Here is a 54361-nt window from a genome sequence, read left to right on the forward strand (position 1 = left end):
CCGCCGCAACCGCGCACTCGCGGCCGCCGAGGGCGCGACGGAGCGAGCCGACTCGGTCTCCGTGCGATAGCACTGCCTGATCGGCTCCGTAATGTTCGCCTGCTGAGCCGAATGTTTCGACCGGTCGAGAGGTGACGGGCGGGGTTCGCCGCCCGAACCATACCGGGCCTGAGTCCCCCGCTGCCGCCGCTGTGCGACGTCGCGCGCAGATTCACCGCGTACAAGGGGTTGCCACCGTTTGGGAGCTGTCTCTAGGGTGCGGCAACAGCGAAGCTTTCTGGATCATCTCCGAAACTTTCGGTCCTAGTGGACGGTCGTGGACGCGCCGTCCCTACCCCAAGGAGCACACAATGGGCGACCGGGCACTGTCCCGCCGCGGGTTCCTGGCGGCCTCCGCCGCGGCCGGTCTGGGCATGACGGCTCTGAGCGCATGCGGCGGCGACTCGGACGGAGGGTCGGCCGACGGGAAGACCACCATCGAGTGGTGGAACATCTCCACCACCGAGCCCACCAAGACGGTCTGGGCGGGTCTGGCCAAGAAGTTCGAGGCGCAGAACCCCAAGGTCAAGGTGAAGATCGTCCAGATGGAGAACGACGCCTACAAGTCGAAGATGACGGCGCTGACCGCCTCCGGGAAGCTCCCGGACATCTTCCACACCTGGGGCGGCGGTGTGCTCCAGCAGCAGGTGGACGCCGGGCTCGTAGAGGACCTCACCGACCGGACCAAGCCGTGGGCCGACGGCATGCTGTCCGTCGCGAAGCAGGCGTACATCCTGGACAACAAGACGTACGGCATACCGTTCGACATCGGCATGATCGGCTTCTGGTACAACAAGGCGCTCTTCAAGCAGGCCGGCATCGCCGCCCCGCCCACCACCTGGAGCGGCTTCCTCGACGCCGTCAAGAAGCTCAAGGCGAAGAACATCACGCCCATCGCCCTGGCCGGCAAGGAGAAGTGGCCCGGCATGTACTACTGGGCCTACCTCGCGATGCGCACGGCCGGCATCGACGCGCTGAAGAAGGCCAACGACGACAAGGACTTCACCGCGCCCGGACTCGTCCAGGCCGGCCGGCACCTCCAGGACCTGGTCAAACTCCAGCCGTTCCAGAAGGGGTTCCTCGGCGCCGCGTACTCCACGCCCACCGGCCAGGCGGCCACCATGGGCAACGGCAAGGCGGCCATGGAACTCATGGGCCAGTGGGCCCCGGTCGTCGAGGCCGACTCCGGCAAGGGCCTCGGCTCGAACCTCGGCTTCTTCCCCTTCCCCGCGGTCGAGGGCGGAAAGGGCGCCATCACCGAGGTCTTCGGCGGTGGCGGCGGACACGCCCTGCGCAAGGGCGCCCCGCAGGCGGCCGTCGACTTCCTGAAGTTCTTCGCCTCCGAGGCCACCGACCTGGTGCTGGTGAAGAAGACCAACACCCTCCCCGTCGTCCCCGGCGCCGAGAAGGGTCTCTCCGACCCCAACACCAAGGCCGTACAAGCCCAGTTGAAGGCGGCCACCGGCTTCCAGCTCTACCTCGACCAGGCCTACGCCCCCGCCGTCGGCCAGGAGGTCAACGACAGCGTCGCGGCACTGATATCCGGCTCCAAGTCGCCCGAGCAGGTCACGCAGTCGATCTCCAAGACCGCGAAGGAAGAGCAGTAACCGGCGATGACCTCCACTTTCCTTCCGGACAAGCGGACGGGGCCGGGCGTCGCCCTCCCCTCCCCGGCGGCGACGCCGGGGCGGGGGCGGGCGCGCCGGCGCCTGGTGAACTGGCTCACCGCGGTCGGCTTCCAGGTGCCCGCGCTGGTGCTGTTCATCGGGCTGGTCCTGCTGCCCATGCTGTTCGCGCTGTACGCCGCGTTCTTCCGCTGGGGCGGCTTCGGCATGCCCTCCGACTACATCGGCGGCGACAACTTCACCCGCCTCTTCCAGGACGACGTCTTCCTCGGCGACCTGTGGCGCTGCGCCCTCCTGGTCGGGCTCTCGCTGCTGCTGCAACTGCCGTTCGCGCTGGCCATGGCCGTGGCACTCAACCAGCGGCTGCGCGGCCGGGCCGTCTACCGCATGCTCTTCTTCGCGCCCTACGTCCTGTCGGAGGCCATCACCGGCGTGCTGTTCAGCATGGTCTTCGCCCCGGACGACGGGCTCGCCGACCATGTCCTGGGCGCCATCGGCCTGGACGGCGTGGGCGGCGAGTGGTTCGCCGACCCCTCCTACGTCATGGCGACCCTCTTCCTCGTCATGACCTGGAAGTACTTCGGCTTCCACATGATGCTGCTGCTCGCCGGACTCCAGTCGATCCCGGCCGAGTTGACGGAAGCGGCGCTGATCGACGGCGCCAACCCCTGGCAGCGCTTCCGCAACGTCACCCTGCCGCTGCTCGCGCCCACGATCCGCATCAGCATCTTCCTGTCCGTCATCGGGTCCATCCAGCTCTTCGACCTGGTCTGGGTGATCACCCAGGGCGGCCCCGACCATCACTCCGAGACGATGGCCGTGACCATGTTCCAGTACGGCTTCAAGCGCTACCAGGTCGGCTACGCCAGCGCGATCAGCGTGGTCATGTTCGGCATCTGCCTCGTCTTCGCCCTCGCCTACCAGCGGTTCGTGCTCCGGCGCGACCTCGAGGGCGCCACCACGAACATGAGGGGAGACGGCAGGTGAAGACACTGCGCCAACTGCCGCTGCACGTGGTTCTCGTCGTGGTCGGCTCGGTGATCGTCGTACCGCTGCTGTACGCCGCGCTGTCCGGCTTCAAGTCCACCGACGAGCTCTCCCGCAACCCCTTCGGGCTGCCCGAGCGCTGGCTGACCGGCAACTACACCGACATCCTCGGCTCCGGCGACTTCTGGCGGCTGCTGGGCAACAGCACGCTCGTGGCGGTCGCGACCTGCGTGCTCGTGGTCGCGGTGTCCGCGCTCGCAGCGTTCTCCTTCGCCCGGTTCGCCTTCCGCGGCCGGGAGCTGATGTTCACCTTCTTCACGATGGGGCTGATGTTCCCGCCCGCGGTGGCCGCCCTGCCCCTGTTCCTGCTGCTGCGCTCGCTCGGTCTGCTGGACAACCCGCTCGGCGTGATCCTGCCGCAGGCCGCCTTCGGCCTGCCGATGACGATCATCATCCTGCGGGGCTTCTTCCGGCAGATCCCCGGCGAGCTGGAGGAGGCGGCCACGCTCGACGGCTGCAGCGCCTTCGGCTTCTTCTGGCGGGTGCTGCTGCCGATGGCCCGGCCCGCGCTCGGCACGGTCTCCGTGCTCGCGGTGGTCACCAGCTGGAACAACTACATGCTGCCGCTGCTGGTCTTCACCGACTCCAAGTGGTGGACGCTGCCGCTCGGCGTGGCGCAGTTCCAGGGCCAGTACTCGGCGGAGTACGCCCGTGTCTTCGCCTACCTCGTCCTGGCGATGGTCCCCGCCCTCGCCCTCTACTCGGTCGCCGAGCGCCAGCTCGTCGGCGGCCTCACCGCCGGCGCGACGAAGGGATGACGCGCGCCGCCGGACGTACGGCCCCACACCCCACCCCGTGAGGAGTCGCACCATGCCCACGACCCGTCTCAGACTCGTCGGCGCCCTCGCCGCCGTCCTGGTCGCCGCCGGTGTCACCACCGGCACCCCCGCCCAGGCGCACCCGCGGCCCGCCACCCTGGCCGAGCTCGCCCACCGCCACGGCCGCTACTTCGGCAGCGCGACCGACAACCCCGAACTCACCGACACCGCCTACACCTCCGTGCTGGGCAGCGAGTTCGACATGATCACGCCCGGCAACGGCATGAAGTGGTACGCCACCGAGCCCCAGCAGGGCGTCTTCGACTGGACCAACGGCGACGAGATCGTCGACCTCGCGCGCGCCGACCACCAGCGGGTGCGCGCCCACACCCTGGTCTGGCACAGCCAGCTGCCGGACTGGCTCACCGGCCGCGACTGGACGGCGGCCGAGCTCAGGGCCGTACTGAAGAAGCACATCCAGACCGAGGTGCGGCACTACCGCGGCAAGGTCTACTCCTGGGACGTGGTCAACGAGGCGTTCAACGAGGACGGCACCTACCGCGACACCCTCTGGTACCGCACGCTCGGCCCCGGTTACATCGCCGACGCCCTGCGCTGGGCCCACCAGGCCGACCCGCACGCGAAGTTGTACCTCAACGACTACAACATCGAGGCCGTCGGCCCGAAGAGCGACGCCTACTACCGGCTCGCCCAGGAGCTGAAGGCACAGCGCGTCCCGCTCGACGGCATCGGCCTGCAGGCCCATCTGGCCCTGCAGTACGGCTACCCGACCACCCTGGAGGACAACCTGCGCCGCTTCTCCCGGCTCGGGCTCGACACCGCGCTCACCGAGGTCGACGTCCGCATGATCCTGCCGGCGACCGACGAGAAGCTGGCCCAGCAGGCCGACTGGTACCGCGACCTGACGGCGGCCTGCCTCGCGGTGCGGCGATGCGTGGGGATCACGGTGTGGGACTACACCGACAAGTACTCCTGGATCCCGGCGTTCTTCCCCGGGGAGGGCGCCGCGCTGCCGTACGACGAGCAACTGCGGCCCAAGCCGGCGTACTTCGCGATCCGGCAGGCGCTGGGCGGCGCGTAGCGCCTGCGAGAGGGGTTTCCCGAACGCCCCGGCGGTGCCTTGGGGAGCACCGCCGGGGTCTCGGCACCCCCGGTCAGTCAGGGTGCCGGGGGTGCCGTGCTGGACCGCACGACCAGTTCGGTGCCGAGTTCGACGCGGGGGGAGTCCGGCTGCTCGCCGCGGGCCAGGCGCAGGACCGTGCGGACCGCCAACTTGCCCATGTCGGCGAGCGGTTGCCGGACCGTGGTGAGGGGCGGCGCCGACCAGCGGACCTCCGGAAGGTCGTCGAAGCCGACCACGCTCAGGTCCTCCGGCACCCGCAGACCCCGCCGGCGCAGTGCCTCGATCGCGCCCAGGGCCATCTGGTCGCTGGCGGCGAAGAGCGCGGTCGGGGGTTCCGGCAGGGCGAGCAGGGCGTTGCAGCCGGTGAAACCGGACTCGGGGTGGAAGTCACCGGGGACGACGAGGGAGCCGTCGGGGGCGATGCCGGCGCCTTCCAGGGCGGCGCGATAGCCGTCCAGGCGGGCGCGGGAGCACAGCAGCCGCGGCGGGCCGGCGATCAGGCCGATCCGGCGGTGGCCGAGGGAGAGCAGGTGCTCGGTGGCCGCCAGGCCGCCCGACCAGTTGGCGGCGCCGATCGTCGGGACGTCCAGGGCGGGGGAGCCCGCCGGGTCGACGACCACCAGGGGGACGCCCAGGGCGCGCAACTCCTCGTGCAGCAGCGGTTCCAGTGCCGAGGTGACCAGGATGACGCCGTCCGAGGCGCGGGCCCGGAGGTTGCGCATCCACTCCCGCGCGTCGCCGGAGCGCCCGTGGATCGCCGACACCACCGTGCCGATCCCCGCGGCGTGGGCCACCTCCTCCACTCCGCGCAGGATCTCCACCGCCCAGGGGCTGTCGAGGTCGTTGAAGACCAGGTCGAGCAGTGCGGCGCCGCTCCCCGAGGCGTGGGCGCGCTTGCGGTAACCGTGCCGGAGGAGCAGGTCCTCCACCCGTGCCCGGGTGCGCGGCGAGACGTCGGAGCGGCCGTTGACCACCCGGGAGACGGTCGGCACCGATACCCCTGCCTGCCGGGCGATCTCCGTGATCGTGACCTTCCCCCGGCTCGCGGGCACCCCCTCGGCACCGGCCTCGTCTGCTGCCAATTCCCCCACCTCCGTGGACACGTGCCGCGAGACGTCCAGAAGTCTTCCGGAAGAGGCTCGCCCGTGGGAAGGGTGATCAACACCGGGTCCGCCCGCGGGACCGCCCCCATGACCCTCGCAGTTCCGGGTCGCTACGGGGAGTGATCGGTGCCGGACGTGCGTCGGGGCCGGCCCGCGGCATGTCTCCGCGACCGGCCCCTCGAATGCGCCGGGCGGCCGGCCGAGGCCCGCCCGGGTGCCGCCTCAGGCGGCCGTCATCACCTGGCTGGCGCCCAGCGGGCGGTGCGGGGCGATGATCTGGCCGTCGGGCAGCAGCTCACCGGTGTCCTCGAAGAGCAGGACGCCGTTGCACAGCAGGCTCCATCCCTGCTCCGGGTGGTGCGCCACGAGTCGGGCGGATTCCCGGTCGGCGGAGTCTGCTGTTGGGCACGGCGGCTGATGCTGGCACATTGGTGGGATCTTTCGCTCTGTCGTGATGTCGGAGATGGCTGTCGAGTCTGTGCTGCGGCGTGACGCGTTGTCCATGGCCGCCCCCCGTTGGTTTAAGTCGGTCCCGTCCAGTGTTGCCCCACGGAGGTGAATCCGCAGGCATTTCGGCGCACCACTTCTTCACAGGTTGATGACGCGTCGCCCGCCCGGACGGTTCAGCCCAACCGCACTGTCCCTTCGGGTGGTTCGCACTGGCCGGATGGGGCTAGTCCATACAGGTCGAGCACGTTTTCCGGCTCGTACGAGCAGTTTTTCGCTCGTACGAGCGCATTCGATTCCGGGTGAAGCGCCGCGGAAAACGCCGAGCCCCGCCGTCGGTGAATCGACGGCGGGGCTCGAGGTGTTTCGTCAGGCGATCTGGCCGAGCAGGGGAGCCGGAGTCACCCGATGGGTCAGCACCGGGAGCAGCTCGGCGACGCGGTGCGGGCGGTGCGCCGCGATGCCGGGCGGGGCCGGGGCCAGCGGCACGAGCAGGTCCGTGGCCACCGGGTGGCCGGCCGCCCCGTCCGCCGCGCAGTCGCCGTGCAGCCAGAGGGTGAGCATGTACAGGCTCGGCACCGACAGCAGGCGCGCCTGGTAGGGCTGTTTCATCGTCTCGGCCTGGCGCAGCGCCCGCTCGGTGGAGGCGATGTAGGGGCCCTCGAAGAAGTGCGAGAAGGCCCAGCCGTCCGGGGTCAGCATGGTCTCGGCCGCGGCCACCGCGCGGTCGCCGCACCGGATCAGGAACCGCCAGCCGGCCAGCCGGCTGGCGGAGGCGCCCTCGGGGGTGAGCTCGTCCAGGACGTGCACGGGAAGTGGCAGTTCCGGTGTGGCGGGTCCCTGGGAGCGCAGCAGGGAGGGTGTTCGGGCCTCGCGAACCGCGGTGGGCGAGCCGAGCGCGGTCAGGACGGTACGAAGTGCGGGCGCGGGAGCCGGGGGGACATGCAACGGCATGGTGGGTCGCCTCTCATTCGACAGGCACGGTGGCGCGAGGGCGGGGGGCGGACGGCGCTGTCTGCTCACGAGGCGAGAGAGACGGGGCGGAATCCGGGTACGCGGGATGTGGATGAGACCTGTCGCGCGTCGCCTGACGGCAGGTCTCGAAGACCGGGGGCGCCGACCCTCTGCCTGTTCGCGGAGTTTATACGACATGTGTTCAGACGGTGTTTCGTCTAGCCGATTCCGGAGTACCCGGCAAGGGCCAATCCGGTCGGCGAGACGCGGGAATCACCCCGATTTCGCTCGGCTCGGAGGCGGTGACCTCGGAAAATGCCGGGGGCGCGGTCGGCCAATTCTCGTCGGCGTTTTTCACGAGTTCGTCGCGTACATGAAACTGCGTCGTGCCGCATGCCCGGTGAATGTGCCCGCGGTCACATGTGACCAGAGTAGCGCGCGACCCGCCCACGCGGGGACGTTACCGATCGCCGACGCTGGGCATTATCCCACGTGACCCGACACCGGCGGCCGGGATCCAAGACGCCGCCCGATCGAGGAGGGACGCTCCGATGGGGGAGAAGGTCGTGGCAGGTCGATTCGATCTGTCCGATCGGCAGCTCTACCGCGACAAGCTCCGCAGGTGCCTGACGGGGCTGGAGCGGCTCCTGGCCGAGAAGCGCTTCGACCGCCCCAGGAACCTGATGGGGCTGGAGATCGAATTGAATCTCGCCGGTGCCGACGGCATGCCGAAAATGCTCAATGCGCAGGTCCTGGAACGGATCGCGAGCCGAGATTTCCAAACAGAACTCGCCATGTTCAATCTGGAAGTGAACATAGCCCCACACCGCTTGCAGGGGCGGGTATTCGACCGGCTCGGAGAGGAACTCAGGACCTCTCTGGCATATGCCGACCGAAAAGCCGGAGAGGTCGATGCGGGAATCGTGATGATCGGCATTCTGCCGACGCTCGACCGGGACGACCTGGTCTCCTCGAACCTTTCCGCGGTCGACCGCTACGCGCTGCTCAACGATCAGATCGTCGCCGCCCGCGGCGAGGACTTCGTGCTCGACATCGACGGCGTGGAGCGCCTGACCTGTACCTCGAAGTCGATAGCGCCGGAAGCGGCCTGCACCTCCGTGCAACTGCACCTGCAGGTCACCCCGGACCGCTTCGCCGACGTGTGGAACGCCGCCCAGGCGGTCGCCGCCGCCCAGATAGCCGTGGGCGCCAACTCGCCCTTCCTGTTCGGCCGCGAGCTGTGGCGCGAGTCCCGGCCCCCGCTGTTCCAGCAGTCCACCGACACCCGGCCGCCCGAGCTCCAGGCCCAGGGGGTGCGCCCGCGCACCTGGTTCGGGGAGCGCTGGATCACCTCCGCCCACGACCTCTTCGACGAGAACCTGCGCTACTTCCCGGCGCTGCTGCCCCTCTGCGACGAGGAGGACCCCCTGGAGGTCCTCGACGCGGGCGGCGTGCCGAACCTGCACGAACTCGTCCTGCACAACGGCACGATCTACCGCTGGAACCGCCCGGTCTACGGCATCGCCGACGGCGTGCCCCACCTGCGCGTCGAGAACCGCGTCCTGCCCGCCGGCCCCAGCATCATCGACGTCATCGCCAACGCGGCCTTCTACTACGGCCTCGTCCGCGCCCTCGCCGAGGAGCCCCGCCCCGTGTGGACCCGGCTGCCCTTCGAGGCCGCGGCTGCCAACTTCGACGCCGCCTGCAAGCACGGCATCGACGCGCGCTTCCAGTGGCCGCGCCGCGGGCGCTACGGCGGCACGGCGGAGGTCGACGCGGTCAGCCTGGTCCGCGACGAGCTGCTGCCGCTCGCCGAGGCCGGTCTGGACGCGTGGGGCATCGAACCCGCCGACCGCGATCTCTACCTCGGCGTCATCGAGGAACGCTGCCGGCGCCGGGTCAACGGCGCGTCCTGGCAGGCGGCCACCTTCCACCGGGCCCTGGAGACGGGCATGTCCCGGGACGCGGCGCTGGCGGCCACCACCCGCCGCTACAGCGAGCTGATGCACATGGGCGATCCGGTGCACACCTGGCCGGTGGGCATGCCGGAGCCGGTGCCGCTGGGGTGAGCGGGGGCGGGTCCGGGAGTCAGCTCGTGCTGCCGCCCTGGGCGCCCGCCGCCACGATCGCCTTCAGCATCACCGACTGGATCTGTGAGGGGTTGTTCACCGACTGGCCCGAGCCGCCGGTCGCGGCGGCGATCTCCGCGGCCTCCTCCTTGTCGGCGTCGGGTCCGACGGCGATCATGATCAGCGGCACCGGGCGCTCGGGGTCCGCGAGCTTCCGCAGCTCGCTGATCAGTTCGGCGCGGGAGATGCTGCCGGGGTCCTGGTTGACGCCGTCGGTGAGGACGACGAGCGCGTTGAACTTCCCCTTGGCGTACGACGACGTGGCCGCCCGGTAGGCGGCGAGCGTGGTGTCGTACAGACCGGTCGCCCCGTTCGCGACCGGCTTCAGCGCGCCGAAGGCGGCCGAGAGCCGCTCCCGCTGGGTGCGGCCGCCGCTGCGGTCGCCGAGCCGCTCGGTCGGCACCAGGACCCGGTAGTCCTTGCCGCCGTCCAGCTTGGTGGAGAACTCCCACAGGCCGATCTCGTCCTCCTGCGTGAAGGTGGCCAGCGCCTGCAGCAGCGACGCCTTCGTCACCTCCATGCGGGACTGCCCGCCCGTGCCCGGCACCGGCTCGGACATCGAGGAGGAGGCGTCCACGACCGTGGTCAGCCGGGCGCTCTGCACCGTGATCGTCCAGGTGCCGAGGGCCTTCTGCAACGCCTCGTCCGAAGCGGGCTGGACGGCGGGCTCCGCGTACGGCTGCGGGCTGCTGCCGCCCGCCTCGGCGACCACCGCCTCCGGCGCCTCCTCGTCGGAGGTGCGGAAGCCGTACTTCTGCAGCAGCCGCAGCTGGGCCGGCTGGCGCAGATAGTTCATGAACCGCAGCGCGGCCCGGCTCTGGTCGGTCGTGAGCTGCCCGACCATCGCGTAGGGGTGGTCCAGCTGCGGCGAGCCGTCCTTGGGATAGAACATGTCCAGGCCGTCGCCGCCGTCCGCCGACGTGTTGTACGCGTACGCCGCCTGTTCGCTGAGGATCAGCGCCTGGTTGCGTACGGGGTTGCCCTGCTCGGTACCCGAGGCGTTCCTGGGCAGGGTGTCCAGGACCTGGCCGTCGCTGTCCGAGGTGCGCTGCGACAGCGTCTTCATCATCGCCGCGGCCTGGGTGTCCCCGCCCTTGAGGCCGGCCGCCGCGGTGGTCAGCCGGGTCAGCGCGAGCAGGCCGGTGGCACTGCGCGAGGGGTCGGCCGCGCCCAGCCGGAGCGCGTCGTCCCGCAGGGTCGCGCCGGCCAGCTCGATCCAGCTGTACGTCTTCTTCGGCCAGCCCATCGCCTTGGCTGCCTCGGGCACCATGGCCACGCCGACGGGCGTGGAGGCCACCGCGCCCGCCGGGGTCACCTCGGTCGCGGTGCCGTCGTTCGTGATCCGGTCGACCCACAGATCGGAGTCCGCCACCCACACCTGGACGTCGCTCCTCCGGCCCGCGGCGAGGGTGTCCGCCACCTTGTAGGAGTCGCGGGCGGTCACCGAGACCGTGACACAGCGCCCGTCGGAGGTGACGTTCTCGTGCCGGGCCCGCTCGGCCGCGGCCGTCAGGGCGGGGGCGATGTCCGGGGAGGCGGCCAGCCTCAGCCGCACGGCGTCGTCCTGGCAGGACGATCCGAAGGAGAGCAGCCCGCTCCGCACGGCGACAGCCGTGCCCCCGGCCACCGTCAGGACCAGCACCGTGGCGACGGCCGTCGTACGGCGGCGTGCGCGGGGGCGGGGGTCGCTGGCGCCCGCCCCATAATGATCGGGCAAGCTGTGACGTCCCATGACGGTGGTGCCCCTCCCTGTCGAACCTCGTGCCGGCAAGCGGCCGTACGGCATGCGGAGGGGAGGTACGCCCCGTACGGCGTCCGTCCCCCCTGACGGCCAAGCGCACGATCTTCGTAAGTTCTTTCGAGACCCTAGCGGGGCGGGGATGGGGATGAGGCGGGATTACTGAATTGGAGTCAGGTGTGCAGGCGGAGACGGGTGCGGTGGCCGATTCTGTTCCTCCCGAGCGGCTCTCGCGGCGGATCCTCCGTGACGAGACGCTGCTCGTGCTGGCGCTTTCGCTCGGTGCGAGCGGAGTGTCCGCCCTGATCAGCTTTGTCGGGTCGGTCACGAAACCGGGAGGGCTCAAGGACCAGGCGGCGACCCTCAACGCCTCCGCCGCGCCGGGCCGGCCCTGGCTGGATCTCGCCTGGCAGCTGTTCGGGATCGCGACCGCCCTGGTGCCCGTCGCGCTCGTCGCGCACCTGCTGCTGCGCGAGGGCGGGAGCCTGCGCACCCTCGGCTTCGACCGCACCCGGCCCTGGCCCGACCTCGGCCGCGGCGCCGCCGTCGCCGCTGTGATCGGCAGCACCGGAATCGCCTTCTACCTGGCCGCGCGGGGCTTCGGCGCCAATCTCACGGTGGTCCCCGAGGCCCTGCCCGACGTGTGGTGGAAGTACCCGGTGCTGATCCTCTCGGCGATCCAGAACGCGATCCTCGAAGAGGTCATCGTCGTCGGCTATCTGCTGCGCCGGCTCGGGCAGCTGGGCTGGACCCCGGGGACCGCGCTGGTGGCCAGTTCCGTACTGCGCGGCAGCTACCACCTCTACCAGGGCATCGGCGGCTTCGTCGGCAACATGGTGATGGGCGTGGTCTTCGTCTGGCTGTACCGCCGCTGGGGGCGCGTGGGGCCGCTGGTGGCGGCGCATTCCCTCCTCGACATCGGGGCGTTCGTCGGGTACGCGCTGCTCGCGGGGAAGGTGGGCTGGCTGCCGACGGCGTAGTTGCCAGGGTCCTTCCGGTGGATCTCCGCGGCGTCGCGATGCCCGGCGCTAGGCCAGCAGCTCGCCGTCGATCACCGTCACCGCGTGTCCGCTGAGCAGAGTGCGGTCGCCGCGCAGCTCGGTGCGGACCCGGCCGGAGCGCGGTGAGGCCTGCAGCCCGGTCAGGATCGTGCCGCCCAGGCGCTGCGACCAGAACGGGGCGAGCGCGGTGTGGGCGCTGCCGGTGACCGGGTCCTCGTCGATGCCCACGTTCGGGAAGAAGCAGCGGGAGACGAAGTCGTAGCCCTGGGCGGAGTCCGCGGCGCGGGCGGTGGCGATGATGCCGCGCTGCGAGTAGGCGCCGAGCGCCCTGAGGTCGGGGGAGAGGGCCCGGACCGTCTTCTCGTCGGCGAGTTCCACCAGCAGGTCGCCGACGTTCGGCCCGGTGTCGAAGGTGCTGCGCGGCTCGGCGCCCAGCGCCTCGGCGACCCCGGCCGGCGCCTCGACCGCGGTGAGCGGCGCGGTCGGGAAGTCCAGGGTGATCGAGCCGTCCTCGCGGGGCGTGGCCACCAGGACGCCGCTGCGGGTGGCGAAGCGCACCGCGCCCTCGTGGGCGCCGGTGGTGTGCAGCACGTGGGCGGTGGCGAGCGTGGCGTGGCCGCACATGGCCACCTCGGCGGCGGGCGTGAACCAGCGCAGTGCCCAGTCCGCCTCCCCGCCCCCGGGCAGCCGGTGCGCGAACGCCGTCTCGGCGTGGTTCACCTCCAGCGCGATCTTCTGCAGCCGGTCGTCGTCGGGGAAGGAGTCGAGGAGCAGCACGCCCGCCGGGTTGCCGGCGAAGGCGCGGTCGGTGAAGGCGTCGACGATTCGGATTCGCATGGTCCGACGCTAGGACGACGTGGCCTGGGGCACCAAGTCCAATTCGCGGACGGTGGACCGATTTTCCGAGCGTGCACCGCAAAGAACCGGTCGTCGGCTGACACCCTGTACAGACAGGCGTTGACAGTTCAGCCCCGCCCAGGAGGCCGTCATGTCCCAGCCGTCCGTGCTTGCCGCCCTTCTCGCCGGGCTGCGCAGCGGCGCCGTCGAGGTCGTCGACCTCACCTCGCCGCTCTCCTCGACCACTCCGGTGATCCAGCTGCCGCCCCCCTTCGGCCAGACCCAGACCTTCGAACTGGAGGAGATCAGCCGCTACGACGACCGAGGGCCCGCCTGGTACTGGAACAACTTCCGCAGCGGTGAGCACACCGGCACCCACTTCGACGCCCCCGTCCACTGGGTCACCGGCAAGGACCTCGCCGACGTGGCCTCCGTGCCCGCGAGCCGCCTGATCGCGCCGGCCGCCGTGCTCGACTTCTCCGAACAGGCCGCCGAGGACCCCGACTTCCTCGTCGAGGTGGACCACATCAAGGCCTGGGAGGCCGCCAACGGGCCACTTCCGGAAGGTGGTTGGCTGTTCGTCCGGACCGGCTGGGACGCCCGCTCGCACTCCCAGGAGGAGTTCCTCAACGCCGACGACGGCGGCCCGCACACCCCCGGCCTGTCGCCGGAGTGCGCGCGCTGGGTCGCCGAGGAGTCCCCGGTGATCGGCCTCGGCACGGAGACCGTGGGAACGGACGCGGGCCGCGCCCACTCCTTCGACCCGCCGTTCCCCTGCCACTCCCATCTGCTGGGCGCCGGCAAGTACGGCCTGACCCAGTTGCAGAACCTCGCCGCGCTGCCCGCGACCGGCGCCCTCGTCGTCGCCGGGCCCCTGCCCATCGTGTCCGGTTCCGGCGCCCCCGCCCGGGTGCTCGCCCTGGTGGAGCGGTCGTGAAGGTCGCCGAAGCCGTCGGACGGGCGCTCGTCGCGGCCGGGGTCGACCACGTCTTCGGGGTGGTCGGCTCGGGCAACTTCCACCTCACCAACGCCATGGTGGCCGCGGGCGCCCGGTTCGTCGCCGCCCGGCACGAGGGCGGCGCGGCGACCATGGCCGACGCCTACGCCCGCACGAGCGGCACCCTCACCGCGCTCAGCGTCCACCAGGGCCCCGGCCTGACCAACGCCCTGACCGGCATCACCGAGGCCGCCAAGAGCCGTACGCCGCTGCTGGTGCTGGCCGCGGAGGCGACCGCCCAGCGTTCCAACTTCCGGGTCGAGCAGGCCGTGCTGGCCCATTCCGTCGGCGCCGTCACCGCCCGTGTGACCACCGCCCACGACGCGGTCGACCAGGCCGCGGCGGCCCTGCGCAGGGCCCGGCACGAGCGCCGTACCGTGCTGCTCAACCTTCCGCTGGAGGTGCAGGCCCTGGACGTCCCCGAGGGCGTCCCGCTCGGCGCCCCGCCGCCTGCGGGGCCGGAGCCGGTGGAGCCGTCGCGACGGGCGGTGACCGATCTCGTACGGGCCCTGGAACGCGCCCGGCGCCCGGTCTTCGTGGCCGGCCGCGGCGCCCGCACCCCCGCCGCCCGGGACGCCCTGACGGCGCTCGCCGAGCGCTACGGCGCCCTGCTGGCGACCTCGGCGGTGGCGCGTGGCCTCTTCCACGGCAGCCCCTGGTCACTGGACGTCTCCGGCGGCTTCGCCTCGCCACTGGCCACCGAACTGATCCAGGGCGCCGACCTGATCGTGGGCTGGGGCTGCGCGCTGAACATGTGGACCATGCGGCACGGCACCCTCATCGGTCCCGGCGCGGCCGTCGTCCAGGTCGACGACGACCCGGAGGCACTCGGCGCGCACCGGGAGGTGGACCTCGGCGTCGTGGGCGACGTGGCCCGCACGGCCCGGCGCGCCCTGGCGGCCGCCGATGAGGGCCGCGAGGGCTACCGGACGGCGGGCGTCGCCACCGCGCTCGCCGAGCGGGCGCGCTGGCGGGACGTGCCCTACGAGGACGAGGGCAGCCGCGAGCGGATCGACCCGCGGACGCTGAGCATCGCGCTCGACGAGATCCTGCCCGCCGAGCGGGTCGTCGGCGTGGACTCGGGCAACTTCATGGGCTACCCGAGCGCGTACCTCTCCGTCCCGGACGAGAACGGCTTCTGTTTCACGCAGGCCTTCCAGTCCATCGGCCTGGGCCTCGCGACCACGATCGGCGCGGCGCTCGCCCGGCCGGACCGGCTTCCCGTGGCCGCCCTGGGGGACGGCGGTGCGCTGATGAGCGCCGTGGAGCTGGACACCGTGCGCCGGCTCGGGCTGCCGATCGTGGTGGTCGTCTACAACGACGAGGCCTACGGCGCCGAGGTGCACCACTTCGGCCCGGACGGCTTCCCGCTGGACACGGTCACCTTCCCGGAGACCGACATCGCCGCCGTGGCGCGCGGCTACGGCTTCGAGGCGGTGACCGTGCGCACCCCCGCCGACCTGAAGGCGGTGGCGGACTGGGTCGCCGGCCCCCGCGCCGCACCCCTGCTCGTCGACGCGAAGGTCACCCGCGACCACGGGGCCTGGTGGCTGGAGGAGGCGTTCCGGGGCCACTGACGCCCGCAACGCGTCGAGGGGGAGGAGAGGACCACGACATCACGGTGGCCCGAGGGCCCCGCCGCCGATCCGGAAGCGGCGCGGGAACGGTACGACTCCGACCTGCGGGCGGCGCGCAGGACGCTGCGCGAACTGCTCCGGGCCGACCTGCCCAGCGCGCATCTCGGCCTGGGCACTGTCGTCGTGGCCAGCGTGCTCGTGGGCCTGTTCGCGGGGCCGGCCGCCGGAGCCCTGGTGGCCGGAGCCTTCGCCCTGCTGTTCCTCGCCGCGCTCGGCGGCATGTTCCTGCGCGGCCTGCGGGGAGCGGAGGCGGGACGCAGGGCTTATCTCTTCACCTTCGGCTGGGCGAACTGGCTCTAGGGGCCCTGGGCAGGGCCTTTCTCCGGGTCTTGTCAACCGAACAGTTCCGATATATCGTTGACGCATCGCGACAGATCAACGATGGAATGGAGTGATGGCGATGCGTTCCCACGGATTCGAACGTGGACACGGTGGACGGGGCTCTCGTGGCCGAGGCGGTCCGGAGGGCCGGCGCGGTGCCTTCGGCCCCTTCGGGCCGGGTGGCCCCGGCGGCCCGGGTGGTCCGGGCTTCGGTTTCGGCGGCCCCGGCTTCGGCCCGGGCCCCTGGGGGCCGCGAGGGCGCGGCGGACCGAGGGGGAGGGCGCGGCGCGGCGACGTACGGGCATCGATCCTCGCCCTGCTCGGGGACCGGCCGATGCACGGCTACGAGATGATCCAGGAGATCGCCGAGCGCAGTGGCGGGGCGTGGAAGCCCAGTCCCGGCTCGGTGTACCCCACCCTCCAGCTGCTGGAGGACGAGGGGCTGATCACCAGCGCGAGCGAGGGCGGCAAGAAGCTCTTCTCGCTCACCGATTCCGGCCGCGCAGCGGCCGACGAGGGCCCGGACGCGCCCTGGGAGGAAGCCTCCCGCGGCATCGACTTCGAGGCGCTCGGCGAGATCCGCCAGGCCGGCTTCGGCCTGATGGAGGCCTTCGGCCAGGTCTGGAAGACCGGCAGCAAGGAGCAGCGCGAGAAGGCGGTGGCCGTCATCAACGAGGCCCGCAAGAAGCTGTACCTGATCCTCGCCGACGAGGACTGAGGGTCGTGCGGCGACGAGGCGCCCCGTGGAACACTCCGCGGGGCGCCTTCCCGTGTCCGCGGCGGTCAGGACACCAGCCCGGCGAGCTTGCGCAGCGACTCGTTGAGGGCGGCCGTGCCCGAGTCCTTCAGCCTGCCCGCCATCAGCGTGACCGCGGCGCCGGTGAACTCGCCGTCAATACGGACCTTCGTGGCGTCGCCGTAGGGGGTCAGGGTGTAGCGCGTGGCCACGGTCACCGCCATCGGGCCCTTGCCCCTGATGGCGAGGACCCGGGCAGGCTCCAGCTCCGTGACGGTCCACTCGACCTCGGCCGGGAAGCCCATCAGCTTCATGTTCTCCTGGAAGGTCGCGCCCACTTCGAGGGAGGCCGGGCCGCCCTGCGGAAAGCTCGTGTGGGTGGCGTTCCACTCGCCGTAGGCGGGCCAGTCGGTGAGCTGTGCCCAGACCTTCTCGGCCGGCGCCTCGATCCGTGACTCCGCGCTGATTTCGGGCATGCGACCACCTCTTCGTGTCGGGCTGTGGTGTCGCGGAAAGTAACCGCAGAGGTCGCAACATTCAATACTGATGAACCGTCAGGAATTGTGGAGGGCGCCCGTCCCCGGAGGCCGGCCCACCCGCTCGATCACCGCCGCGTCGAACACGTCGCACGCGCGCGGGAAGGCGCTCTCGTCGTGGCAGTGCCAGGCGTCCCAGAACAGGTCGGCGGGCAGTGCGTCGTCCGGGGCGTACACCCGGTACACGTACTGCTTGCCGTCGACGGCCGGCAGGGCGACCAGCCAGCTCCCGCGCTCCATGCACCTGTTGGACGTGAGAGGGGGCATTCCGGTTGCGTGCCGGGCGCGCGGCGAGAACCGGCACGCCCCTCGGGGCATCTCGGCCTGATCTCATCCGTAAGGAGGAGATTCCGGCGCCCCGGGTCCACTCTGTGTGGGACGCCGAAATGCTTCCCGTCGGGGATGACCGGAGGCGGAGAGGCTGATGGGGTGAGGGGTGTGCAACCCCGTATACCCCGGCAGCAGGTCGGCGAGCAGCCCGCCGGACCGCGCCCGGACGACGACGCCCGTCTCAGCGCCGTGCTGGCGGCGGTCGTCACCGGTGCCCGCCGCCGGGCGCTGCGCGACGGGGACCGGCAGATCGACACGGCCCATCTGCTGCACTCGCTGCTCGAACACGACCCCCAGGCGCGCGCCGTCTTCGGCGAGGGGCCCGGCCTCGCCCGGCTGCTCGGGTACCTGGTGCAGCGCAGCATCGGCTACGGACTGCGCTGGCAGGGCTCGGTCGAGGACTCCGGGGCCGTGCCCGTGGTGACGGCGGCGGACGGGATGTCACCGCTGGCCGCGGGCGCCATGGAGTACGCCCGCGAGCGCGCCGCCGCCCGGGGTGACGGCGCCGCGCTGGGCACCGACCTGCTGGCCGCGCTCGTCGTCGACCGGCAGGCCCGGGCCGTGGAGGTCCTGGACCGCGCCGGGATCGACAGCGACCAGATCCTCGCCCGCGTCGAGCGTCCGCCGGCCGACTCCCGGTGACCTCCGGCCGCCGAGGCTCGCCCCCCCGACCGCGCGGCGCGTCCGGCCGGTGATGGCCGGCCGCCGAGGCCCGTCCCCGTGGCCGTGCGGCGCGTCCGGCCGGTGATGGTCGGCCGCTGAGGCTCGCCCCGCGACCGTCCGGCGCGTCCAGACGGTGAGACAGGTGTCAACGGGGGTGACGCTCATGTCGCCGCCTGTCATCATGTGCCCGTGCACAGGTCTGAGAGCAGTCGGGTAAGCCACGGCAAGGGAGCCGGGCTCGGGCTGGCGCTGGCGTCCGCCGTCGCCTTCGGCGGGTCGGGTGTCGCGGCCAAGCCGCTGATCGAGGCCGGGCTCGACCCGCTGCACGTGGTCTGGCTGCGGGTGGCGGGCGCGGCCCTGGTGATGTTGCCGGTCGCCGTGCGGCACCGCGCCCTGCTGCTCCGCCGCCCCGTCCTGCTCGTGGGCTTCGGTCTGCTGGCGGTGGCCGGCGTGCAGGCCTGCTACTTCGCCGCCCTGTCCCGGATCCCCGTCGGCGTCGCGCTGCTCGTCGAGTACCTCGCCCCCGGCCTGGTGCTGGGCTGGGTGCGGTTCGTGCAGCGGCGTCCGGTCACCCGTGCCGCCGCGCTCGGCGTGGTCCTCGCGGTCGGCGGCCTGGCCTGCGTCGTCGAGATCTGGGCGGGCCTGGGCTTCGACGCCCTGGGCCTGCTGCTCGCGCTCGGCGCCGCCTGCTGCCAGGTCGGCTACTTCGTCCTGTCCGACCAGGGCAGTGACGCGGGCGAGGACGCGCCGGACCCGCTCGGTGTCATCGCTTACGGCCTGCTGATCGGCGCCCTCGTCCTGACCGCCGTGGCCCGCCCGTGGACCATGGACTGGACGGTGCTGACCGGTACCGCCCGCATGGACGGCGACCCGGTCCCCGCCGCCCTGCTGCTGGCCTGGATCGTGCTCGTCGCCACCGTCCTGGCCTACGTCACGGGTGTGCTGTCGGTGCGGCGCCTGTCCCCGCAGGTCGCCGGGGTCGTGGCCTGCCTCGAGGCGGTCATCGCCACCGTCCTGGCCTGGGTGCTGCTCGGCGAGCACCTCTCGGCACCCCAGATCGTCGGCGGCGTGGTCGTCCTGGTGGGCGCGTTCATCGCCCAGTCGTCGGCGCCGGCGAAGGGCACGGGCGCGCCGGTGGCCGGTGGCCGGGCCGCTGCGGAGAGCGGCGTGGCGGCCCGCGAGACCGCCGCCTAGCGGGCCGGGGCGAGGGTCGGAGAGGGACCCTCCCCCGTGAGGTCCCTCTCCTCAGTGATCTGCGTCGGCGAGGCCGTTCGTGTCACACCCCGCGCCGGCGCAGCAGATGCTCGCGTGCGGCGGCGTCCCGCGGGCCGCTACGCTCGGCGAGCCCCGCCAGCACCCGTTCCCGCACCTGGGGCTTGCGGCCCGCGTACTTGAACTTGGCCCGCACGTCGACGACTTCGAGCCGCAGCCCGCGCAGACCGGACAGCAGCCTGCCGTACGGCACCTCTCCCACCGCGACCTCCGCCGAGCCGCCCTCCGGCTGGAAGTGCCCGAGCTGACGGTTGAGCAGTGCGGCCTTCTCGGGCGGGTCGTCCACCACGTGGGCGCGGCAGCGGAGTTGCACGGCCGCGTAGTAGCTCGTGGGCGTGCCGTGCTCGGCCGGCTCGTCCGGCGCGACCTGCCAGTACCCGGGTGCGTAGACGTAGTCGTCGACCACGCTCAGCAGCACCTCGGGCCCCGCCTCCAGGGCGGGCCACAGCGGGTTGGGCCGGGCGAGATGGGTGAGGACCTCGGCGCGCTCGGCGTCGTAGAGGAAGTGCAGCGGCTGGACGTACGGCGCCTCGCCCGGTGGGCCGTTCACGGCGAGCTGTCCGAAGTCGTGCACGGCGAGCCACCGTTGCCACTCGCTGTCGTCGTGTGCCGCGTCCCAGGGGTGGATGAGCATCACGGCACCGCCAGGTAGTCGGGGAGGCCGATGCCGGGGGCCAGGTCGCCGTCGGCGACGGGACTCTCGTAGCCCTTGCGCAGCGGGACGACGCCCGCCCAGTGGGGGAGGGGCAGGTCCTCGGGCTCGTCGTTCACCCCGCCGGTGCGGAGCTTGGCGGAGACCTCGTCCAGGTCGAGCCGGATCACGGCGGTCGCGGCCAGCTCCTTCTTGTTCGCGGGCCGGGAGTCCGCCGCCCGCCCGGGCACGACGTGGTCGACCAGCGCGTCCAGCGCCGCCCGCTTCTCCTCGGGGTCGGTCACGTCGTGGGCGATCCCGTGCACCACGACCGAGCGGTAGTTGATCGAGTGGTGGAAGGCGGAACGGGCCAGGATCAGCGCGTCCACGTGCGTGACGGTCAGGCACACCGGCAGCCCCGGGTCCGCCTGGCCGGTCATCCGCAGCGGGCGCGACCCGGTCGAGCCGTGCACGTACAGCCGGTCGCCGACCCGCCCGTACAGCGTGGGCAGCACCACCGGCGCCCCGTCCCGCACGAAGCCCAGATGGCACACGTACCCCTCGTCGAGTATCGCGTGCACCAGCTCCTTGTCGTACGAGGCCCGTTCCGCGGAACGGGTGGGGACGGTGCGGTCGGTCGGCGTGTAGGCGGCGGCCTGCGATGTCGGCTGGGCGGTCCCCTGCATGGCGGTCTCCGTGGTTCCTCGGCTTGCGAAGCGATATTGCACTAGTGCATAATCTCGTTTGTGCTAGGAGGATATCGGATCGAGGGTCGGGGCGCAGCCGGGATTGCGGCGAGCGTCGAGCGCGCGGTGGGCTCGGGGGAGCTGGAGCCGGGCCGACTGCTGCCTCCGATGCGGGAGTTGGCGGCGGATCTGGGAGTGAATCCCAATACGGTCGCGGCCGCCTACCGCATCCTGCGCGAACGCGGGGTGATCGAGACCGCCGGGCGCCGAGGCACCCGGGTGCGTGCCAAGCCGGCCACGACGGGCCGCGAGTACGTGCGGATGGACGTGCCCGACGGGGTGCGGGACGTGGCGAACGGCAACCCGGACCCGGCCCTGCTGCCACCGCTGGGCAGGGCCTTCGCGGCGGCGGCCGACGAGCACGACCGGCAGCCCGTGCTGTACGGGGAGGCCCTGGTCGACCCGGAGCTGGCGAGGATCGCGCGGGCCCGACTCGACGCCGACGCGGTGCCGGACGGCCCGGTGGCCGTGCTCTCCGGCTCGCTGGACGCCATCGAGCGGGTCCTCGCCGCCCACCTCAAGCCGGGCGACACGGTCGCCGTGGAGGACCCGGGCTGGGGCAGCCTCCTCGACCTGGTCCCCGCCCTCGGCCTGCGCACGGCCCCGGTCGGCGTCGACGACGAGGGGCCACGCCCCGCCGACGTCCGCCGTGCCCTCGACGCCGGCGCCCGGGCGCTCGTCGTCACGGACCGCGCCCAGAACCCGACCGGCGCCGCGGTGACCGCAACGCGTGCGCGTGCCCTGCGCGCCGTCCTTCGTGACCATCCGGAGGTCCTCCTGATCGAGGACGACCACGGCCACGGCATCGTCGACCTCCCCCTGCATCCCCTCGCCGGCGTCACCCGCCACTGGGCCTTCGTCCGCTCGGTCGCCAAGGCCTATGGCCCCGACCTCCGCCTGGCCGTCCTCACCGGCGACGCCACCACGGTCGACCGGGTCACGGGCCGCCACCGCCTCGGCCCCGGCTGGGTCAGCCGCGTCACCCAGCGCGCCGTGGTCGGCCTGTGGAACGACGGCACGTTCGACCCGGGGGCGGTTGCGGCGGCGTACCGCGAACGGCGTGACCTGCTGATCGAGGCGCTGGCGGACCGGGGCGTCGAGGCCCACGGCCGCAGCGGCATGAACGTCTGGATCCCGGTCCCCGACGAGACGGGCGCCGTCGCCCGCCTCCTGCACGCGGGCTGGGCGGTGGCCCCGGGCGCCCGCTTCCGCCTGAACGCCCCACCGGGCATCCGCATCACGATCTCGACCCTGGCCCCCGAAGAGGTCGCCCCACTGGCAGAAGCGGTGACAAGAGCAGTGAACCCATCCCCCACCCGGAATTACGTATAGGCGGCGACTGCCACCCCCTCAGGGGCGCGGGGAACTGCGCGACCAGCCCCCTCACACCCGCACCCGCCAACGCACCCCACCCCCCGCCCCCTACGCGCCCTTCCCCGCACCCGCGTCCCGGCACCTACGCAAAGGGGCCGACCGCCACCCCCTCAGGGGCGCGGGGAACTGCGCGACCAGCCCCACCCAAGCCGCACCCGCCCACCCTCCCAAGCGCCCCACCCCCTCAGGCGCCCCCGCCCGCGCGCCCCCGCACCTGCGTCAGCGCCGCCCCCGCCAGCACGATCACCGCCCCCACCGGAGTGGACCACCTCAGCGACTCCCCGAGGATCGCGACCCCCGCCCCCGTGGCGATGACCGGAATGAAGTACGTGACCATCTGAGCCGTCGTCGGCCCGACCTCGGCGACCAGCCCGTACTGGATGAGAACGGCCAACCCGGTGCCCAACGCCCCCAACGCGGCGACGGCCAGCAGCGGCACCACCGCGATCCGCCCCGGCAGGTCCGTGAACAAGGGCGTCACCACAGCCAGTTGCACCGTCGCCAGCAGCAACTGCGCACCGGTCAGCGACAGATGCGAGTACCCGGACCCGGCCAGCGTGCGGCGGACGTAGATCCATCCGACCGGGTAGCTCAGCGAGGCCAGCAGCGCCATCGCCGTCCCCCTGCCGTCCAGCCCGTGGAACCCCTGCCACGCGCCGAGGACGGTCAGCACCCCCAGGAACCCGATCCCCAGCCCCGCCACCCGCACCCGGGACGGCCGGTCCTCGGACAGCGCGACCAGGGACAGCGCCATGCCCCACAGCGGCGAGGTCGCGTTGCAGATCCCCGCCAGCGTGGACGGGATCGTCAGCTCGGAGTACGCGAACAACGAGAACGGCAGCGCGTTCAGCAGGAACGCGGCCACCGCCAGATGCCCCCACGTCCGCAGCCCGCGGGGCAGCCGGGCCCGCTTCACCGCCATCGCCAGCGCGAGCACAACCGTCCCGAACACCAGCCGGCCCAGCGTGACCTGGAACGGCGCGTACCCGTCCGTCCCGACCTTGATCAGCAGGAAGCTGAAACCCCAGATCAGGGACAGGGCGCCGAAGCGCAGCCGCCAGTCGAGGGCGGGGCGGCGGACGGGGGCGGGCGCGGAGGTCCGGGCCGTGGTCGCGGTGGTCATGAGCGTAACCATGCGGCACGGCCATCTCGTAGCACAAGCGACATCTTCTCCAGGTATCTCGTAGCATCGCTTACATGTTGAACCTGGAGCGCCTGCGCACCCTCGACGCCCTCGCCCGGCACGGCTCGGTCAGTGGCGCGGCCGAGGGCATGCACGTGACGACCTCGGCCGTCTCGCAGCAACTGTCCAAGCTGGAAAGGGAGGTGGGACAGCAGCTCGTCGCCAAGAACGGCCGGGGTGTACGGCTCACCGACGCCGGCCGGCTGCTCGCGGAGCACGCGGCCCGCATCCTCTCCCAGGTCGAGCTCGCCCAGTCCGACCTGGAGGCGCACCGCGGGGAGGTGGTCGGCGAACTCCGCCTCGCGGCGTTCCCGACCGCCGCGCGCGGCCTGTTCCCCCTCGCGCTCGCGCAGCTGCGCAAGGCGCACCCGGGCCTGCGCACCACCTCGCGCGAGATGGAGCCCGAGCCGGCCGTGCTCGCCGTGATGCGCGGCGACTTCGACCTCGCCGTCGTCCTGGACTGGTACAACAGGCCGCTGCCGATGCCGGAGGGACTGGTCAAGGCCGTCATCCTCGACGACACCGCCGACGTGGCCATGCCGGCCGACCACCGGCACGCCGACCGCGCCGAGGTGGACCTGGAGGACTTCGCCGACGACGACTGGGTCACCTGGAACGAGAACGAGTTCTGCCACGAGTGGCTGATCCACACCCTGCGCTCCAAGGGCATCGAACCGCGCGTCGCCCACCGCGCCGAGGAACACCCCACCCAACTCGCGCTCGTCGGCGCGGGGTTGGGCGTGTGCGTGGCACCGAGACTGGGTCGCGGCCCGGTCCCGGAGGGCGTGCGCACCGTGCCCGTACGGCAGCCGGTACGGCGCCAGATCTACGCCGTCTGGCGCGCGGACGCCGACCGCCGCCCGTCGATCCGGGCGGCGGTGGAGGCGTTGCAGGAGGCAGGGCGGACCGTGAGTCAGGGCGGCAAACCCTAGGCAGGCCCCAGCTTGCGGAAGTCCCAGGAGACGATCTTGTCCGGGGTCAGCCGCACCCAGGCGTGCCGGCCGTCGTGCGGCATCTCCTCCAGACCGAAGTTCTTGCGGGCGAACAGCGTCTCGGGGACGTCCAGTTCGGCGCACAGCTCGCCGGTGCGCGGGAACTCGCCGACGAACTCGACCGATCCGGACAGCTCGACGCCGCGCAGCTCCTCGTACTCCTCGCCCGTGTCCACCACGATCGCCACCCGTGGGTCGCGGCGCAGGTCGGTCCACCGCTTGCTGCGCACGACGGAGTACAGCCACAACGACGTGCCGTCCCAGGCGAACCACAGGGTGCTGACGTGCGGAGCACCGTCCTTGGACACGGTGGCGACCCGGCAGGTGCGCTGGCTCACGAGGAACTCGTCCAGCTCGCCGGGCGTCATCATGATCTTCCGGCCCCGACGCTGAGTGACGGTCATGTGTCCCCCTCTTCTCTCACGTCGTGTCAGAGGAACTCGGATGATCCTCTGACATCACGTCAGAAAAGGATGGGTCGTCTTCCGTCCTCGCGCAATGGTGGCTACTCTCGCGCCCGCTGGGAACCCGCAGGCGACCAGGGGGAACCGTGCCGTCGTACGAAAAGCTCAGCGAACTCCTCGACCCCGCCACGACCGTGCTGCTCACCGTGGAGTGCCAGCAGGGCGTCGTCGGCCCCGACAGCGCCCTTCCTGAACTCGCCCGTGAGGCACGCGCGTCCGGCGTCCTCGCCAACATCGCACGACTGGTCGCCGCCGCGCACGCCTGCGGTGTCCAGGTCCTGCACGCCGTCGCCGAACGGCGTCCGGACGGCCGCGGCGCGAGCCGCAACGCCCGCCTCTTCCGGGCCGCCGAGCGCCTCCCCGTCCAGCAGCTGTCCGGCAGCGCGGCGGTCCGGGTGGCCGCCCCGATCGAGGTGACCGAGGAGGACCTCGTCGTACGACGGCTGCACGGACTGTCCCCGATCCAGGGCACCGACGTCGACGCGCTGCTGCGCAACCTGGGCTGCCGCACGCTCGTCGTCACCGGCGTCTCGGCCAACGTGGCGATCCCCAACGCCGTCTTCGACGCGGTCAACCGCGGCTACACCGCCGTGGTGCCGTCCGACGCCGTAGCGGGGGTCCCCTCCGACTACACCCCCGCGATGATCCGGCACACCCTCGCCCTGGTCGCCACGGTCGCGACCACGGACGAGGTGCTGGACTGCCTGCGACGGCCCGGGCGCGGCCGGGTCAGGACAGCGTGATCGAGTCCCCGCTCACGGTCACCTTCTCGGCCGTCAGCCCCGAGGTCGCCGGGCCCTTCTTCACGCTGCCGTCCTCGACGGAGAACTGACTGCCGTGGCACGGGCAGACGATGACGCCGTTCGCGATGCTGCTCACCGCGCACCCCGCGTGCGGGCACTTGGTCGAGAACGCCTTGAAGGTGCCCGAGGCGGGCTGGGTGACCACCACGGCCTGGTCCTTGAAGATCTTGCCGCCGCCCTCGGGGATGTCGGCGGTCTTCGCCAGGGCAGCGCCGCCGCCCGAGCCGGCCGAGGCGCTCGCACCCGTGTCGCCGGTGGTGCCGCCGGTCGTGTTCGCGCCGGCCTGGGTGTTCGAGCCGGACGAGGCGGAGTCGTCGTCGGAGGAGCCGCACGCGGTCAGCGCGACGGCGAGCCCGGCCGCGCCGACCGCCGCCACGACGGTCCGGCGGCCGGGCGCCGCGGTGGGGGGAAGCGATTCGCTGGTCGTCATGCCGACGTCCCTTCATAGCAAGCTTCGTAGATCTGGACAGGGGTACGGGCCGGAGCCGTTGGTTGTTCAGCCGATGTAGACGCTGTCGAGATCTAAACGCGTTCGAGTTCAGGTCGGGGTAAACCCGAGCTGTCGGTTCGCTGTCGGCCAGTAACCTGGGGCGATGCTCAAGGAAGTCATCGCGACCCGGTACATCACGCCCCTGCGCGAGGGCGGCTCGCTGCCGGGACTCGTCGAGGCGGACGACTTCGGGACGTACGTCATGAAGTTCACCGGCGCCGGACAGGGCCGCAAGACCCTGGTCGCCGAGGTCGTCTGCGGCGAACTCGCCCGCCGGCTGGGCTTCAGGATGCCCCGCCTGGTGACGCTCGACCTCGACCCGGTGGTGGGCCTCGGCGAACCGGACCAGCAGGTGCAGGAGCTGCTGCGGTCCAGCGGCGGCACCAACCTCGGCATGGACTTCCTCCCGGGCGCCCTCGGCTTCGACCCGCTCGCCTTCGAGGTGAGCCCCGAGGAGGCCGGCCGGGTGCTGTGGTTCGACGCGCTGATCAACAACGTCGACCGCTCCTGGCGCAACCCCAACCTGCTGATGTGGCGCGGCGAGCTGTGGCTCATCGACCACGGCGCCACCATGATCTGGCACCACAACTGGCCCGGCGCCGAGGCCTCCGCCGCCCGCCCCTACGACGCCTCCGACCACGCCCTGAGGTCCTTCGCGCCGGACATCGCCGGGGCCGCGGCCGAGCTGGCCCCGCAGGTCACCGAGGACCTCCTCGCCGAGGTCACCGCCGAGGTCCCGGACGTCTGGCTGGCCGGCGAGCCCGGCTTCGACACGCCGGACGACCTCCGGCGCGCCTACGCCCGGCCGCTGCTGGCCCGGGCCACGTCCGTCCACGAGCGCATCACGGGAATCGAGGCAGGCAAGTGAGCGAACGCCACATCCACATGGCCGGCTCCGTGGTCGAGCGGCACATCATCCGGGGCAGCGAGGCCAACGACCGGGACGTCTTCGAGTACGCGCTGCTGCGCGTCGTGCCCCGCGCCGAGCGCGGCGAGTGCATCAACGCCGGCGTCCTGCTGTACTGCCGCGCGAAGGCGTACGTCGGCGCCCGCACCCACCTCGACGAGGCGCGGCTGCTCGCCCTCGACCCGCGGGCCGACGTGGCCGGGATCCGGGCGGCGCTCGGCGCCGTCGAGCGGGTCTGCGGCGGGGGAGAAGCGGCCGGGCAGGCCGCCGGCGAGGACGCCGGACGGCGTTTTCGGTGGCTCGTCGCGCCGCGCTCCACGGTCGTGCGGCCCGGACCGGTGCACACTGGGCTCACCGCCGATCCGGCGGCCGAGACGGAGCGACTGCTCGACCTGCTCGTGAGGTAATCGATCACACCGGGCTCGTGTGGCGTTGACACCGCGTGCCAGGGCTTCTAGCGTCACGTGCGACGAAGGTACTAAGCGGTCGCTCACCGCGCCGCAGGTTCTCTCGAGGGCGAGGAGAAGCAGCAATGTCCACCACTGAGCAGCGGGTAGCCGTGGTCACCGGCGGAGCACGCGGCATCGGGGCCGCCACCGCCGTACGACTGGCCGCCGAGGGCCGCGCGGTCGCCGTCATCGACCTCGACGAGGGTGCCTGCAAGGACACCGTCGAGAAGATCACCGCGGCCGGCGGCAAGGCCATCGCGGTCGGTTGCGACGTCTCCGACGAGGCGCAGGTCGAGGCCGCCGTCGCCCGCATCGCCGAGGAACTCGGCGCGCCGACCATCCTGGTCAACAACGCGGGCGTGCTGCGCGACAACCTGCTGTTCAAGATGAGCGTCTCCGACTGGGACACCGTCATGAACGTCCACCTGCGCGGCGCCTTCCTGATGTCGAAGGCCTGCCAGAAGCACATGGTCGACGCGGGCTTCGGCCGCATCGTCAACCTGTCCTCCTCCTCGGCGCTCGGCAACCGCGGCCAGGTCAACTACTCGGCCGCCAAGGCCGGTCTGCAGGGCTTCACCAAGACCCTCGCCAAGGAGCTCGGCAAGTTCGGCGTCACCGCCAACGCCGTCGCCCCCGGCTTCATCGCCACCGAGATGACCAAGGCCACCGCCGACCGCGTCGGCATGGGCTTCGAGGACTTCAAGGCCGCCGCGGCCACCCAGATCCCCGTCGCCCGGGTGGGCGAGCCGGACGACATCGCCAACGCCATCGCCTTCTTCACCGGCGAGGCGGCCGGATTCGTCTCCGGCCAGGTGCTGTACGTCGCCGGCGGACCGCTCGACTAGGAGAACCCCCAGCCATGACTGAACTGCCCGCACTCTCCGGCAAGGTCGCCCTCGTCACGGGCGCCAGCCGCGGCATCGGCTACGGCGTCGCCGAGGCGCTCGTCGCCCGCGGCGACCGCGTGGCCATCACCGGCCGCAACGAGGACGCCCTCAAGGAGGCCGTCGACCAGCTCGGCGCCGACCGTGTCATCGGCATCGCCGGCAAGGCGCACGACCTGGACCACCAGGCCGAGGCCGTCGCGCGCACCATGGAGGCCTTCGGCCGCGTCGACTTCCTGGTCAACAACGCCGGCACCAACCCGGTGTTCGGCCCGATCGCCGACCTCGACCTGAACGTGGCGCGCAAGGTCTTCGAGACCAACGTGATCTCCGCGCTCGGCTTCGCGCAGAAGACCTGGCACGCCTGGCAGAAGGACAACGGCGGCGCCATCGTCAACATCGCCTCCGTCGCGGGCCTCGCGCCCTCGCCCTTCATCGCCGCCTACGGCGTCAGCAAGGCCGCGCTGATCAACCTGACGCAGCAGCTGGCGCACGAGTTCGCGCCCAAGGTGCGGGTCAACGCGATCGCCCCGGCCGTCGTCAAGACCAAGTTCGCCCAGGCCCTGTACGAGGGCCGGGAGGCCGAGGCGGCCGCCGCCTACCCGCTCGCCCGGCTCGGCGTGCCGTCCGACATCGGCGGCGCCGCGGCGTTCCTCACCTCCGAGCAGTCCGACTGGGTCACCGGCCAGACGCTCGTGGTCGACGGCGGCATCTTCCTGAACGCCGGAGTGGGCTGAGAAACCCGCCCGCGAGGGTAACGATCGGGCACCCGAGGGCGCCGTTTCCTTGACGGAAACGGCGCCCTCGTCGTCGTACGGAAGGGGTGCGCGGCGATGACAACGTCGTCATAAACAAGCTGATCAAGCCCCTTGTACGCGGCGGGTTCAACCCCCGTTGCCCTGCGGTATGGTCTGCCGACCCTTGGTACGGCAGATCGAGGAGCGAGCGCGTGTTCAACCGGAAGCGACGCCTGCGTCAGGCGGCGGCCATCGCGTCCATATCGTCCCTGGTGACCGGCTGCGGGGTCCTGTCGTCGGACTCCTCCGACAGCAAGGGGCCGATCACCGTCGGCACCACCAGCGCCCCCAGCACACTGGATCCCGCCGCCTCCTGGGACCAGTCCTGGGAGTTGTTCCGGAACATTTACCAAACGCTCCTCAGCTACCCGTCGGGCGCGACCACTCCGCAGCCCGACGCGGCGGAGAGCTGCCGCTTCGCGGACAGTTCGAACAGAACGTACAGATGCCGGCTGCGCTCCGGCCTGAAGTTCTCCGACGGGCACACGCTCGACGCCGCGGCGGTGAAGTACTCCATCGACCGCATCAGGAAGATCAACCTCAACGGCGGCCCCGCGGGCCTGCTCGGCAGCCTCGACCGGGTCCAGGTGCTCGGCGACAGCGAGATCGTCTTCCACCTCAACAAGCCGGACGCCACCTTCCCGTTCGTGCTCGCCACGCCCGCGATGTCCATCGTGGACCCGGAGGAGTACCCGGCCTCCTCCCTGCGCAAGGACGACAAGATCTACGGCTCCGGGCCGTACACCCTGCGCTCCTACGAGGACGGCAAGCGGGCCGAACTCGCCAGGAACGACAGCTACAAGGGCGCCGCCGAGCGCAAGAACGACGCGGTGACCATCCGCTACTACCGGGAGTCGGCCCCCATGGTCGCCGACCTCAAGAAGGGCAGCCTCGACGTCGCCTTCCGCGGCCTCGACGCCGACGACATCGTCGGGCTGCAGAAGCACAACACCGACGGCAGCCTGCAGCTCATCGAGGGCTCCGGCATCGAGATCAACTACCTGGTCTTCAACCCCAAGGACCCCTGGGCCGGGAAGGCCGCGGTGCGCAAGGCCGTCGCCCAGGTCATCGACCGCGGCGCCATCGCGCACAAGGTCTACAAGGACACCGTCGAACCGCTGTACTCGATGGTCCCCAAGGGCCTGACCGGTCACACGACCGACTTCTTCGACGACTTCGGCAGCCCCAGCGCGGCCAAGGCCCGCAAGATCCTCACCACCGCCGGCATCACCCAGCGCGTCCCGCTCACCCTCTGGTACACCAGCGACCGCTACGGCTCGCAGACCAAGCCGGAGTTCGCCGAGATCAAGCGCCAGCTGGAGGACTCCGGCCTGTTCACGGTGACCCTCAAGGACCGGCCCTGGAAGACGTACGTCACCGGCTACCAGAAGGGCGAGTACCCGGTCTTCGGGCGCGGCTGGTTCCCCGACTTCCCGGACCCCGACAACTTCATCGCGCCCTTCGTGGGCAAGCAGAACGCCCTCGGCACGCCCTACCCGGCGCCCGAGATCACCGGCGTGCTGCTGCCCCGCTCGCGCAGTGTGAGCGACCGCGCCAACGTCGTCTCGGACTTCGAGCAGGCGCAGAAGATCCTCGTCGAGGACGCCCGGTTGCTGCCGTTGTGGCAGGGCAAGCAGTTCGTGGCCGCCAGCGACGACATCTCCGGCGCGGAGCAGGCGCTCGACCCGTCGACGATCATGATGATGGGGCAGCTGTCCCGCAAGACCAGCTGGTAGCGGGCGGATCTCGGTGAGCGCGGGGCCGTTGTCAGTGGTCGCCTGTAGGTTCTGAGACCTGGAAGTGACCGCACACCGTTCCACCGCACACCGTGAGGAAGTTGACGTGACCGACATCGCCATGCTGCCCGAGTCCTGGCGCGGGGTTCTGGGCGACGAGCTGCAGCAGCCCTACTTCAAGGAGCTGACGGAGTTCGTCGAGGAGGAGCGGGCGAAGGGTCCCGTCTATCCGCCGCGCGAGGAGGTCTTCGCCGCGCTGGACGCCACCCCCTACGACCAGGTGAAGGTCCTGATCCTCGGTCAGGACCCCTACCACGGCGAGGGCCAGGGACACGGCCTGTGCTTCTCGGTCCGCCCCGGTGTGAAGATCCCGCCCTCCCTGCGCAACATCTACAAGGAGATGCACGAGGAGCTCGGCACCCCCGTCCCGGACAACGGCTACCTGATGCCGTGGGCCCAGCAGGGCGTCCTGCTGCTGAACGCGGTGCTCACGGTCCGCTCCGGCGAGGCGAACTCGCACAAGGGCAAGGGCTGGGAGAAGTTCACGGACGCGGTGATCCGCGCGGTCGCCGAGCGCCCCGACCCGGCGGTCTTCGTGCTGTGGGGCAACTACGCGCAGAAGAAGCTCCCGCTGATCGACGAGACGCGGCACGCGGTGGTCAAGGGCGCGCACCCCTCGCCGCTGTCCGCGAAGAAGTTCTTCGGCTCCCGTCCGTTCACGCAGATCAACGAGGCCGTGGCGCGGCAGGGCCACGAGCCGATCGACTGGACGGTGCCGAACCTGGGCTGAGCGCCGCCGGGCCGGTTCCGCACCGGACCGGCCCGGTGCCGCCTGACCGCGAATGCCGGTCGCTGCGGTTAGCGTCGGTCAGCAGTAGCCGACGAGTGGGCGGAGTGCGCGGTGGCCAAGGGACAGGAGCAGACGGCGCCGGACGCCGTGCTGACACGCATCGGACAGGTCGTCATCCTGCACCACGCCGGAGACCGCGAGGAGGCCCGGCACCGCTTCCTCGAGCTGTGGGCCGAGATCGGCACGGACGGCGACCCGCTGCACCGCTGCACCCTGGCCCACTACATGGCCGACGCCCAGGACGACCCGTCCGACGAGCTGGCCTGGGACCTGAGGGCACTGACGGCCGCGGAGGAACTGTCCGGGGGGCGCTGCGCCGGGCACGTGAGCGCCCCCGCGGTGCGGGCGCTGTACCCCTCCCTGCACCTGAACCTGGCCGCCGACTACCTCAAACTCGGCCGCGACGGTGCCGCCCGTACCCATCTGCGCCGGGCCAGGACCGCCGCCGGCTCGCTCGGCGACGACCGGTACGGCGACGGCGTGCGGGCGGCCATCAGCCGGCTGGAGTCCAGCCTGGGGGAGCGGGGCGCCGACGGGGACGGACCATGGGGGCCGCCGAGGCAACGGCCCTGACGGGGCGGGGGCGCTTCCGAATACTTCCCGGCGCCTCCCGGCGTCTGCGATCGCTTCCCGGCGCCCCGCGGAGGCTCAACGCCCGTACGCCTGCTTGCAGATGACCGACTCCGGGCTGTCCGCACGCCAGCCGCCGTACCGCCGGCCCAGCGCGCACAGGTCCTTCGTGTTCTTCGGCACCGACCCGCCCACGTCCGGGACCTTGACGCGCGGCGGCTGAGGCTGGTGCCGGTGGTGCGGCTGCGGCGCCCGGGGGTGGGGCCGCGGACGGGAGCGGGGCGCGGGCGGCCGCTCGGCCGGCGCGGGCGCCTTCGCCACCGGTCCGTGGTGCCGCGGTGTCCTGGGCTCCGGCCGCCGGGACGGGCCGATCATCTCCAGCGCCTCCTTGGCCGGCGCCTGCACGGTCTGCTGCTCGCGCTCACCGTCCGGGCGCGGCGCCGACGGCTGGGACGGTGCCGTCGGCGGCGGGCCGGGGACGGGCGGGCGCTGGACCGTCACGCAGCCGGTGAGGGCCGCGACAGCGACGGTGACCAGGAGCGCTGCGGTGGTCGTCGTTCGATGCACCCGCGCAACGATGGCGTCTCGGCCCGTCCCGCGGAACAGCGGACGGGCGGAGGATGCCCCGCACGGGTGATCTCCGGCCCCGTACGGAGGGCGCGCGGGCGGCCGGGCTGACGTCAGTCGCCGGTGGCGCCGTCGATCCGCTCGCGGAGCAGGTCGGCGTGGCCGTTGTGGCGGGCGTACTCCTCGATCATGTGGGTGTAGATCCAGCGGAGGTTGAACTGCTCGCCGGTGCGCCGGTGCCGGCCCTTGGAGAGGTCGTCCAGGCCGAACCCGGCCGCGATGCGGCGCGCGGCCTCGATCTCGGTCTGCCAGGTCTCTTGCGCCTGCGCCCAGGTGTCCGCCTCGGTGAGATGGAACTCGCCGTCGGGGTCCTCGTCGGTGAAGTGGATCGGGCCCGCGTCCTCGTCCGCGAGGACCCGTCGGAACCAGCCGCGCTCCACGTCCGCCATGTGCCGTACCAGCCCCATCAGCGACAGCGTGGACGGCTCCACGGAGGCGGTCCTCAGCTGGGCGTCGGTCAGGCCCTCGCACTTCCAGGCCAGCGTCTGCCGGTGGTACTCCAGCCAGCCCTCCAGCATGGTGCGTTCGTCGGCGGTGGTCGGGGGTTCACGGCGTTCGGTCGTCATGGGGGCATCCTCGTCCAACCCGCCCGCCGTCACCACGGGTTATCGGCCGCCCAGCATGCCGTCGAGCAGTTCCCGCAGCCCCGCCCGGACCTGCTCCGGGCTCGGCGTCTCGGCGTTGAAGGACCCCGCCACGCAGGAGAACACCAGCCCGTCCGCCCAGGCCACGCCCTGCGCGCCCTGGACGTCATCGGCCTGGGCGACGAGATCCGGGACCTCGCCGCCTGGCAGGGTGACGGCGGACTGCGCACCCCGTCCGGCCGCCGGCTCTCCCGCACCAGCGCGGAGGCCGCAGCCCGGCGCTTCAGCGGCCCCCTGGCCCTGCTGCACCGGGCCACCCTCATCCACAGCCTGGCCGCGCTGCTCCCGCCGGGCACAGTCCGCACGGACGCCGCCGCGACCCTCGCCGACCCGGGCGACGTCGGCCGCCCGGCCCGCGTGCGCACCCGCGACGGCGAACTGGAGGCCGACCTGGTCGTCGCCGCGGACGGCATCCACTCCGCCGTACGCGAGCGTCTCTTCCCCGAGCACCCCGGCCCCGTCCACTCCGGCTTCACCACCTGGCGGGTGGTCGTCCCGCTCCCCGGCGTCGGATTCGCCTCGCACGAGACCTGGGGAAGGGGCTGCCTGTGGGGCACGCACCCGCTCAAGGACGGCCGGGTGTACGCCTATGCCGCGGCCGTCGCCCCGGCGGGCGAGCACGCGCCCGACGAGCGGGCCGGACTGCTGCGGCGCTTCGGCCACTGGCACGACCCGATCCCCGCCGTCATCGCCGCCACCCGCCCCGAGGACGTCCTGCGTCACGACGTCCACCACCTCGCCGCACCGCTGCCCGCCTTCCACCACGGCCGGGTCGCCCTGCTCGGCGACACCGCGCACCCCATGCCGCCGACGCTCGGCCAGGGCGGCAACCAGGCCGTCGAGGACGCGATCGTGCCGGCACACCACGCCGACGCGCTCGCCGCCTGCACGGCGGCCCGCCTTCCCCGTACGACCGCCATCACCCGCCAGGCGGTCCGGGCGGCCCGGTTCAGCATGAGCACCGGCCGCGCCCCGACGGCCGTCCGGGACACGGCCCTCGCCGCACTCTCGCGCGCCGTACCCGGGCTCCTGCTGCGGGGCTTCGCCTCCGTAGCCGACTGGCGGCCGCCGCAGCCGCCGTATGCTTCCGGCAGGAGCACGGCAGGCAAGCGCTAGAGGAGAACACCCCGTGAAGGTCGGCTGCATCGGACTCGGCGACATCGCGCAGAAGGCCTACCTTCCGGTGCTCGGCGCCCTGGCCGGGGTCGAGCTGCACCTGCAGACCCGCACGCCCGCCACGCTCGACCGGGTGGCCGACGGCCTGCACCTCCCGGCCGAGCGCCGCCACCGCGACCTCGACTCCCTCCTCGCCCAGGACCTCGACGCCGCCTTCGTGCACGCGCCCACCCTCGCGCACCCCGAGATCGTCACGCGGCTGCTCGAAGCAGGGGTGCCGGCCTACGTCGACAAGCCGCTCGCCTACGAACTCGCCGACTCCGAACGGCTGGTGGCTCTCGCCGAGGAGCGCGGCGTGTCCCTCGCCGTCGGCTTCAACCGGCGCTACGCACCCGGCTACGCGCAGTGCGCCGACCATCCGCGCGAGCTGATCCTCATGCAGAAGAACCGGATCGGACTGCCGGAGGAGCCCCGGGCGATGATCCTCGACGACTTCATCCACGTCGTCGACACGCTGCGGTTCCTGGTGCCCGGGCCCGTCGACGACGTGACGGTCCGCGCGCGCGTGGAGGACGGGCTCCTGCACCACGTGGTGCTGCAACTGGCCGGCGACGGCTTCACCGCGCTCGGCGTGATGAACCGGCTCAGCGGCTCCGCGGAGGAGATCCTGGAGGTGTCCGGGCAGGACACCAAGCGTCAGGTGGTCAACCTCGCCGAGATAGTCGACCACAAGGGTCAGCCGACCGTGCGGCGGCGCGGGGACTGGGTGCCGGTGGCCCGCCAGCGCGGCATCGAGCAGGCCGTCCTGGCCTTCCTCGACGCGGTACGCGCGGGCAAGGTGCTCAGCGCCCGGGACGCACTGGCGACTCACGAACTGTGCGAGCGGGTGGTACGTGCGGTCGTGGACCGGGCCGCCTGAGCCGGACCGCCCGCACCCCCTGCGCCGCGCACCACACGGCGAGGATCAGGATCGCGCCCTGCACCGGCCAGTCGCCGTAGCGGGCATACGGGGTGACCCCGTGGGCCAGCGGGATCTCGAACACCGCGGACGAGCTGCGGTCCGTCCCCACCCACGACCCGATACGCTGCCCGCTCGGACCGTAGACGGCCGACACTCCGGTCAGCGTCGCGTGCACCATGGGACGGCCGGTCTCGGCGGCGCGCAGAGCGGCCAGCGAGGCGTGCTGCTCGGGCGCCCAGCTCTGCTGGAACGACGACGTCGCCGACTGCGCGATCAGCAACTCGGCGCCGTCCTGGGCGAGATGGCGGCTCATGTCGGGGAACGCCGACTCGAAGCAGACCATCGGGCCGACGCGCAGCCCGTGCCCGACGTTCATCACGACCTGTGCCGTGCCGCGCCTGCGGTCCTCGCCGGCCGCCTTGCCGACGGAGGTGACCCAGCCGAGCAGCGAGCGGGCCGGTATGTACTCGCCGAAGGGCACCAGCCGCATCTTGTCGTAGCGGTCGCCGGTGAGGCCGTGCGGGCCGACGAGGACGGAACTCTTGTATATGCCGGGCCGGTCGGAGCGCCGCGCGTCCACGTTGACGAGGATGTCGGCCTTCGTCTGCCGGGACAGCGCGGCGATGCGCCGGGCGAGGTCGGGCCGCTGCCCGAGGTCGTAGCCGACGCTGCTCTCGCCCCACACGATGAGGTCGAGGCCGCGCCCGGCGAGTTCGCGGGTCAGCCGCTCCTCGCGGTCGAAGCGCCGGTCGGGACCGTCGACGACACCGGGCTGCACCACCGCGACCCGCACCCGGCCGTCGATGTCCGGACGCGGCGACCACACCCACGCCGCGGAGGTGGCCGCGGCCGTCGCGACGATCCCGGCGACGGCCGGCACCCGCGACTCGCGTACGCACACCAGTACCGCGACGGCCACGTTCACGGCCACCACCAGGAAGCTCAGCAGCCACACCCCGCCGACCGAGGCGAGCCGCAGCGCCGGCTCCACCTGCCACTGACTGGAGCCCAGCACGCCCCAGGGGCCGCCCAGCCCCTGCCACGAGCGCACCAGCTCCACCATCAGCCAGGCCGACGGCACGACGAGAAGGCCGGCCAGGATCTGCCCCGGCCCGGGCACCCCGCCCAGGAAACGGCGCACCAGCCAGCCCCACGGCACCCACAGCGCGCCCAGGAGCGCCGCCAGCACGAAGATGAAGACGTTCAGGCTCGGCAGCAGCCAGTGGTGCACCGCCACCATGTACCCGAACCCGCCGCACCAGCCGTCGTACGCCGCCCGTTTCCCGGTCGGCGCGGAGCGGACCAGCACGATCCACGGCACGAGGGCGACGTACGCGAACCACCACAGCGACGGCGCGGGGAAGGCGAACATCGGCAGGGCGCCGGTCAGCGCGGCGACCGCCGAGCGACGCCACGGAGAGGCGAGCCATGGACCCAAGGTCTTCATACGGCCCCTCTCTACCCAGCTATGCCTCCAGTGTGCGTGTTTTCCGTGATCCGGGACAGAGCGGCCGAGATCATTCGGCCACGGACGCGGGCCGGGGCCCGGCCGTGCGCCGCCACTTCTCCTCGACGACGACCTCCGTCAGCCGCCAGCCGTCGTCCGTGCGCAGCAGGGCGAAGGCGTAGCGCCCGCCGCACACGAAGTCGGGCACGGAACCGTCCGGATCGAATCGCATCGGATTGACGTAGTCGGCCCGCACCCGGGCCGTGTCGCCGGTGTCCTGCTCCAGGGTTCCGAAGCGCACCCGGCGGTTGACGATGAGATGCTGCCGCATCGGGAAGAGCAGCATGCTCTCGGCGAGCCAGCCGGCGACGGTCACCGCGTCCCCCTCGATGCCGCCCGCCGAGCGGTAGTCGGCGCGCCCGTCGGGCGCGAACAGCCCCCGGTACCCCTCCCAGTCGCCGTCGTCCACCGCCGTCGCGTAGTCGGTGACCACCTCGTCGACGGCCAGCCGGTCCATCACGGTCGCGAGCTCCACACGCTGCGTCATCGGCTCAGTGTTGGGCATGAGGCGGGCCGGGCCAAGGGGCCTGGCGGCACATTCGGCATTCGTCGTTCCGCGCGGCCCGCACGGCCGCCGGAGCCCCTCCCGGCCGAACCGGACCTCAACTCCCTTGCCGCACAGGCCGATTACCAGGTGATGCCGGGGCGGTCCGCTTCCTATACTGACCGAATGATCACCGTACCGCTCAGCGCGCTCGAGGTGGCCATGGTCCAGTCGGGCACCCCGGCCGCGGACACGTTGCGCGACACCACCGCGTTCGCCCGGCGCATCGAGGACCTCGGCTACGCACGGCTCTGGTACGCGGAACACCACCACTCCCCGGCCATCGGGGCGTTCCCGCCGGTCGTCCTGACCGCCCACGCGGCCGCCCTGACCTCGTCCCTCAGGCTCGGTTCCGGAGGAGTCCTCGCGCCGAACCACGCCCCGATCACGCTGGCGGAGCAGTTCGGGACGCTCGCCGCACTGCACCCGGACCGTATCGACCTGGGCATCGGGCGCGGCCCCGGCACCTTCGACGAGCCCACGGCCAAAGCCCTGCGCCGCGGGGCGGCCCCGACCACGGACGCCGAGTACCGCGACGACGTCACGGCGATCCTGCGGTACCTCGTGGACGAGGTGGCGCTCGGCCCGCTCCCCGAACCCTGGCTGCTGTCCTCCAGCACCGCCGGTGCCGCGCTCGCCGCCGAAATGGGCCTGCCGATCGCCTTCGCCCACCACATCCGCCCCGACAACACCGCGGCCGCGCTCGGCCACTATCGCGATCACTTCACGCCGTCCCGCTGGTGCGCGCGGCCGCGCGTGCTGGTGTGCGTGGAGACGGTGTGCGCCGACACGGACGAGGAGGCCGCGCGGCTGGCGGGCCCGATGGAGGTGGTCAAGACCGGTCTGGTGCAGGGGCGCAGTGAGATCCCGTTCCCGACGCCCGAGGAGGCGGCGGCCCACGCCTTCACGGAGCAGGAGGAGGGGATGCTCGCGGCCTTCCGTTCGCAGCAGGCGCACGGATCGCCGGCGTCCGTGGTGAAGCGGCTGGCGGATGTCGTGGAAGCGACGGGAGCGGACGAGCTGATGCTGGTGACGCCGGTCCACGCGCTCGCCGACCGGCTGCGGTCGTACGAGCTCGTGCGGGAGCACGCCCGGGCGTAGATTTCCCGGGGGAGATGCCTCCGGACCGCAGACCCGAGGTTCATGGACGGCTAGGGTGATCGATGATCGATCATCACGGCTCCGTTGCGGGAGGTCCCATGAAACGCCTCGTCACCGTCGTCACCGGCGGCAGCAGGGGAATCGGTGCCGCCACCTGCCTGCGGCTCGCGTCCGAAGGGCACGACGTGGCGGTCGGGTACGTCCGTGACGCCGAGGCCGCCGAGAAGGTGGCGGACGCAGTGCGCGAGGCGGGGGCCCGCGCGGTCGCGGTGCGGGTGGACACCTCCGTGGAGGCCGACGTCGAGCGGCTCTTCGAGACGGCGGAGCGGGAACTGGGGCCGGTGACGGGGCTGGTGAACAACGCCGGGGTGACCGGCCTGCTGGGCCGTCTCGCGGACACGGACACGGCGACCCTGCGCCGGGTCGTCGACGTCAACCTGCTGGGCACGCTGCTGTGTTCGCGCCGTGCGGCACAGCTGATGACGGCACGGGGCGCCGGAGTCATCGTGAACGTGTCGTCGGGCGCGGCCACCCTCGGCAGCCCCGGGGAGTACGTGCACTACGCGGCGACCAAGGCCGCGGTCGACGCGCTCACGGTGGGTCTCGCCAAGGAACTCGGCCCGGACGGCATCCGCGTCAACGCGGTCGCCCCGGGCGCCGTCGACACCGAGATGCACGCGGCGATGGGGGACCCGGACCGCGCCTGGCGTATGGCGGAGGGCATCCCGCTACGGCGTCCGGGGCGGGCGGAGGAGATCGCGGCGGCCATCGCGTGGCTGATGTCACCGGACGCGTCGTACACGACGGGAGCGGTGCTGCGTGTGGCCGGCGGGCGGTGAGGGCGACCGGCCTCAGGCCGCCTGGATGACGTCTTCTCGGATCGCCGCCGCCCACTCGACCACCAAAAGCTCGTACTCCGCGCGCTCCTGGGCCGACAGCGAGCCGCCCGCGCGCGTCCACAGCGCCCGGATCTGCTCGTTCACCTCGGCGGCAGAGCGCACGGAACCAGAGGTAAAGGAATCGGGGGACATGCGGACAAGCCTAGGGGCAAGCACTGACACTGCGCTACCGGTCGGCTACTGATCCCGTATGTCTTTGCTCACGGCTTATTTGATCACTCGCGGTTGATCCGTCATCTACCTTCCGTGGCCGCGTCCTCAGCGCCAGCCGAGCTCGGGCGCGACGTGCGTCAGGATGCTGTCGAGGACATGGGCGTTGTAGTGGACGCCCAGTTGGTTGGGCACGGTGAGCAGCAGGGTGTCGGCCGCCGCGACGGCCTCGTCCTCGGCCAGCTGTTTGACGAGTACGTCCGGCTCCGCGGCGTACGACCGGCCGAAGATGCTGCGCGTGTTGGCGTCGATGTACCCGATCTGGTCCTTCGAGTCGCGGTCGTGGCCGAAGTACGCGCGGTCCCTCTCGTCGACGAGGGGGAAGATGCTGCGGCTGACCGACACCCTGGGGGTGCGGGTGTGGCCGGCGGCCCGCCACGCCTCGTGGTACGCCTCGATCTGCTTGCGCTGCTGGACATGGAGCGGCTCGCCGCTCTCGTCGTCCTTGAGGGTCGAGCTCTGCAGGTTCATGCCGAGCCCGGCGGCCCAGACCGCGGTGGCGTTCGAGCCGGAGCCCCACCAGATGCGGTCCCGCAGACCTTCCGAGTGCGGTTCGATGCGCAGCAGGCCCGGCGGGTTGGCGAACATCGGGCTGGGGTCGGGCTCCGCGAATCCCTCACCGCGGAGCACGTCGAGCAGTCGCTCGGTGTGCGCGCGGGCCAGATCGGCGTCGGTTCCCCCCTCCGGCGGGCGGTGGCCGAAGTGCCGCCAGCCGTCGACGACCTGCTCCGGTGACCCTCGGCTGAGGCCGAGCTGGAGCCGGCCGCCCGAGATCAGATCGGCCGCGCCCGCGTCCTCCGCCATGTACAGGGGGTTCTCGTAGCGCATGTCGATCACGCCGGTGCCGATCTCGATCCGGCTGGTGCGCGCGCCGATCGCCGCGAGCAGCGGGAACGGCGAGGCGTGCTGCCGGGCGAAGTGGTGGACCCGGAAGTACGCGCCGTCCGCTCCCAGTTCCTCGGCGGCGACCGCGAGGTCGATCGCCTGCAGCAGGGAGTCGGAGGCGGAACGCGTCCGGGAGTGCGGCGACGGTGTCCAGTGCCCGAATGACAGGAACCCGATCTTTTTCATACCGCTTTCAACAAAAGCGGGACGTGTTCATTCCGCCGGTCCCGCGGAGCCGCCCTCAGCTGATGTCGATCTTCTCGATGACGGTGTCGGTGATCTCCGCCGGCAGCGTGATCTGGCCGGGCGAGAGATGGTCCAGGAAGAGCCGCCGGACGTCCTCGGCGTGCTGCGGCGCGGCGGCCTCCAGCGCCTCGCGGCCGGCCGGGGTCACCGTCATGTACGCCCCGCGTCCGTCGTCGAGGCACTCCTCCCGGGCGACCAGACCGCGCTTCACCATGCGGGAGAGGTGGTGCGAGACCCGGCTCTTCTCCCAGCCGAGCACCTTCGCGAGCTCCAGCACGCGCAGCCGGTCGCCGGGGGCGCGGGTCAGCTCGGCGAGCACCGAGTAGTCGGTGGCGGACAGCCCGAACCCGCTCCGCAGTGTCCGGCCGGCCTGGTGGACCAGCAGGTCGTGCATGCGCAGCATGCCGCGCCACGCGCGTTCCTCGGTGGGGCTCACCCGGCGGGGTGCTTCCTCCATGGGCCCACCCTAGGAGGTGGTTGACCTTTCCCCCGCCTCACCCTGTGGGAGGCGGCGGTGGGGCGGGCGGAGAGTGATCGACCCTCGCGTTGGCCGCCGTCCGGGGGCCGGCCTCCGCCCTGGTCAGCCCGCCGACTCCGCCGCGTGCGGGCTCAGCACGCCCGCCGTGACCAGGCCGATGATGACGATGCCGAGCGCGATGCGGTACCAGACGAACGGCATGAAGCTCTTGGTCGAGATGAACTTCATGAACCAGGCGATGACCGCGTAGCCGGAGGCGAAGGCGATCACCGTCGCGAACAGCGTCGGCCCCCACGCCACGTGGTCGCTCTCCAGCGCGTCCTTGGTCTCGAACAGACCGGAGGCCAGCACCGCGGGGATGGCGAGCAGGAAGGAGTAACGGGCCGCGGCCTCGCGCTTGTAGCCCATGAACAGGCCGCCGCTGATGGTCGCGCCGGAGCGGGAGACGCCCGGGATCAGCGCCGCCGACTGGCACAGGCCGTAGACCAGGCCGTCCTTCACGCCCAGGTTCTCGAGCGTCTTGCGCTGCTTGGGCGCTCGGTGCCGGCCGCCGGTCTCGTCGCGCGCCGCCAGCCGGTCGGCCACGCCGATCACGACGCCGACGACGATCAGCATGGTCGCCGTGATCCGCAGGTCGCGGAACGGCCCCTCGATCTGGTCCTTGAACAGCAGCCCGAGCACGCCGATCGGGATCGAGCCGACGATCACCAGCCAGCCCATCTGGGCGTCGTGGTCCTTGCGCATCTCCCTGCTGAACAGCGAGCGCGTCCACGCCGAGATGATCCGGCCGATGTCCCTGCGGAAGTAGATCAGCACCGCCGCCTCCGTGCCGATCTGTGTGATCGCCGTGAAGGCCGCGCCCGGGTCCTTCCAGCCGGAGAAGGCCGCCGTCAGCCGCAGATGCGCGCTGGAGGAGACGGGGAGGAACTCGGTCAGCCCCTGGACGAGCCCGAGGATGAGGGATTCAAACCAAGACATGGAGTTACGGCGTCCAAGTGCTCGTCGAGGCGGGCGCGACGGAACGTCACGCCTGCCGGGCGTGGAGATCACGGGTGTGCAGGGCAGCCTAGCGTCCGGCGATGACGGGACCGTCACAGGGGTTTCACCGTCCCCGCCCGGCCTTGGCTTTCGGGGTGGTTGACCTTGCGCGGGGGCGGAGCTTACGTTGCAGGCAGGAGAAAGCGCTTGCTGCTCGTCCTCCTCACAAGGCCGCCGTTCCCGGAGGAGTGCTGATCGCGTCCATGTCCACGTCCGAGACCCCGTCCGGGACGTCCCCGACCCCCTCCACCCCGCTCGCCGGCCGCCGCGTCCGGGCCGCCCTCGTCGGCATCGGCGCCATCGGGCGCGGCTCCCACCTGCCCGCCCTGGCCGAGCTCGCCGAGGAGGGCGAGACCGAGGTCGTGGCCGCCGTTGACATCGATGCCACCGCGGTCGAGGAGTTCTGCGCGGGGAACGGGATCCCGCACGCCTACACCGACCTGGACCGCATGCTGCGCGAGCAGCGGCCGGACCTGGTGGCCATCTGCACCCCGCCCACGCTGCACCGCGACCAGACCGTCGCCGCGCTGCGGGCCGGCGCCTGGGTGTGGTGCGAGAAGCCTCCCATGCCGACCCTCGCCGACTTCGACGCCGTACAGGCCGAGGAGTGCACGGACGGCGGGCCGTACGCCTCGATCGTCTTCCAGCACCGCTTCGGCTCCGGCTCGCGGCACGTGCGCCGGCTGCTGGCCGAGCGGGCCATGGGCCGGCCGCTCGTCGCGCACTGCCAGACCACCTGGTACCGCGACACCGCCTACTACGCCGTGCCCTGGCGCGGCCGCTGGGCGACCGAGGGCGGCGGACCCGCCATGGGACACGGCATCCACCAGATGGACCTGCTGCTGGACCTGCTCGGCCCGTGGAGCGAGGTGCGCGCGATGGCCGGGCGCCTGGTGCACGACGTGGAGACCGAGGACGTCTCCACCGCCCTGGTCCGCTTCGAGAACGGCGCCCTGGCCACGGTCGTCAACAGCGTGCTGAGCCCCGACGAGGTCAGCCGCATCCGCATCGACTGCGAGCGGGCCACCGTCGAGCTCACCCACCTCTACGGCCACTCCAACGCGAACTGGAGCATCACGCCCGCCCCGGACGTGCCGGGCGACGAGGCCGACACCTGGCGGGACTTCGGCGCGGACGTGCCCAGCTCGCACCTGGAGCAGCTGCGGGAACTGGTCGCGAGCATGCGCGCGGGGCGGCGCCCGCGCAGCAGCGGTGCCGACGGGCGCTCCAGCCTGGAGCTCATCGCCGCGCTGTACAAGTCGGCGTTCACGGACACCACGGTGCGCGCGGGCGAGATCGGGCCCGGCGACCCGTTCTACACGGCGATGCACGGGGACGTCCCCGGCTGGGCACCCGTTCCTTCCACCGTTCCCGTCGCCGCCGAGGAGGTCTCCGCATGACGGGCCTGCGCCTGGTCCACGCCCACGGCGACCGGATCACGGTCACCGAACCGGCCACCGGCGTCGAGCTGCTCAGCTACGTGTACGCACCGGAGGCCGCGTGGGAGGCCCCCAAGCCGTACATCCACCCCCTGCGCACCCTGGCCGGCGAGGTCGTCACCGACTACCGGCCCAACGACCACCGCTGGCACAAGGGCCTGCAGCTGACGGCCTCGCACCTGTCCGGCGCCAACCTGTGGGGCGGCAACTCCTACGTGCACGGCGAGGGCTACCTCGAACTCCCCGAGCGCGTCGGCTCGATGGCGCACGTCGCGTTCGACGAGGTCGCCGTGCGCGACGACCGCGTGGTCATCGCGGAACGGCTTACCTGGCACCCGTACAGCGGCGAGCTGTGGGCCGACGAGGAGCGCCAGATCGAGATCCACGACGTGGACCACGCGTCCGGGTCCTGGGCGCTGACCTGGTGCAGCGCGGTCACCAACCGCCGCGACGAGCCGCTGCGCTTCGGCAGTCCCACCACCGCCGGCCGTGAAATGGCGGGCTACACCGGGTTGTTCTGGCGTGGTCCGCGCGGTTTCCGGGGCGGCCGCGTCATCGGCCCCGACGCCGAGGGCCCCGGCCTGATGGGTGAGCAGGCGCCCTGGCTCGCCTTCTCCGGCGAGCACGACGGCGCCGACGGCCACGCCACCCTGCTGTTCGCGCACGCCCCCGAGAACGACCACGACGGCGCCCACGGCACGCATCCCGCCCACTGGTTCGTCCGCAACGAGCCGTTCGCCGCCGTGGCCCCCTCCTGGGCGTTCTACGACGAGCTGGAGCTCGCCCCCGGGGACACGCTCGCCCGCCGCTACCGGATCGTCGTGGCCGACGGGGCCTGGGAGCGGGAGGAGATCGCCAAGTACCTGGAGGCGCACCCGTGGTGAGCGGCGGCGGCTTCACCGGTCTGCCGGGCGGCGTCGCCGTCTCGCACCTGTGCGTCTACGACTGGCCCGCCGCCGACGGGGTCCGCGGCGGCACCCCCCATGTGCACCTGACCTGTGCGGAGGCGTACGTCGTCACCGGCGGGCGCGGCGCGGTGCAGACCCTCACGACGTCCGGGTACGAGGTCACGCCCCTCGTACCCGGCACGGTCGCCTGGTTCAGCCCGGGCACCGTCCACCGGCTCGTCAACGACGACGACCTGCGCATCACGGTGCTGATGCAGAACAGCGGCCTCCCGGAGGCGGGCGACGCGGTGCTGACGCTGCCGCCGCGGTATCTGGCCGACGCCGAGACGTACGCCGCCGCGACCGCCCTCCCCGTGGACGCGCCGGAGGAGGAGCGGGCCCGGGCCGCCCGGGCTCGCAGGGACCTGGCCCTGGAGGGCTACCGGGCGCTGCGCGACGCGGACGGCCCCGAGGAGCTGGCCGCGTTCCACCGCGCCGCCGCGGCGCTGGTCCGGCCCCGGCTCGCCGAGTGGCGCGAGCGCTGGCGGCGGGGCGCGGAGGCGGCCGCGGCCGCCACGGGGGAGCAGCTGGACCGCCTCGAGAAGGGCGACGCGGGGTACCTCGCCGACGCCGTCGTCCGCGCCGAACAGCCGTCGGAGTACGGGAGGTTCGGGATGTGCGGGCGGCTGGACGTGTACCCGGGGCCCGCCTGACCCGCGGGCTTCACGCCGCCGTCGGGCCCGCCACCGTCCAGCCGTCGGCCTGGGGGTGGGCCGTCAGGTCCTCGTGGTGGACCGGTTCGCCGCAGGCCCGGCAGGTGACCACCGGGACCATCTCGTTGCCGCAGGTGTGCTCGACGACCATGGGCAGGTCGACGCCGCCGCGCAGATGCCGGTCGCCCCATTCCTTGAGGGTCATCAGGACCGGCTCCAGTTCGAGGCCCGCCGCCGTGGGCCGGTACTCGAAGCGCTGCGGGCGTTCGCTGTAGACGCGCTTGGTCAGGATCCCGGCGTCCACCAGCCGGCGCAGCCGCGTGGCCAGGATGTCGCGCGGGGCGCCGATGTTGCGCACCAGCTGGTCGAAGCGGCCGTTGCCCAGGCACACCTCGCGCAGGACGAGCAGCGAGTACTTCTCGCCGACCAGCGCGAGGGCGTCGGCGATGGAGCAGGGGCGCGGGTCTTTGGAGGCGGCCATGCCGCCAGTCTAGGGGAGGGTTTGATTTTCCAACGCACCCGGTTATGGTGAGTTCGGATTTCCTACTGACCGGTAGGCGGGCAGGCAGGCAGGTTGCCAGGCAGGCCGGCAGGCCGGTCGTACCCGTGACCCTGTCGACTCCGTCGACCCCGAACGTCCCGGAGGCCCGCACCATGCGTGACGCAGTCATCGTCGAAGCCGTACGCACCCCGATCGGCAAGGGCAAGCCGAACGGCGCCCTCGCGCACGTCCACCCCGTGGAACTCCTCGCCCACACCCTGCGCACCCTCGTCGAGCGCTCCGGCGTCGACCCGGCGCTGATCGACGACGTCATCGGCGGCACCGTCGACCAGGTCGGCGAGCAGGCCATGAACACCACCCGCTACGCCGTGCTGTCGGCGGGCTTCCCGGACACGGTCCCGGCCACCACCGTGGACCGTCAGTGCGGCTCCTCCCAGCAGGCCGTGCACTTCGCGGCGCAGGGCGTGCTCTCCGGGGCGTACGACATGGTCGTCGCCTGCGGAGTCGAGTCCATGAGCCGGGTGCCGATGTGGTCCAACGTGCCGCCCGGCAAGGACCCCTTCGGCCCCGGAGTCGCCGAGCGCTATCCCGAGGGGCTGGTCCCGCAGGGCATCAGTGCCGAGCTGATCGCCGCCAAGTGGTCGATCACCCGCGAGCGGATGGACGACTTCGCCCTCTCCTCGCACCGGAAGGCCGCCGACGCCTGGAACCAGGGCCTGTTCGACGCCGAGGTCGCACCGCTGGAGGGCGTCACACGCGACGAGTGCGTACGGCCGGACAGCACCGCCGAGATCCTCGCCGGCCTCAAGCCCGCCTACCACGACCCGAACTTCGCCGAGCGCTTCCCGCAGATCGAGTGGAACGTCACCGCGGGCAACGCCAGCCCGATCAACGACGGCGCCTCCGCCGTCCTCATCACGTCCTCGGAGACCGCGGAGCGCCTCGGCCTGCGCCCGCTCGCCCGGCTGCACAGCTTCGCCGTGACCGGCTCCGACCCGCTGCTGATGCTCACCGGCGTGATCCCGGCGACCGAGAAGGTGCTGCGCCGGGCCGGACTGGCCCTCGACGACATCGACCTGTTCGAGGTCAACGAGGCCTTCTCCAGCGTCGTCCTGGCCTGGCAGCAGGAGACCGGCGCCGATCTCGCCAAGGTCAACGTGCACGGCGGGGCGATCGCCCTCGGCCATCCGCTCGGCGCCAGCGGCACCCGGCTGACGACCACCCTCGTGCACGCCATGCGCGCGCGGGGCGCCCGCTACGCCCTGCAGACGATGTGCGAGGCGGGCGGCCTGGCCAACGCGATGATCCTGGAGGCCGCCGTCTAGCGAGCCGCAGGGGCGGTCAACGGCCCCGGATGTGGTGCCGCTTGCGCCACGCCACCACCGCGCCCACCAGGGCCGGCGCGGCGATGCAGGCCATCGCGATCAGGAACGCGGGCGACGTCGGTGCCGAGGCGCGGGCGCCCGCGACGACGTACGCGGCGGTGTTCGGGATCGAGCCGAGCGCCGTCGCGACCAGGAAGGGCACCCAGCCCATGCGGGAGACGGCGGCACAGTAGTTCGCCGCCCAGAACGGCACCCCGGGGAAGAGCCGGGCCGCCATCATCGAGCGGAAGCCGTGCCGGCTGAGCTGTCCGTCCGCCGCCTTCAGCAGCCGGCCCCGCAGCAGCGGGCGCAGCGCGTCCTGCCCGAGCACCCGGCCCAGGCCGAAGGCGATACCGGCCCCGAGGACCGTGCCCACCAGGGTCGTGCCGATGCCCAGCTGTGAGCCGAACAGCGCGCCCCCCGCCAGGTTCAGCAGCGGGCGCGGCACGAACGCCACGGTGCACAGCCCGTACGCCCCGGCGAACACCACGGCCGCCGAGGCCCCGTTCAGCTGCGGCGGCCAGCCGTGCGCGAGCAGTCTCTGCGGTTCGAACAGCAGCACGCACGTGGCGGCGGCGGCCAGCAGGAGGACGAGCAGCGACAGCCGCGACCAGGGCGAGAGCAGCACGCGAGTGCCGCGCGCGCCCGGGCCGGGCGGGGCGGAAGCGGGGACGGCGACGGCGAGCTCCGTCGCGGCGGCCCGGGGAGAGGCCGTGGCGGTGCCCCCAGAGCGGGTGGTGGCATCGAGCATCCGGTGACACTAACCGACCGGTGTGTGTGATCGCCGTATGGTTCGTCGCATGGGCGCCACGGACGAGGTCACGATGGATGTGCCGTTCAGCACACTCGCCGACACGGTGCTGGAGCGGCTCACCGCCGTCTACGCCGCCGCGGCGGACCCCGAGCGGGCCGCGCCCATGCGCGCGTACATGAAGGACGTGGCCCCCTTCCTGGGCCTCAGCACGCCCGTGCGCCGCGCGCTGTCCCGCGGGGTCGTCGACGGTCTGCCGCGCCCCGGCGAGAGCGACTGCGCGGCCATCGCGCTGCGGTGCTGGCGGCTGCCCGAGCGCGAGTACCAGTACTTCGCCGTCGACTACCTGCGCCGCCACGCGCGCGTGTGCTCCTCGGCCTTCCTGCCCGTCGCCCGGCACCTGGTCGGCACGCGCTCCTGGTGGGACACGGTCGACCTGCTCGCGGCACACGTCGTGGGCGCCCTCGTGGCGGCCGACCCGGCGCTGACGGCGGACATGGACGCCTGGATCGCCGACGAGGACCTGTGGATCGCCCGCACCGCACTGCTGCACCAGCTGCGCTACAAGGAACGCACCGACGCCGACCGCCTCTTCGCCTACTGCCTGCTTCAGTCCGGCCACCCCGACTTCTTCATCCGCAAGGCCATCGGCTGGGCGCTGCGCGAGTACGCCAGGACCGACCCGGAGGCCGTACGGGCCTTCATGGCCCGGGAGCGCGGACGGTTCGCCCCGCTGACGGTGCGGGAGGCGCTGAAGAACATCGGCGCGTAGCCGGGTCAGAGCGTGGCGATGCCCCAGACCAGGAGCGCGGCGCTGAGAACGGCGGTGACGAGCGCACCGCGCAGGGTCGCCCCCAGACCGCCGTAGGGGTCCATCGGGCTGTAGGGGCTGTCCGGGGAGACCAGGACCGTCATGGCGGAGCCGACCTCGGCCGGGCGGCCGAACGAGGCGTTGGCGACACCGGCCTCGTAGCGCCGGCCGTCGAGGACGTAGCGGACGACCGGGGTGAGGAAGTACGCCCCCGGCCTGCCGCTGCGGGTCGCCCTGTGGTCGACGATCTCGGCCTGCAACTCCCGTGCCGTCGGCCGGATCCGCCGCAGGGTCACGTGGTCGCGCAGTTCGCGCACCACGGTCACGAGCGATGCCACGAGCACGCCTGCGGTCACCAGCACCCACACCATGGGGCCATCTATAGCGCACCGGGGAAAACCATTCGACGCCGGACGGCCCGTCGACGATGATCGACCCCATGTTCCGGCACGCCTTCCTCCTCGCAGCATCCGCAGTCGCGGATGCTCCGAAGGCTGCCGTTCCGATCTTCCTCGCCGCAGCCGACGGCGCCCGAAGCTGACCCTCTCCGGATCGTCCGGCGGACCCCGCAGGGGGAGGGTCGGCGAGTCCTTGGGGTCCCCGCTCTCCTTCGAAGAGGCTTCGAGGTACTCAGCCATGCCCAAGACGGCGTACGTCCGCACCAAACCGCATCTGAACATCGGCACGATGGGCCATGTCGACCACGGCAAGACCACCCTGACCGCCGCCATCACCAAGGTCCTCGCCGACCGCGGCAGCGGCACCTTCGTGCCGTTCGACCGCATCGACCGCGCCCCGGAGGAGGCCGCCCGCGGCATCACCATCAACATCGCGCACGTCGAGTACGAGACCGACACCCGGCACTACGCGCACGTGGACATGCCCGGCCACGCCGACTACGTCAAGAACATGGTCACCGGCGCCGCGCAGCTCGACGGGGCGATCCTGGTCGTCTCCGCCGTCGACGGGATCATGCCGCAGACGGCCGAACACGTCCTGCTCGCCCGGCAGGTGGGCGTCGACCACATCGTTGTCGCCCTCAACAAGGCCGACGCGGGCGACGAGGAGCTCACCGACCTCGTGGAGCTGGAGGTCCGCGACCTGCTCACCGCGCACGGCTACGGCGGCGACGCCGTGCCCGTCGTCCGGGTCTCGGGGCTGAAGGCCCTGGAGGGCGACCCGCGCTGGACGGCCGCCGTCGAGGCGCTGCTCGACGCCGTGGACACCTATGTGCCCATGCCGGAGCGTTACTTGGACGCGCCGTTCCTGCTGCCGGTGGAGAACGTGCTCACCATCACCGGCCGGGGGACGGTGGTCACGGGCGCGATCGAGCGCGGCACCGTGCGCGTGGGCGACCGGGTCGAGGTGCTCGGCGCCGGAGTCGAGACCGTCGTCACCGGCCTGGAGACCTTCGGCAAGCCCATGGACGAGGCGCAGGCCGGGGACAACGTGGCGCTGCTGCTGCGGGGCGTGCCGCGGGACGCCGTACGGCGCGGGCACGTGGTGGCGGCCCCGGGCAGCGTGGTGCCCGCGCGGCGGTTCTCGGCGCGGGTGTACGTGCTGTCGGCCCGCGAGGGCGGACGTACGACACCGGTGGCGAGCGGGTACCGGCCGCAGTTCTACATCCGGACCGCGGATGTGGTGGGGGACGTCGACCTCGGTGACGTCGTCGTCGCGCGGCCCGGTGACACGGTCACCATGACCGTCGAGCTCGGGCGCGACACCCCGCTGGAGCCCGGCCTTGGGTTCGCCATCCGTGAGGGCGGGCGGACCGTGGGCGCGGGAACCGTGACCACCGTGGAGTGAGGCCGGGATGCGTGGGGGACCGCGGGGCTGTCATGGCTTGCCCCGCGGTCCCCCGCGCGCCCCGTGAGGGCGTCGCGCGGCCGCGCAAGGGGGGAGTGGCTCGGCCGCACAGAGGGGGAATGGCTCGGCCGCACAATGGGGGAGTGACCGAACCCATCCCCGTCAGCAGGGCCACCGACCTCGGTGTCGCCAAGCTCATGCCCGACGTCGACCGGAAGCGGGCCTGGCTGCTGACCGTCGACGGGGCGCCGCAGTCCTACGTCGACCTCGACGAGCCGGCGTATCTGGAGTTCGAGTACGCGCAACGGCTGGGCCACGTGCTGGACGTCGTCGACGAGCCGGGGCGGCCGCTGGACGTGGTGCACCTCGGGGGCGGCGCGCTGACCCTGCCCCGCTACCTCGCCGCGACCCGGCCCGGCTCCCGGCAGGACGTCGTCGAGGCCGACCGCGCGCTGCTGGAGCTGGTCGTCGAGCACCTGCCGCTGCCCGAGGACGCCGGGATCGTCCTGCACGCCGCCGACGCCCGCGCCTGGCTGGAAACCGCCCCCGACGGGTCCGCCGACGTCATCGTCGCCGACGTCTTCGGCGGCTCCCGCGTCCCGGCCCACCTCACCTCCGTCGCCTACGCCCGTGAGGCCGGCCGGGTGCTGCGCGACACCGGCGTCTACCTGGCCAACCTCGCCGACGCCGCGCCCTTCGCCTTCCTGCGCTCCCAACTCGCCACGTTCGCCACGGTCTTCGAGGAGCTGGTGCTGATCGCGGAACCGGCCGTGCTGCGCGGCCGCCGCTTCGGCAACGCCGTGCTGGCCGCCTCCCACCGGCCCCTCGACACGGCGGCCCTGGCCCGGCTCACCGCGTCCGACGCCTTCCCGGCCCGGGTCGAACACGGCCAGGGCGTACGGGACTTCCTGCGCGGCGCGCGACCCGTCCGGGACGAGGACGCCGTCCCGTCACCCGAGCCCCCCGACGGCGCGTTCGGCATCGGCTGAGCCGCTCCTGACGGCCACCTCCCTGGTACGGCGCCGCAGGTTCCGTACGTCCGGCACGGTCAGCACGGCCGCCGTGACCACCACGACCAGCGCGGAGCAGCCCCACAGCGACGCCGTACGCCCGAAGGCCTGCTCGGCGGGGCCGGCCAGGGCGGTGGCGAGCGGCACCAGGGCGATGGACCCGAACCAGTCGTAGGCGGAGATCCGCGAGAGCTTGTCCTCGGGTATCTCCTGGTGCAGCGCGGTCATCCAGGAGACCCCGAACACCTCGACGAGCGCACCGGACAGGAACATCACCGCGCACAGCGCGCCGACGGGGACCGGGACGGCGAGCGCCGCCGACGGCAGGGCCAGCGGGAAGACGCACAGCGTGCCCGCGAGGAGCAGGCGGCGCGGCTTCCAGCGGGTCATCAGCAGCGCGCCGGCCACCGTGCCGCCGCCGAAGCAGGCCAGCGCCAGACCCCACGGCCCCGCACCGCCCAGCTCGTCCCGGGCGACGAGCGGGCCGTAGACCGCGTCGGCGGCGCCGACCACGGCGTTGGCGATCGAGAACTGCACCACGATGCCCCACAGCCAGGGGCGTCCGGCGAACTCCCGCCAGCCCTCGCGCAGATCGGCGAGCATCCCGCCGCCCGCCTCGCGCGGGGGGATGTGGCCGACGTCGAGGAAGGCCCGCAGCGCGCCCGCGACCGCGAAGGCCGCCGCGTCCGCCGCGAGGACCCAGCCCGGCCCGAGGGCGGCGACCATGGCTCCGCCGAGCGCGGCTCCGCCCAGGCCGGCCCCCTGCATCGCCATCCGGAACACGGCGAACGCGCGGCCCGCGTGCTCGCCCTGCACCGACGACATCAGCATGCCCTCGGCCGCCGGGCTGAAGAAGGCCTGGCCGGTGCCGCCCAGCGCGGTCAGCAGCATCATCTGCCACAGCTGCGGATGCCCGGCGAGGACCAGTACGGCGAACGCGGCCTGGGACAGGCAGTTCAGGGCGTTCGCCGCGACCATCACGCGATGCCGGGGCAGCCGGTCCGCCACCGCTCCGCCGATCAGCAGGAAGACCACCAGGGGCAGCGTGCGGGAGGCGGCCACCAGGCCCACGTCACCGCCGTCACCGCCCGCGTCCAGCACGGCGAAGGCGGCGGCGATCAGCGCACCGTTGCCGCCGAGGCTGGTGACGACCGCCGCGGCGGTCAGCAGGCGGTAGTTGCGCCGGGGCGCCAGGGAGCCGGGGGAAGGCGGGGAGACAGGGGTCACCGGCTGACTATCCCCGCTGGCGGCGCCGCCTGCCAAACCGTTTCCCCGTCCCGGCCTCCGGCGTGCGATCACCGCACGGATCTGGCCACCTGCGGCTACTCATGGGTAACATCCCGGCATGAGCGCAGACCAGATGTCGATCGGCGAGATGCTCGCCGCGACGGTGCCGATGGCCCGGACCCTGAACCTGGAGTTCCTCCAGACCACGCCGGACAAGGCGGTGGTGGTCCTGCCGGACCAGAGCGAGTACCACAACCACGTCGGCGGTCCGCACGCCGGCGCGATGTTCACCCTCGGGGAGACCGCGAGCGGGACGATCGTGCTGGCCGCCTTCGGCGAGCAGCTCTCGCGCGCCGTGCCGCTCGCCGTGAGCGCCGAGATCGCCTACCGGAAGCTGGCGATGGGCCCGGTCACCGCCACCGCGACCCTCGGCCGTCCGGCCGCCGACGTGATCGCCGAACTGGACGCCGGGCAGCGCCCCGAGTTCCCCGTGTCGATCGAACTCCGACGCGAGGACGGCGCGGTGACCGGTGAGATGACGGTCGTCTGGACACTGCGCCCCAACGGCTGAGACAGCACCGACGCGGGGCCCGTGGTGCACGTCGCTTTGGGCCCCGCGCCGCGCAGCCGACCGCGGAGTACGCCTCCCCGGGCCCCGCCTCCAGGCATCACCCCGGATTGGACTCCCCCTGCCCGGCGCCCCGCCTCCTCAAGCCGCCTGCCGGTGCCGGCCGTCGACGGTTCCGTCCTCCAGGCCCGTGACGAACTCCTTCAGCCAGGAGGTGAATTCGGGGCCCAGGTCGTCTCGGGCGCAGGCCAGTCGGACGACGGTGCGCAGGTAGTCGGCCTTGTCGCCGGTGTCGTAGCGCAGGCCGTCGAAGACGACGCCGTGAACCGTGCCGTCCGCGGCCAGTTCCTGGAGGGCGTCGGTCAGCTGGATCTCGCCGCCGCGGCCGGGCGGGGTGCGCTCCAGGGTGTCGAAGACGGCCGGGTCGAGGACGTAGCGGCCGATGACGGCGTAGGTGCTGGGCGCGTCCCGGCGCGAGGGCTTCTCCACCAGGCCGGTGACCCGGACCACGTCGTCCTCGCCGGTCGCCTCCACGGCCGCGCAGCCGTAGAGGTGGATCTGCTCCGGGTCCACCTCCATCAGGGCCACGACACTGCCCGCGTACTGGTCGCGGACATCCAGCATCCGGCTGAGCAGCGTCTCGCGCGGGTCGATCAGGTCGTCGCCGAGCAGGACGGCGAAGGGCTGGTCGCCCACGTGGCGGCGGGCGCACAGCACGGCGTGGCCGAGACCGAGCGGTTCGCCCTGGCGGATGTGGTGGATGTTGGCCAGCCGGGCCGGGTCGCGCACGGAGTCCAGCCGCACGGTGTCTCCCTTGGCGGCGAGGGCCTGCTCCAG

General features: G+C 72.3%; 59 protein-coding genes (1 of these 59 cut by a window edge). 34 read left to right on the forward strand and 25 right to left on the reverse strand.

Annotated elements, in window-relative coordinates:
- The first annotated feature begins 350 nt into the window (after positions 1 to 350).
- Genes M8J74_RS28490 through M8J74_RS28505 form a run of 4 tightly spaced genes read left to right on the forward strand, consistent with a single transcriptional unit; the run spans position 351 to position 4571 of the window.
- Positions 351 to 1646, forward strand: coding sequence for an extracellular solute-binding protein (locus tag M8J74_RS28490; RefSeq protein WP_249839194.1), 1296 nt, complete (start codon positions 351 to 353; stop codon positions 1644 to 1646).
- 6 nt (positions 1647 to 1652) lie between these two features.
- Positions 1653 to 2651, forward strand: a complete 999-nt coding sequence (locus M8J74_RS28495) for a carbohydrate ABC transporter permease (protein ID WP_058926620.1) — start codon at positions 1653 to 1655, stop codon at positions 2649 to 2651.
- Positions 2648 to 3469, forward strand: a complete 822-nt coding sequence (locus M8J74_RS28500) for a carbohydrate ABC transporter permease (RefSeq protein ID WP_058926621.1) — start codon at positions 2648 to 2650, stop codon at positions 3467 to 3469. Before M8J74_RS28495 ends, M8J74_RS28500 begins: the two co-directional genes overlap by 4 nt.
- Before the next feature lie 52 nt (positions 3470 to 3521).
- Positions 3522 to 4571: an endo-1,4-beta-xylanase gene (locus tag M8J74_RS28505; RefSeq protein WP_249839195.1), complete on the forward strand. Its 1050-nt coding sequence runs from the start codon at positions 3522 to 3524 to the stop codon at positions 4569 to 4571.
- A gap of 77 nt (positions 4572 to 4648) precedes the next feature.
- Here M8J74_RS28505 and M8J74_RS28510 read toward each other — a convergent pair whose 3' ends face one another.
- From M8J74_RS28510 to M8J74_RS28520, 3 genes are all read right to left on the reverse strand, one after another.
- Positions 4649 to 5695 (reverse strand): LacI family DNA-binding transcriptional regulator, encoded by a 1047-nt coding sequence (locus M8J74_RS28510; protein ID WP_249839196.1) that lies wholly within the window; start codon positions 5693 to 5695, stop codon positions 4649 to 4651.
- A 243-nt stretch (positions 5696 to 5938) separates the two neighbouring features.
- The gene (locus tag M8J74_RS28515; RefSeq protein ID WP_058926624.1) at positions 5939 to 6145 is read right to left on the reverse strand and encodes a DUF5999 family protein; all 207 of its coding nucleotides are present in this window, start codon (positions 6143 to 6145) and stop codon (positions 5939 to 5941) included.
- A gap of 387 nt (positions 6146 to 6532) precedes the next feature.
- Complete coding sequence (locus M8J74_RS28520; RefSeq protein ID WP_249839198.1) at positions 6533 to 7117, reverse strand: hypothetical protein; 585 nt, start codon at positions 7115 to 7117, stop codon at positions 6533 to 6535.
- A 551-nt stretch (positions 7118 to 7668) separates the two neighbouring features.
- Here M8J74_RS28520 and M8J74_RS28525 point away from each other — a divergent pair.
- Complete coding sequence (locus M8J74_RS28525) at positions 7669 to 9186, forward strand: glutamate-cysteine ligase family protein (RefSeq protein WP_249839199.1); 1518 nt, start codon at positions 7669 to 7671, stop codon at positions 9184 to 9186.
- Between the two features lie 19 nt (positions 9187 to 9205).
- Here the strand turns inward: M8J74_RS28525 and M8J74_RS28530 are convergent, their stop codons facing one another.
- A complete protein-coding gene (locus tag M8J74_RS28530; RefSeq protein WP_249839200.1) occupies positions 9206 to 10978 on the reverse strand; it encodes a substrate-binding and VWA domain-containing protein in 1773 nt (590 codons plus the stop codon).
- 185 nt (positions 10979 to 11163) lie between these two features.
- Between M8J74_RS28530 and M8J74_RS28535 the strand changes: the two genes are divergently transcribed.
- Entirely contained in the window at positions 11164 to 11964 is an 801-nt protein-coding gene (locus tag M8J74_RS28535) for a CPBP family intramembrane glutamic endopeptidase (RefSeq protein WP_249839201.1), read from the forward strand.
- 48 nt (positions 11965 to 12012) lie between these two features.
- Here M8J74_RS28535 and M8J74_RS28540 read toward each other — a convergent pair whose 3' ends face one another.
- Positions 12013 to 12822, reverse strand: coding sequence for a PhzF family phenazine biosynthesis protein (locus M8J74_RS28540; protein WP_249839202.1), 810 nt, complete (start codon positions 12820 to 12822; stop codon positions 12013 to 12015).
- Between the two features lie 151 nt (positions 12823 to 12973).
- Between M8J74_RS28540 and M8J74_RS28545 the strand changes: the two genes are divergently transcribed.
- From M8J74_RS28545 to M8J74_RS28560, 4 genes are all read left to right on the forward strand, one after another.
- Positions 12974 to 13759, forward strand: coding sequence for a cyclase family protein (locus M8J74_RS28545; RefSeq protein WP_249839203.1), 786 nt, complete (start codon positions 12974 to 12976; stop codon positions 13757 to 13759).
- A complete protein-coding gene (locus M8J74_RS28550; protein ID WP_249839204.1) occupies positions 13756 to 15396 on the forward strand; it encodes a thiamine pyrophosphate-binding protein in 1641 nt (546 codons plus the stop codon). Before M8J74_RS28545 ends, M8J74_RS28550 begins: the two co-directional genes overlap by 4 nt.
- A gap of 183 nt (positions 15397 to 15579) precedes the next feature.
- Positions 15580 to 15756: a hypothetical protein gene (locus M8J74_RS28555; RefSeq protein WP_249839205.1), complete on the forward strand. Its 177-nt coding sequence runs from the start codon at positions 15580 to 15582 to the stop codon at positions 15754 to 15756.
- 100 nt (positions 15757 to 15856) lie between these two features.
- Positions 15857 to 16495, forward strand: a complete 639-nt coding sequence (locus M8J74_RS28560) for a PadR family transcriptional regulator (protein WP_249839206.1) — start codon at positions 15857 to 15859, stop codon at positions 16493 to 16495.
- 65 nt (positions 16496 to 16560) lie between these two features.
- Here M8J74_RS28560 and M8J74_RS28565 read toward each other — a convergent pair whose 3' ends face one another.
- Together M8J74_RS28565 and M8J74_RS28570 are read right to left on the reverse strand one after the other, a co-directional pair.
- Positions 16561 to 16989 carry a type II toxin-antitoxin system Rv0910 family toxin gene (locus M8J74_RS28565; RefSeq protein ID WP_249839207.1) on the reverse strand — a complete coding sequence of 143 codons (429 nt, stop codon included), beginning with the start codon at positions 16987 to 16989 and terminating at the stop codon, positions 16561 to 16563.
- 78 nt (positions 16990 to 17067) lie between these two features.
- Positions 17068 to 17289, reverse strand: coding sequence for a hypothetical protein (locus M8J74_RS28570; RefSeq protein ID WP_249839208.1), 222 nt, complete (start codon positions 17287 to 17289; stop codon positions 17068 to 17070).
- 198 nt (positions 17290 to 17487) lie between these two features.
- On the opposite strand from M8J74_RS28570, the gene M8J74_RS28575 reads away from it, so the two are divergent.
- Both M8J74_RS28575 and M8J74_RS28580 read left to right on the forward strand, forming a co-directional pair.
- Entirely contained in the window at positions 17488 to 18021 is a 534-nt protein-coding gene (locus tag M8J74_RS28575; protein ID WP_249839209.1) for a Clp protease N-terminal domain-containing protein, read from the forward strand.
- 204 nt (positions 18022 to 18225) lie between these two features.
- The gene (locus M8J74_RS28580) at positions 18226 to 19236 is read left to right on the forward strand and encodes an EamA family transporter (RefSeq protein ID WP_249839210.1); all 1011 of its coding nucleotides are present in this window, start codon (positions 18226 to 18228) and stop codon (positions 19234 to 19236) included.
- Positions 19237 to 19318: 82 nt separating this feature from the next.
- Here M8J74_RS28580 and M8J74_RS28585 read toward each other — a convergent pair whose 3' ends face one another.
- Positions 19319 to 19948: an FMN-binding negative transcriptional regulator gene (locus M8J74_RS28585; RefSeq protein ID WP_249839211.1), complete on the reverse strand. Its 630-nt coding sequence runs from the start codon at positions 19946 to 19948 to the stop codon at positions 19319 to 19321.
- Positions 19948 to 20631 carry a pyridoxamine 5'-phosphate oxidase family protein gene (locus M8J74_RS28590; RefSeq protein ID WP_249839212.1) on the reverse strand — a complete coding sequence of 228 codons (684 nt, stop codon included), beginning with the start codon at positions 20629 to 20631 and terminating at the stop codon, positions 19948 to 19950. Before M8J74_RS28590 ends, M8J74_RS28585 begins: the two co-directional genes overlap by 1 nt.
- Before the next feature lie 60 nt (positions 20632 to 20691).
- Here M8J74_RS28590 and M8J74_RS28595 point away from each other — a divergent pair, with 60 nt between their 5' ends.
- Complete coding sequence (locus M8J74_RS28595) at positions 20692 to 22023, forward strand: aminotransferase class I/II-fold pyridoxal phosphate-dependent enzyme (RefSeq protein WP_249839213.1); 1332 nt, start codon at positions 20692 to 20694, stop codon at positions 22021 to 22023.
- Positions 22024 to 22249: 226 nt separating this feature from the next.
- Here M8J74_RS28595 and M8J74_RS28600 read toward each other — a convergent pair whose 3' ends face one another.
- The gene (locus M8J74_RS28600; protein ID WP_372500300.1) at positions 22250 to 23200 is read right to left on the reverse strand and encodes a DMT family transporter; all 951 of its coding nucleotides are present in this window, start codon (positions 23198 to 23200) and stop codon (positions 22250 to 22252) included.
- Positions 23201 to 23262: 62 nt separating this feature from the next.
- On the opposite strand from M8J74_RS28600, the gene M8J74_RS28605 reads away from it, so the two are divergent.
- On the forward strand, positions 23263 to 24180 hold the full coding sequence (locus M8J74_RS28605; protein WP_249839215.1) for a LysR family transcriptional regulator: 918 nt from the start codon (positions 23263 to 23265) through the stop codon (positions 24178 to 24180).
- Here M8J74_RS28605 and M8J74_RS28610 read toward each other — a convergent pair.
- Positions 24177 to 24644, reverse strand: a complete 468-nt coding sequence (locus M8J74_RS28610) for a pyridoxamine 5'-phosphate oxidase family protein (protein ID WP_058926642.1) — start codon at positions 24642 to 24644, stop codon at positions 24177 to 24179. The genes M8J74_RS28605 and M8J74_RS28610 overlap by 4 nt on opposite strands.
- 146 nt (positions 24645 to 24790) lie before the next feature.
- On the opposite strand from M8J74_RS28610, the gene M8J74_RS28615 reads away from it, so the two are divergent.
- The gene (locus tag M8J74_RS28615; protein ID WP_249839216.1) at positions 24791 to 25447 is read left to right on the forward strand and encodes a cysteine hydrolase family protein; all 657 of its coding nucleotides are present in this window, start codon (positions 24791 to 24793) and stop codon (positions 25445 to 25447) included.
- Here M8J74_RS28615 and M8J74_RS28620 read toward each other — a convergent pair.
- On the reverse strand, positions 25434 to 25937 hold the full coding sequence (locus M8J74_RS28620; RefSeq protein WP_249839217.1) for a Rieske (2Fe-2S) protein: 504 nt from the start codon (positions 25935 to 25937) through the stop codon (positions 25434 to 25436). The two genes, M8J74_RS28615 and M8J74_RS28620, sit on opposite strands and share 14 nt — an antisense overlap.
- Positions 25938 to 26100: 163 nt before the next feature.
- Between M8J74_RS28620 and M8J74_RS28625 the strand changes: the two genes are divergently transcribed.
- The 7 genes from M8J74_RS28625 to M8J74_RS28655 all read left to right on the forward strand — a co-directional run bounded on the left by M8J74_RS28625 (position 26101) and on the right by M8J74_RS28655 (position 32193).
- Positions 26101 to 26865, forward strand: coding sequence for a HipA family kinase (locus tag M8J74_RS28625; RefSeq protein ID WP_249839218.1), 765 nt, complete (start codon positions 26101 to 26103; stop codon positions 26863 to 26865).
- Positions 26862 to 27311: a DUF3037 domain-containing protein gene (locus M8J74_RS28630; RefSeq protein WP_249839219.1), complete on the forward strand. Its 450-nt coding sequence runs from the start codon at positions 26862 to 26864 to the stop codon at positions 27309 to 27311. The genes M8J74_RS28625 and M8J74_RS28630 overlap by 4 nt, the downstream gene beginning before the upstream one ends.
- A 125-nt stretch (positions 27312 to 27436) precedes the next feature.
- A complete protein-coding gene (gene fabG / locus M8J74_RS28635) occupies positions 27437 to 28198 on the forward strand; it encodes a 3-oxoacyl-ACP reductase FabG (protein WP_058926647.1) in 762 nt (253 codons plus the stop codon).
- Positions 28199 to 28212: 14 nt separating this feature from the next.
- Entirely contained in the window at positions 28213 to 28974 is a 762-nt protein-coding gene (locus M8J74_RS28640) for an SDR family oxidoreductase (RefSeq protein ID WP_058926648.1), read from the forward strand.
- Between the two features lie 212 nt (positions 28975 to 29186).
- Positions 29187 to 30770 (forward strand): ABC transporter substrate-binding protein, encoded by a 1584-nt coding sequence (locus M8J74_RS28645; RefSeq protein ID WP_249839220.1) that lies wholly within the window; start codon positions 29187 to 29189, stop codon positions 30768 to 30770.
- Positions 30771 to 30876: 106 nt separating this feature from the next.
- On the forward strand, positions 30877 to 31560 hold the full coding sequence (gene ung, locus M8J74_RS28650) for a uracil-DNA glycosylase (RefSeq protein ID WP_058926650.1): 684 nt from the start codon (positions 30877 to 30879) through the stop codon (positions 31558 to 31560).
- Between the two features lie 111 nt (positions 31561 to 31671).
- A complete protein-coding gene (locus M8J74_RS28655; protein WP_249839221.1) occupies positions 31672 to 32193 on the forward strand; it encodes a hypothetical protein in 522 nt (173 codons plus the stop codon).
- A gap of 75 nt (positions 32194 to 32268) precedes the next feature.
- Here the strand turns inward: M8J74_RS28655 and M8J74_RS28660 are convergent, their stop codons facing one another.
- Together M8J74_RS28660 and M8J74_RS28665 are read right to left on the reverse strand one after the other, a co-directional pair.
- Entirely contained in the window at positions 32269 to 32757 is a 489-nt protein-coding gene (locus M8J74_RS28660) for a hypothetical protein (RefSeq protein ID WP_249839222.1), read from the reverse strand.
- Between the two features lie 113 nt (positions 32758 to 32870).
- Positions 32871 to 33383: a DinB family protein gene (locus tag M8J74_RS28665; protein WP_058926653.1), complete on the reverse strand. Its 513-nt coding sequence runs from the start codon at positions 33381 to 33383 to the stop codon at positions 32871 to 32873.
- 90 nt (positions 33384 to 33473) lie between these two features.
- On the opposite strand from M8J74_RS28665, the gene M8J74_RS28675 reads away from it, so the two are divergent.
- Together M8J74_RS28675 and M8J74_RS28680 are read left to right on the forward strand one after the other, a co-directional pair.
- On the forward strand, positions 33474 to 34577 hold the full coding sequence (locus M8J74_RS28675; RefSeq protein WP_372500304.1) for an FAD-dependent monooxygenase: 1104 nt from the start codon (positions 33474 to 33476) through the stop codon (positions 34575 to 34577).
- 13 nt (positions 34578 to 34590) lie between these two features.
- The gene (locus M8J74_RS28680; protein WP_249839223.1) at positions 34591 to 35496 is read left to right on the forward strand and encodes a Gfo/Idh/MocA family protein; all 906 of its coding nucleotides are present in this window, start codon (positions 34591 to 34593) and stop codon (positions 35494 to 35496) included.
- On the opposite strand, the gene lnt is transcribed toward M8J74_RS28680, so the two are convergent.
- Positions 35420 to 36985, reverse strand: coding sequence for an apolipoprotein N-acyltransferase (gene lnt / locus M8J74_RS28685; RefSeq protein ID WP_249839224.1), 1566 nt, complete (start codon positions 36983 to 36985; stop codon positions 35420 to 35422). The genes M8J74_RS28680 and lnt overlap by 77 nt on opposite strands.
- 70 nt (positions 36986 to 37055) lie before the next feature.
- Positions 37056 to 37532: a nuclear transport factor 2 family protein gene (locus tag M8J74_RS28690; protein ID WP_249839225.1), complete on the reverse strand. Its 477-nt coding sequence runs from the start codon at positions 37530 to 37532 to the stop codon at positions 37056 to 37058.
- 183 nt (positions 37533 to 37715) lie between these two features.
- Between M8J74_RS28690 and M8J74_RS28695 the strand changes: the two genes are divergently transcribed.
- Complete coding sequence (locus M8J74_RS28695) at positions 37716 to 38690, forward strand: LLM class flavin-dependent oxidoreductase (RefSeq protein WP_249839226.1); 975 nt, start codon at positions 37716 to 37718, stop codon at positions 38688 to 38690.
- A 98-nt stretch (positions 38691 to 38788) separates the two neighbouring features.
- Positions 38789 to 39529, forward strand: coding sequence for an SDR family NAD(P)-dependent oxidoreductase (locus tag M8J74_RS28700; protein ID WP_249839227.1), 741 nt, complete (start codon positions 38789 to 38791; stop codon positions 39527 to 39529).
- Positions 39530 to 39541: 12 nt separating this feature from the next.
- Here M8J74_RS28700 and M8J74_RS28705 read toward each other — a convergent pair whose 3' ends face one another.
- The 4 genes from M8J74_RS28705 to M8J74_RS28720 form a co-directional block, all read right to left on the reverse strand.
- Complete coding sequence (locus M8J74_RS28705; RefSeq protein ID WP_249839228.1) at positions 39542 to 39721, reverse strand: hypothetical protein; 180 nt, start codon at positions 39719 to 39721, stop codon at positions 39542 to 39544.
- Positions 39722 to 39847: 126 nt separating this feature from the next.
- Positions 39848 to 40870 (reverse strand): LLM class flavin-dependent oxidoreductase, encoded by a 1023-nt coding sequence (locus tag M8J74_RS28710; protein ID WP_058926661.1) that lies wholly within the window; start codon positions 40868 to 40870, stop codon positions 39848 to 39850.
- A gap of 55 nt (positions 40871 to 40925) precedes the next feature.
- Positions 40926 to 41324, reverse strand: a complete 399-nt coding sequence (locus M8J74_RS28715; protein WP_249839259.1) for a MarR family winged helix-turn-helix transcriptional regulator — start codon at positions 41322 to 41324, stop codon at positions 40926 to 40928.
- 186 nt (positions 41325 to 41510) lie between these two features.
- Positions 41511 to 42386 (reverse strand): undecaprenyl-diphosphate phosphatase, encoded by an 876-nt coding sequence (locus M8J74_RS28720; protein WP_249839229.1) that lies wholly within the window; start codon positions 42384 to 42386, stop codon positions 41511 to 41513.
- A 263-nt stretch (positions 42387 to 42649) separates the two neighbouring features.
- Between M8J74_RS28720 and M8J74_RS28725 the strand changes: the two genes are divergently transcribed.
- The 3 genes from M8J74_RS28725 to M8J74_RS28735 are packed head-to-tail and all read left to right on the forward strand — an operon-like array spanning position 42650 to position 45485.
- Positions 42650 to 43846: a Gfo/Idh/MocA family protein gene (locus M8J74_RS28725; RefSeq protein WP_249839230.1), complete on the forward strand. Its 1197-nt coding sequence runs from the start codon at positions 42650 to 42652 to the stop codon at positions 43844 to 43846.
- Complete coding sequence (locus M8J74_RS28730) at positions 43843 to 44769, forward strand: DUF6807 domain-containing protein (RefSeq protein WP_249839231.1); 927 nt, start codon at positions 43843 to 43845, stop codon at positions 44767 to 44769. Before M8J74_RS28725 ends, M8J74_RS28730 begins: the two co-directional genes overlap by 4 nt.
- A complete protein-coding gene (locus M8J74_RS28735) occupies positions 44763 to 45485 on the forward strand; it encodes a cupin domain-containing protein (RefSeq protein WP_249839232.1) in 723 nt (240 codons plus the stop codon). Before M8J74_RS28730 ends, M8J74_RS28735 begins: the two co-directional genes overlap by 7 nt.
- Positions 45486 to 45495: 10 nt before the next feature.
- Here the strand turns inward: M8J74_RS28735 and M8J74_RS28740 are convergent, their stop codons facing one another.
- A complete protein-coding gene (locus M8J74_RS28740; protein ID WP_249839233.1) occupies positions 45496 to 45966 on the reverse strand; it encodes a winged helix-turn-helix transcriptional regulator in 471 nt (156 codons plus the stop codon).
- Positions 45967 to 46139: 173 nt separating this feature from the next.
- Here M8J74_RS28740 and M8J74_RS28745 point away from each other — a divergent pair, with 173 nt between their 5' ends.
- Positions 46140 to 47312 carry a thiolase family protein gene (locus M8J74_RS28745; RefSeq protein ID WP_249839234.1) on the forward strand — a complete coding sequence of 391 codons (1173 nt, stop codon included), beginning with the start codon at positions 46140 to 46142 and terminating at the stop codon, positions 47310 to 47312.
- Positions 47313 to 47328: 16 nt separating this feature from the next.
- On the opposite strand, the gene M8J74_RS28750 is transcribed toward M8J74_RS28745, so the two are convergent.
- Entirely contained in the window at positions 47329 to 48102 is a 774-nt protein-coding gene (locus tag M8J74_RS28750) for a TVP38/TMEM64 family protein (RefSeq protein ID WP_249839235.1), read from the reverse strand.
- Between the two features lie 49 nt (positions 48103 to 48151).
- On the opposite strand from M8J74_RS28750, the gene M8J74_RS28755 reads away from it, so the two are divergent.
- Positions 48152 to 48874 carry a DNA alkylation repair protein gene (locus M8J74_RS28755; RefSeq protein ID WP_249839236.1) on the forward strand — a complete coding sequence of 241 codons (723 nt, stop codon included), beginning with the start codon at positions 48152 to 48154 and terminating at the stop codon, positions 48872 to 48874.
- Positions 48875 to 48879: 5 nt separating this feature from the next.
- Here M8J74_RS28755 and M8J74_RS28760 read toward each other — a convergent pair whose 3' ends face one another.
- The gene (locus M8J74_RS28760; protein ID WP_249839237.1) at positions 48880 to 49284 is read right to left on the reverse strand and encodes a DUF3592 domain-containing protein; all 405 of its coding nucleotides are present in this window, start codon (positions 49282 to 49284) and stop codon (positions 48880 to 48882) included.
- Positions 49285 to 49549: 265 nt separating this feature from the next.
- Here M8J74_RS28760 and tuf point away from each other — a divergent pair, with 265 nt between their 5' ends.
- Positions 49550 to 50719 carry an elongation factor Tu gene (tuf, locus tag M8J74_RS28765; RefSeq protein ID WP_249839238.1) on the forward strand — a complete coding sequence of 390 codons (1170 nt, stop codon included), beginning with the start codon at positions 49550 to 49552 and terminating at the stop codon, positions 50717 to 50719.
- A 143-nt stretch (positions 50720 to 50862) separates the two neighbouring features.
- The gene (locus tag M8J74_RS28770) at positions 50863 to 51708 is read left to right on the forward strand and encodes a spermidine synthase (RefSeq protein WP_249839239.1); all 846 of its coding nucleotides are present in this window, start codon (positions 50863 to 50865) and stop codon (positions 51706 to 51708) included.
- On the opposite strand, the gene M8J74_RS28775 is transcribed toward M8J74_RS28770, so the two are convergent.
- Entirely contained in the window at positions 51670 to 52956 is a 1287-nt protein-coding gene (locus M8J74_RS28775; protein WP_249839240.1) for an MFS transporter, read from the reverse strand. The two genes, M8J74_RS28770 and M8J74_RS28775, sit on opposite strands and share 39 nt — an antisense overlap.
- 133 nt (positions 52957 to 53089) lie before the next feature.
- Here M8J74_RS28775 and M8J74_RS28780 point away from each other — a divergent pair, with 133 nt between their 5' ends.
- Positions 53090 to 53527, forward strand: coding sequence for a DUF4442 domain-containing protein (locus M8J74_RS28780; protein ID WP_249839260.1), 438 nt, complete (start codon positions 53090 to 53092; stop codon positions 53525 to 53527).
- Between the two features lie 138 nt (positions 53528 to 53665).
- Here M8J74_RS28780 and galU read toward each other — a convergent pair whose 3' ends face one another.
- Positions 53666 to 54361, reverse strand: the 3' portion of a protein-coding gene (gene galU, locus M8J74_RS28785) for a UTP--glucose-1-phosphate uridylyltransferase GalU (protein ID WP_249839241.1). The gene runs 255 nt beyond the window's last position; 696 of the gene's 951 nt are visible here — the last part of the coding sequence; its start codon lies beyond the right edge, outside the window — the gene reads right to left on this strand; it ends in the stop codon at positions 53666 to 53668.

Origin of the sequence: Streptomyces panaciradicis (assembly GCF_023516615.1) — a bacterium.
GTDB lineage: Bacteria > Actinomycetota > Actinomycetes > Streptomycetales > Streptomycetaceae > Streptomyces > Streptomyces panaciradicis.

What these genes read in the sequence shown, in the direction of transcription:
- M8J74_RS28490 (WP_249839194.1), top strand. Translation starts at nt 351, where the DNA reads ATGGGCGACCGGGCACTGTCCCGCCGCGGGTTCCTGGCGGCCTCCGCC.
- M8J74_RS28495 (WP_058926620.1), top strand. Translation starts at nt 1,653, where the DNA reads ATGACCTCCACTTTCCTTCCGGACAAGCGGACGGGGCCGGGCGTCGCC.
- M8J74_RS28505 (WP_249839195.1), top strand. Translation starts at nt 3,522, where the DNA reads ATGCCCACGACCCGTCTCAGACTCGTCGGCGCCCTCGCCGCCGTCCTG.
- M8J74_RS28515 (WP_058926624.1), bottom strand. Translation starts at nt 6,145, where the DNA reads ATGTGCCAGCATCAGCCGCCGTGCCCAACAGCAGACTCCGCCGACCGG.
- M8J74_RS28520 (WP_249839198.1), bottom strand. Translation starts at nt 7,117, where the DNA reads ATGCCGTTGCATGTCCCCCCGGCTCCCGCGCCCGCACTTCGTACCGTC.
- M8J74_RS28525 (WP_249839199.1), top strand. Translation starts at nt 7,669, where the DNA reads ATGGGGGAGAAGGTCGTGGCAGGTCGATTCGATCTGTCCGATCGGCAG.
- M8J74_RS28530 (WP_249839200.1), bottom strand. Translation starts at nt 10,978, where the DNA reads ATGGGACGTCACAGCTTGCCCGATCATTATGGGGCGGGCGCCAGCGAC.
- M8J74_RS28540 (WP_249839202.1), bottom strand. Translation starts at nt 12,822, where the DNA reads ATGCGAATCCGAATCGTCGACGCCTTCACCGACCGCGCCTTCGCCGGC.
- M8J74_RS28545 (WP_249839203.1), top strand. Translation starts at nt 12,974, where the DNA reads ATGTCCCAGCCGTCCGTGCTTGCCGCCCTTCTCGCCGGGCTGCGCAGC.
- M8J74_RS28560 (WP_249839206.1), top strand. Translation starts at nt 15,857, where the DNA reads ATGCGTTCCCACGGATTCGAACGTGGACACGGTGGACGGGGCTCTCGT.
- M8J74_RS28565 (WP_249839207.1), bottom strand. Translation starts at nt 16,989, where the DNA reads ATGCCCGAAATCAGCGCGGAGTCACGGATCGAGGCGCCGGCCGAGAAG.
- M8J74_RS28570 (WP_249839208.1), bottom strand. Translation starts at nt 17,289, where the DNA reads ATGGAGCGCGGGAGCTGGCTGGTCGCCCTGCCGGCCGTCGACGGCAAG.
- M8J74_RS28585 (WP_249839211.1), bottom strand. Translation starts at nt 19,948, where the DNA reads ATGCTCATCCACCCCTGGGACGCGGCACACGACGACAGCGAGTGGCAA.
- M8J74_RS28590 (WP_249839212.1), bottom strand. Translation starts at nt 20,631, where the DNA reads ATGCAGGGGACCGCCCAGCCGACATCGCAGGCCGCCGCCTACACGCCG.
- M8J74_RS28600 (WP_372500300.1), bottom strand. Translation starts at nt 23,200, where the DNA reads ATGGTTACGCTCATGACCACCGCGACCACGGCCCGGACCTCCGCGCCC.
- M8J74_RS28605 (WP_249839215.1), top strand. Translation starts at nt 23,263, where the DNA reads ATGTTGAACCTGGAGCGCCTGCGCACCCTCGACGCCCTCGCCCGGCAC.
- M8J74_RS28610 (WP_058926642.1), bottom strand. Translation starts at nt 24,644, where the DNA reads ATGACCGTCACTCAGCGTCGGGGCCGGAAGATCATGATGACGCCCGGC.
- M8J74_RS28620 (WP_249839217.1), bottom strand. Translation starts at nt 25,937, where the DNA reads ATGACGACCAGCGAATCGCTTCCCCCCACCGCGGCGCCCGGCCGCCGG.
- M8J74_RS28625 (WP_249839218.1), top strand. Translation starts at nt 26,101, where the DNA reads ATGCTCAAGGAAGTCATCGCGACCCGGTACATCACGCCCCTGCGCGAG.
- fabG (WP_058926647.1), top strand. Translation starts at nt 27,437, where the DNA reads ATGTCCACCACTGAGCAGCGGGTAGCCGTGGTCACCGGCGGAGCACGC.
- M8J74_RS28640 (WP_058926648.1), top strand. Translation starts at nt 28,213, where the DNA reads ATGACTGAACTGCCCGCACTCTCCGGCAAGGTCGCCCTCGTCACGGGC.
- M8J74_RS28665 (WP_058926653.1), bottom strand. Translation starts at nt 33,383, where the DNA reads ATGACGACCGAACGCCGTGAACCCCCGACCACCGCCGACGAACGCACC.
- lnt (WP_249839224.1), bottom strand. Translation starts at nt 36,985, where the DNA reads ATGAAGACCTTGGGTCCATGGCTCGCCTCTCCGTGGCGTCGCTCGGCG.
- M8J74_RS28690 (WP_249839225.1), bottom strand. Translation starts at nt 37,532, where the DNA reads ATGACGCAGCGTGTGGAGCTCGCGACCGTGATGGACCGGCTGGCCGTC.
- M8J74_RS28695 (WP_249839226.1), top strand. Translation starts at nt 37,716, where the DNA reads ATGATCACCGTACCGCTCAGCGCGCTCGAGGTGGCCATGGTCCAGTCG.
- M8J74_RS28700 (WP_249839227.1), top strand. Translation starts at nt 38,789, where the DNA reads ATGAAACGCCTCGTCACCGTCGTCACCGGCGGCAGCAGGGGAATCGGT.
- M8J74_RS28705 (WP_249839228.1), bottom strand. Translation starts at nt 39,721, where the DNA reads ATGTCCCCCGATTCCTTTACCTCTGGTTCCGTGCGCTCTGCCGCCGAG.
- M8J74_RS28710 (WP_058926661.1), bottom strand. Translation starts at nt 40,870, where the DNA reads ATGAAAAAGATCGGGTTCCTGTCATTCGGGCACTGGACACCGTCGCCG.
- M8J74_RS28715 (WP_249839259.1), bottom strand. Translation starts at nt 41,324, where the DNA reads ATGCACGACCTGCTGGTCCACCAGGCCGGCCGGACACTGCGGAGCGGG.
- M8J74_RS28720 (WP_249839229.1), bottom strand. Translation starts at nt 42,386, where the DNA reads ATGTCTTGGTTTGAATCCCTCATCCTCGGGCTCGTCCAGGGGCTGACC.
- M8J74_RS28725 (WP_249839230.1), top strand. Translation starts at nt 42,650, where the DNA reads ATGTCCACGTCCGAGACCCCGTCCGGGACGTCCCCGACCCCCTCCACC.
- M8J74_RS28730 (WP_249839231.1), top strand. Translation starts at nt 43,843, where the DNA reads ATGACGGGCCTGCGCCTGGTCCACGCCCACGGCGACCGGATCACGGTC.
- M8J74_RS28740 (WP_249839233.1), bottom strand. Translation starts at nt 45,966, where the DNA reads ATGGCCGCCTCCAAAGACCCGCGCCCCTGCTCCATCGCCGACGCCCTC.
- M8J74_RS28745 (WP_249839234.1), top strand. Translation starts at nt 46,140, where the DNA reads ATGCGTGACGCAGTCATCGTCGAAGCCGTACGCACCCCGATCGGCAAG.
- M8J74_RS28750 (WP_249839235.1), bottom strand. Translation starts at nt 48,102, where the DNA reads ATGCTCGATGCCACCACCCGCTCTGGGGGCACCGCCACGGCCTCTCCC.
- M8J74_RS28755 (WP_249839236.1), top strand. Translation starts at nt 48,152, where the DNA reads ATGGGCGCCACGGACGAGGTCACGATGGATGTGCCGTTCAGCACACTC.
- M8J74_RS28760 (WP_249839237.1), bottom strand. Translation starts at nt 49,284, where the DNA reads ATGGTGTGGGTGCTGGTGACCGCAGGCGTGCTCGTGGCATCGCTCGTG.
- tuf (WP_249839238.1), top strand. Translation starts at nt 49,550, where the DNA reads ATGCCCAAGACGGCGTACGTCCGCACCAAACCGCATCTGAACATCGGC.
- M8J74_RS28780 (WP_249839260.1), top strand. Translation starts at nt 53,090, where the DNA reads ATGTCGATCGGCGAGATGCTCGCCGCGACGGTGCCGATGGCCCGGACC.